Raw genomic sequence first — 57671 nt, 5'->3', positions numbered from 1 at the left:
GCGTGTTCAACTTATATGAATCCCTCGGTTTGAATGCTCCTCTAGCCGTAAAGAAAGCATTCGCAGACGCTAGTTTGTGGTACAAAAACATTATATTAGAAGACTTACCCCGATTTGCCGCCGATCATATGATCATCAGCATATATGACGAAGATGGGGGTCGGGCGCACTTCGATCGTATCACGAGCAGTCCGATCTGGAGACAATTGCAGGCGTACCGTAACGGTCAAATTCGTATGATTGAAATGAATATCTTGCACCCGGGAGATCTTTTGTCGTCTGTCCGGCAACTGGATAAGATTGCTGATGTCCTTCTGAATCCAGCAGACGGGGAGTGACTGCGAAAGCAGGCAGACAGAGTAACTGCGAAAGCAAACAATTGGACCTTCACGTGACCTCGGTTTTATCCATAATTTTGCCCAATTAAAGGCATTGCGATAATTCCGAATCGAATGATAAACTAAACCTCGTAAATGAGATTAATTATCATTGAGAAAGAGGTTGCAGCTAGATGAAAATTCAACTTAAAAGATTTGGTCTGTGTATGATGGTTGTAACGATACTAACCGTATTTACAGCATGTGGCAGCTCCGATAAAAAGAATGATCCGAAGTCCGAGCCTACGCCTTCTCCGGTATCCGAAACAATTACCTATTCCGCGGCTAATGGCGATATTATCATCCCGAAAAAACCGAAAAAAATCGCCTTGCTTGCCGAAGTGTATTATGGCTATTTCTTAGAACTGGGACTTAAGCCGATAGCCGTTACGGATTATGCATTCCAAAATCCGTACTACAAAGGATTAACAGACGGGGTTGTCAACTTGGGCGACGGTTCGTCGTTAGAACAATTACTGGAGCTTCAGCCCGACTTAATTATTGGTTATACTGGCTCTGAGATTATCGAAGAGTTGCAAAAAATTGCCCCTACCGTACTTATCGAGTACGGCAAGCTGAACTACAAGCAGCAGCTGAAGGAGCTCGGTGTCATGACCGGGACGGAAGCTAAAGCGGACGATTGGATTGCCGGCTGGGATAGCAGAATCAAACAAGCGAAGCCGTCTATTTTAGATAAAGTCGGTGATCGTACAGTATCTATTATTCAGCCGCTTAAGAGTGGCATGTACGTTTACGGCAATTCTTTTGGTCGAGGCGGAGAAATCATATACGACGAGTTCGGGCTTAAAGCGCCGGACGTGGTACAGAAAGAAGCAATCGACAGCGGAATCGGCTACAAGGAAATTTCGCTCGAGAAGTTGCCGGAGTATGCAGGAGATTATATTTTTACAGCGCCTTGGACAACAGATTTGTCGGGTAACAGCGTGTATGAGAGTGCATTGTGGAAAAAGTTACCTGCCGTTCAACAAAACCGCGTATTTGAATTTGATCCGGTCGGGTTTTACTTTAATGATCCGATTTCCATGAGCGCTCAGTTAGACTTTTTTATCGAAAAATTAACCAAATAAAAAACAGAGGGGGCTGATCCTAAAAGTCATAAATGACTTAGGAGGCCCCCTAGATTTGTACTTTAGTATTTCAAATGCTTCCTCACGATAGAATCATCACCCTCCAAGAATGGCCATGCCGGGTACTCGGTCGGTATGCGGCTAACCTCATCCAGTCTAGTCAATTCATCGCTTGTTAAAATAATCCCGCTTGCTGCAAGGTTATCCTGTAACTGATCGGGGCGTTTCGCACCCATAACGACACTCGTTACGCTCTTCTGATTCAGCACCCAAGCAAGAGCGATTCTGGCAACCGTCGACTCACGTGCTGCTGCAATATCCTGAAGCGTGTCGATAATCGGAAATACTTTATCCTTGTCGACCGGAGGGAACGGAACCTTCGCATGTCGGTCATTGGCATTGCCCGGATTATCCCGCGTGTATTTGCCAGACAGGAAGCCCCCGGAAAGCGGACTCCAGACGATTAAGCCCATATTTTGATCCTTTAGCATCGGAATGATCTCCCGTTCGATCTCGCGTGCGGCGAGGGAATAGTAAGATTGGCTGCTTTTGAAAGCATGGAGTCCGTGAAGCTGCGAGAGACCCCGAGTTTTCATTATGTTCCACCCTGTCATATTAGAATTGCCGATGTAGCGAACTTTCCCGCCCCGAACCAGATCGTCGAGAGCCCGAAGCGTTTCTTCCCAGTCCGTTAATTGATCAGGGTTATGGACTTGGTACAGATCGATGTAATCCGTTCCGAGCCTCTTCAAGCTTGCTTCGACTTGCCCAATAATATGCAATCGAGATAACCCGAGCTCGTTCGGACCAGATCCCGTGCGTCCTCTGACCTTCGTCGCGATCAGAGCTTGATGCCTTTTGTTCTTCAGGGCCTTGCCGAGAATTTCTTCCGATTGTCCGTCCGAGTATACATTGGCCGTATCGAAAAAATTCACACCGGCATCCATCGCTTGATCAACCAAAATCGCCGATTCCTTTTCGCCCAGACCGCCGAAAACACCCCACTTTTCGCCGCCGCCGAATGTCATTGTTCCCAACCCTATCTCCGATACCAGCACTCCTGTATTGCCAAGTAAGTTGTATTTCATCGTCTTTACTACCTCCATTATTTGGTTTATATCAATGGAGACGAAGCCAAATCGGAATAGACGCAAATAAGAAGTGAATTTTTTGAATAAATTTCGTGGAGTGGGGGACCGCGCCGATGAATGTAGAGCAATTATGGGATGAATACCATGAGCACGTCCGGAATTTCGTTTTGCATAAAACGAATAATCACACTGATACCGAAGACATTGTGCAGATGACCTTTATGAAAGCTTATGAAGGAATGACTCGTCTGCAAGATGAAGAAAAGAGACGCGCATGGATTTTTAAAATCGCAAGAAATAGCATCGTTGATTATTTCCGGAAGGAAAAAAAGATGGAGGCACTTCTACTCCTGGATACCATGAACATTGTCGAGGATGAACAACCAGTCGCAGATTGTAATTCGGAGACCGCTCAAGGGATGATGAACATCCTGACTCGCATGCCTGATAAATATCGAGAGGCGCTTGAGCTTTCCGAGCTGCAGGGCATGTCGCAGAAGCAGCTAAGCGAACATTTGAATATCTCCTATTCGGGAGCGAAATCCAGAGTGCAGCGCGGTCGCGAACTAGTAAAAGAGATGATGACCAGCTGCTGCGCTATCGAGGCGGATCATTATGGGAATATCGTAGAATACTCCGTCACACATAATGAACCGAAACTAAAGAAGAAATCCGATTAATAGCAAATCCGGCATGTGATAAGTCCCTCAAGGGAACTCATTACATGCCGGATTTACTTTTTTCGAGCTTTATTTCGCTCTATTTGTGGTAAGGTTCTCCGTAATCATTCATTTATTCTTATCTAAGAACGCTCGTCAATCAGCCGTTCCAGAAACTCCGCAAACGTTGAAGCATACTTGTCGATCAAATCATTCATGAGATCATAATACATGATCGGAAATTCTCCCTGTTCATCTCTAGTAGACGTATCAAAAGAATAAAGCTCGTCGCTATCTGGCACGAACAAGTCCATTCTGTGTGGAAACCGGCTTAACCACCATTCCTCGGCTTTATTCAGTCTGTATATGTAAAGAAGGTCACCATCGTAATTCTCTCTGTGTTCTGGAGCAGCGATCGCTAGAATATTCCCGCCACTCAACCGGGCATTACCATAATGAACAAGCCACCAGCGATAAGATGGCGGCAGGCGGAATCCTTATTTCCCTTCGACTTCCGCTATCCAGCTCTCTCCCGCACCATGACCATGAAACCATTTTAAAGCGGAAGTTGTTTTCAGCTTTTCTGCCAAACGCTCATACAGGAGTTCGATCCTCTCTCCCTATACATAGGTTCATTGTAAGTTTTGGATGTCTCTCACTAGTTTCATGTATACCTTCCTCTTTCACACTTAAGGAACACCCAGATCATCTGTTATTTTCTGAAATCGCTTCGCACCCTTTCGACAAGAGCCACTGCTCCATAACAGCAAACGCCTGTTGTGCATCCTGTTCATAGAAGACGGCCACCTCTTGCTGATAGGCATAATTGAATCGCACATAACCACCTAGCTGCTGATAGAACAGGAAGCAAGCAAATGATGTCTCGATGGTCAAATCAGGTGGAAAATCCACTTGGCACACTCCCGCCAGTTCGGGCAGCGAGGGCTGATCCTGCCCTGGTGGCAAGCGCAAAAAGAGATAATTCCGAGTATCTGTCCACGGTTCATAATAGACAGCTTCCTGCCTGCTGCACCCATACACCTGCTCGTATACTTTATCCAGAACCAAGGCGTACGACCCTTCGCCATCCTGTCCCGGCGCCTCTAGTGAAATCGCCTTGATTTGATCCGCATGCCGAGGCAGCCAGAGCAGCCCTGTCTTCTCGGGATGCACTGCCAGAAAATCACCGTCCACCGTTGTAGCTATAACGATACACTCGCCGATCTGTTGCTCAGTAATGGGGCTGTCTTCGTCATGCTCCCATAACCCGTACTCGGCAAAAGGTCGAAGCACCTCCGCATCAGGCAATTGGACATTTATCCATCCTCTGTAAGTCCCTTGGCCATATTGTCGCAAAAACCGAAGGTAGTCTGGAGGGAAAACTGCGGCATCTTCCTTTGCTAGCACTCGGTTTTGGTCTTCAGACAGCGGCTGTTGCCGAGATACGATGTACATGAATACACCCCCTTATTAATAGATTAGGATGAATTACCATTCGCAAAAATTTTCCTCAATTAGATCCTCGAATGAATTCGCTAATAACTTGATCTCCTCGGTATCGTGATAACAGATGAATACCTTGCCTGTCTGATTTTGACATGTGGAATCCGCAAAAGCGTATGAGCATTGAACGAGAGAGAATGGTTCCCGTAAAAACGAACTGCGAAATGTTCATCCAAGCGCGCGCAAAGCTCGTCCACCTCCTCTAATAAGAAACCATAGTAATCGGGATGAGAAAACTGAACAATGACTTGGTTGCCGGTACGCAAATCTTGCTCGATCTGCTTCCGATCCAGCGTTTCTGGATCGTTGGTCAAAATTCTACTCCTCCATTTCTTCCGTATCCATAACTCCTCCTATTCACCGAACATCCCTTAGCCTCGCTCGTCGATCAGCTGTTCCAGAAATTCCGCAAATGTCGAGGCATAAATGTCAATCATATCATTCATGAGATCATAACACATGACCGGCATCTCACCCTGTTCGTCTCTAAAAGACGTATCGAAAAAGTAAAGCTCGTCACTGTCCGGAACGTACAAATCTAGTCTGTTCGGGAATCGGGCTACCCACCAATCCTCCGCTTGATTCAACCTATGTATATAAAGAATGTCGGTATCAACATACTCTCTGTGTTCTGGATCGGTGATCGCTAGTATACTTCCGTCTCCCAATCGAGCATTGCCGTAATGCGTCAACCACCAGCGATAGGACGGCGGCAGACGGAATCCTAGCTCCTCCTCTACCTCTACTATCCAGCGCTCTTCCGCCCCGTGTCCAGGAAACCATTTTATAGCCGTAGTCGTTTTCAGCTTATCGGTCAATCGTTCATACATCGTTTCATCTCCTATTTCAAGTTTCATTCTTGGATCACCGCCGCTCGTTAGAATTCATATTTTACAAATTTATCTCTAAGAGATTCCTCCTTGCTTTGGCTTACATACATGACAATATTGGTCTCTGGATCTTCTTTCCTTCCTAATACTTTGGGATACACTTCATTTAACTTTCTTAATGCTTCGATAGTCTTCTCAACATTACTAGACTTCATTTGCAAGTTAGCAAACGATCTTCCCATAGAATAGCCTCCAATACCACTAGATTAGCCTTAAATGTTAAACATCCTAACTCTATTATAGTGTTTGTTTATCCTAAAACCACCTGCTTTTATACTAAATAATGGGATTTGTCATATTTCACTCCCACATGAGAAAGAGGGTATATCTCCGTCACTTTAGGACTTTGAGTTACCCTCTATTGCACTCGACATCATTAGATCAAAAAACTCTTCAAGCGTATTTGATACTTTTTCAACTTCTTCGAATTCAGGCTCATATCCACGTACAATAGCACCTTTATCATTTGTTACATCAATTGCATAGAAGGAATATCCACCATCTACTGACATAACGATTGGCATGTAATTATTCCACCATGTCGTTATTTCTGCCCTCCAACTATCATCATCCATCGCCGCTTCCAAACTGAGCAATTCATATTCATTCCATTTAAACGCAATATCTGAGCGATTATTGAACTCGTTCTCACAAATAAACCAAGTCATCTCATTGGGCGCAACACATTTTTCAATCCTACTTAAAAAATCTAAATAGTCATGTGGGATTTCCTTATATCTAGATATGATGCTATGATCCAAATTGAATTGAAGGCTGGATTTTTCGACTATATCCCAACCGTTTTTCTGAGCCCAAATTATAAACTCGACAATTTTATTATTCATAATCATCACCTTCTAATCGGTTTCTAGTCACTCCTGCTATGAACTGTTATACATAGAAATGCATGAATCATTTGCCTCTCTTATAAGCATTAGCTACTTGGAGAAGATACCAGACAGCCACACCCAGAAGGGCAGAGAGCACCCGATTGATACAGCCGAATTCGATCAGCCACTTCGCTTGACCGGGACCGATCCAAAAAGCAGCCACGAGCTGGAAGACGGCAGGAAGTAGAAATGCCAGCCAAGAAACCGTTATGAGTTTTTCTGTTTTGAAGCTCCACCGTACCGCCAAACATGACGCTACAAGCAATACCCACGTACTGAGTAAACTTTAATGCAAACATGATATCGGCACCTCTCTTTTTACCTTGACTGGGACCATACAATACCTACCGGACAGACGATCGGAACGGAACCCCGCTCTTTTCTATGAATGGGTTGTGGTTCCTTAGTTCTATTACACATATTATTTTACGCTCTCGAAATATACTCTACCCTAAAATTTATTTGAATCCAATCAATTTTTAGCATATTTTTCCTTCATTAAATATAGGATGTGGAAATCCTTATTCTAACAACGATCATTCTAACCACCCTGCTAGGAATTACGATCACTGTTTCGAAAAAGTGTTTATAATAAGCGATTTTGTCTCCTTAGCTAGGAGAGTGCTGCTCGTAAATCTTGTTGAAACTAGAGAAACCAGTACCCAATTGTAGAGGAAGTGTGCGAAATCGCTTTCTACTGCACTACCAATGGGATACGAAATGGAGTCAGTAACGTTCGAATTTACCTTGAGGAGTTCAGGATGATATTGAGCGAATGCACCCAATGAAAAATAGACTGTGAAATGACATTAAGGTCATCTCACAGTCTATTAGTTAGTTTTCCAGAATCGCCTTCAATTCTGGATCTAACATCAGTAATTTCCACAGCATCGTGGCGGTTTCCGCACGCGTCGCATTGCCTTTCGGCTGCAGGCGTCCGTTATAACCTTGGATTAATCCCGCTTTCGCTGCGGTAACAATGGATTGTTGTGCATAGTTGCCTCCATCGGATATATCTACAAAGTCGGCAGTGCCTGTCTGCGGCAATACTCCCTTATTGACAAGCCTCATTAACAGGACAATCATTTCCTCTCGTTTAATGCTTTCGTCCGGGCGGAAGCTACCATCGATATATCCATAAACAATTCCATACTGCGCTAACTCAGTAACTGCTTCTTCACTCCAATGTCCTTGTAAATCACTGAACGTTACAAGATCATTGTCCTTTGGCGTAAAATCAAATAATCTTGCAATGATCGTTGCGAACTCTGCACGTGTAATCGATTTGTTAGGCTTAAAGTTGTCATCTCCGTACCCTGTGACAACCTTGAGCTGCACTAATCGATCAATCGTCTTCCGTGACCACTGTGTCGCGGTATCCGTAAACGATACTTGTTCTGAATTTGAGGAAGCCAGTCGCTCTCGAATCACTCGCAACAGTCGATCCCACTGAATCAGATCCATATTGAATATGGATGAACTCGGCGCTGGTGTCGGTGTCGGCACCGGCGTTGGCACTGGTGTCGATGTCGGCTCTGGCGTTGGCACTGATGTCGGTGTCGGCACCGGCGTTGGCACTGGTGTCGGTGTCGGCTCTGGCGTTGGCACTGGTGTCGGTGTCGGCACCGGCGTTGGCACTGGTGTCGGTGTCGGCACTGGCGTTGGCACTGGTGTCGGCACCGGCGTTGGCACTGGTGTCGGTGTCGGTGTCGGCACTGGCGTTGGCACTGGTGTCGGCACTGGCGTTGGCACTGGTGTCGGTGTCGGCACCGGCGTTGGCACTGGTGTCGGTGTCGGCACCGGCGTTGGCACTGGTGTCGGTGTCGGCACTGGCGTTGGCACTGGTGTCGGTGTCGGCACCGGCGTTGGCACTGGTGTCGGTGTCGGCACCGGCGTTGGCACTGGTGTCGGTGTCGGCACCGGCGTTGGCACTGGTGTCGGTGTCGGCACCGGCGTTGGCACTGGTGTCGGTGTCGGCACCGGCGTTGGCACTGGTGTCGGTGTCGGCACTGGTGTCGGTGTCGGCACTGGCGTTGGCACTGGTGTCGGTGTCGGCACCGGCGTTGGCACTGGTGTCGGTGTCGGCACTGGCGTTGGCACTGGTGTCGGTGTCGGCACCGGCGTTGGCACTGGTGTCGATGTCGGCTCTGGCGTTGGCACTGATGTCGGTGTCGGCACCGGCGTTGGCACTGGTGTCGGTGTCGGCTCTGGCGTTGGCACTGGTGTCGGTGTCGGCACTGGCGTTGGCACTGGTGTCGGTGTCGGCACTGGCGTTGGCACTGGTGTCGGTGTCGGCACTGGCGTTGGCACTGGTGTCGGTGTCGGCACCGGCGTTGGCACTGGTGTCGGTGTCGGCACCGGCGTTGGCACTGGTGTCGGTGTCGGCACCGGCGTTGGCACTGGTGTCGGTGTCGGCACCGGCGTTGGCACTGGTGTCGGTATCGCACCTCCAATCTCAATAACAACCGAGTCCACTTCGTAGACTAGTCCGGATGCCAACACTACTTTAGCTCCAACATGATAGACCCCTTCCTTCGACAAGGTCATTAACTTCTGCTCGGCTTTGCCATCGTAACCAACCTCGATCCAGTCGTCATTGTTGATTTTGTACATGGCTTTATTAATTTTAAACCCATCCACATCATAGGACGATAGGGACAATTCCACCGGGTCCGTATACTTGCCATCCGATCCGGCATTCCCCTTCACCTTCAACTCAAGGTGCGGCTTGGCTGATTGCGTATTCGTTACAATGAACTGATACGTTTGCACCTTGCCCGCTGAACTAGCTGGCTGCACCGCAATCGTTAATTCGTTATCTGTGCCGCTCGCTGACAGCAATAACGATTGATCCATCGAGATGAAACCTTTGCTCGACTGAATCAGATTTCCATCGACATCTAACAAGGACACAGTCGCGTCACTATTGGACGCTACTGCCACAAGCCGGGTCTGTCTCAGGTCGTTCGCTGGCAGTGCATAAGTTGTTTGACTTGGATCAAAATCTAATGCAACGCCGCTGAGTTTCACGGAGCTGAGTGTCGCATCTCGTGCATCTGTGCTCTCCTGGAAGAACACCGCTTGCACCGAATCCCCCGCCTGGCTGAATTTTACCGTTGCCGTTTTCTTCTCCTCTGCTATAAAACTCAACAGACTAGTGGCATCCGTCTCCACATACTTGGTCTCTACAATTTGCCCATCCCCATCTAATAAATTGAGCAAGACATTTCCGGACGAAACGGGTGCCATATTGGTGTTCTGCATCGTGAGATTTACACTCGTATGCGACGCATCGTTCGTCTGCTCTACTGTCAGCAAGATCGGTGTTGTGTTGTATTTGACTGCTAGATTGTCTACTGTAATCTTCGTTTCATTATCCGTAACATCGAACTCCTTGAGCACATTCCCCTGGGAATCCTCTGCCCAGCTGCGCAAATAAACCGTAATTCCGCTATCCGGAATCTCCTGTAGTCCATACTTGGTCAAGTAGGCACTTACATCAAGCTCCACTGTCTTCACATAGGCTCCTTGATCGACTAGATCTAATTCATCCGCATCGGAGACTTCCAGTACTTTTCCAATCAATGCATCCGCTGAGTACGTGTTATTCTCATAAATCCCTAACTTGACGACTCGACCTTTATTACTTAGCTTCGTACCATTCTTGTTGTAGACTGGTACAGATAAGGTGCGCTTTCCATCCTCTTCCTTCATTACGATAATCTTCGAGATACCCATATCTGGTACATCCAGTTGCAAGGTGCCTGTTGTAGACAACACATCACCGCCTGCGAATGTAACCTCGATCTGATAAGGAGCATCCGTAATTGGGGATGGAACCTTGTGATACGCAACCAAGCTGCGCCCGCTGTTCGGTACAAGTGCAAGTTGATCAAAGGTCGTCTTATTCCCGCTAATCGTAATATCTACAGATTGAATAGCGGATAAGCCTTGATTAACGAGATTGAACTGAACTGGCAAGTCGAAGCCTGCGACAATTTCGCCCGGGTTGAACAGCACCTGCTGGGCATCGAATTGATTGTGGAACAACCCGCTTGCCTTATACATCGCACTAATCGTCTTCGATACAGTTACCGGGATTGCGTCTCCCCCGGCTTGACCTTCTTCCTTCGGTGTCAGGGAACCAACCACTTGTGTGTCAGTTGTATAGGTTGTGCCCAATAACAATGCGGTAATTTCTGTGCCTGCAGCATTGCCGATATAGGCAGAGATGGCATCAATGCTTGTATCGTTCGGCATCGCCCCTAGTTCCATCACACCGGACAGGAACAATTCGCTGCCGTCTACACCAAATTTCACTGCTTTAAGCACATCCCGACTTGCCGCTTGCGCAGCAGTCACATCCACCTGTGCTTCTTTCCATATTAATGACAAGCGATCGATCTGTCGGGTCGCCTCCGTCATTTCCACAAAGGTAAAGTTCGGGCTGATCGTCACATCATTGTACGCCTTCACTGCACTTAAACTATCAACAAACTCCGAATATACCTCGCCCTCGCGATTAATCGCCAGCATCCGAATGTCTCCGTTAGAGCCATCCCCCGCGCTACTGGACGTATGCCAAGCAAGGACAAACCGCTCCACCCCATCTGGGAAAATAACGCTCGTCAACTGCGGGTTCTCATTCGTGTTGCGATCATTCGTCACTTGAAGATTCTTTTTGACCCCTATTGTCTTCCATGTCGTTGCCACTGCAGCAGGATCCTTATTCGTATCAATGACTGCATAGACAATCTGATTGTCCGTTCCCGCCACATATTGTTCAGCAGGAATGTTAGCGACATTGCCCGGATTGATTACATACGTGACAGCCGTCGTGCCATCTATCATCGTCTGAGAGGACATCCCCATAACCGTACCGTTTGTACCGTTATACAATGTATCAACATCGCTCCATACGCCTGTTGCCACATCATATACCTGATAGACAATGCTGTCTGATTCTGAGAAATCAAGTGGATTCTCAGTATTAGACGAATAAACACTACGGTAGGCGACAAATACTTTACCGCCGCCAACAGACACAATTGGAGCAACGTCTGGACTTTGATTGCTCGTCAGCCGCTGGGTCGTCCACTTCACCCCATCATAGACAGAAGTCATTATTTCAGCGCTATTATTCATGAGCAAGATATCCGAAGCCGTTAGTTCCTCACCGGCATCCTTCGTAATCATATCCTTTTGTCTAACCCATACAGCACCAATCAAGTTGCCTTCGCCTGCAAGCTGAAGCCCTGTATCTCCGTATCCGTCTAACGCAGGATCAACGACAATTTTCCCTTTGTCGACATAACTTCCCGAACCATCACGGACAGCCCATGAAGCGACCGTATCCTCAACTTTCACACTATTGTTATCAGATAAGTAGACAAACAGAGATCCGTCTGCAGCTACCTGTGGATTCGAATACGGATATGCATTAGATTGTACAACCTGCGGAACGCTTGCCGTTGAGGCGAGCATTCTTCCTTGTACCCGAGGGGAATTCTTCCATTCTCGAACGTATTCATTCAAGTAATCGCGGTCCTCTACCGTCTGCGTGCTGAACACCTGCATCGGGTCTTCACCAATGGATTCCATGTAAGCTAGAATAGCCACATCCATTGTAGCCGCGCTAAACGGGGTAATCGCATTGTCCTTCCAGTAGTCTTGAATTTTGTTCCAATTCTTTGATAACCAGCTATGGCTATAACGCAAAGAAGCAAAATCATGCTTAATCGAAATAAATAAGAATTTGAATACAACCCGTACACCCACAATACTTTCGAGCGTCAACTTGTTGCCATACAGCACTCGATCGTGACTGTTCTGCAAATAGTCGCGATTCAACCATGTGCTTGTGTTCTCTAGCGTAATTTTACCGAACACCCCGATTTTGGCTGCAATAATCGAATAGTCAAAACCAATCCCGCCGAATGCTTCGATATAAGCAATTACACGCAGAGAGGTCAAATAGTCGTTGACACTATCCTGTTGCGGATCGCTCCAAGGGTTTCCTGCCACCTCATCGAATAAAACCGAGGTTTTGAATCCGACATCGACGCCACCACCGATGGTTACAGAGAAAGTGACTGGTACGATGCCAGCCTGGACATTCCAATTCCATGAGTACTCAAATCCTCCGCCCGCTTGGAATCCACCCGCATGCACAATCGCTTCCCACGCATCCTTCTTGACGTTGTATTTAACTTCCCCGACATAATAGCCCGATGCCTTGAACGGAATATCTTTGCCGGAATGTCCTGCTTTATTGATTTGGGAAAATTGACGCTTCTGCTCTTCTATAAAGTTGCCCATCGCAACATTGTAGAGATCGCTTGCGCCTGGCGTAAACTTATTGTTCGGTTTCATAAACTGAACATCGCTCGTGCCCTGCGTCGATGCCATCGAACCGAGAGAAGCGGACATCACCATCTTATAGACCATCGGGTCATCCGTTGGATATACACGCATGGACAGCGGGCCTACATCCATCTTGATGTTGCCGAGCAATCCTAACGTTTCTAGAACGACCTTATCGTTATTGCTAGGACTAGCCGCACTCCCATTCGCACTCGTTATTTCATTCTTTATCTTCTGCAAGTTAGTGCGCAGCGATGTCTTGTTTACATCAGGCACTCCAATCATATTGATGACAGTAGATGAAGTTTTAATGTTCTTGCGGAAGCTATTCGGCTTTGTATACAACTTAAAATAAGTTATTCCCGACGTTGCCTTGTCGAGCCAGATGGTGTCCTTATTCAACACCTGCACATGACGTGTTAGCCACATGTCCGAGAATGGGTACTTGATGGTCTGATAGGATTGGCCCTGTGGGACAAGGTCCGTGCTGCCTACGACCAACTCCGCATAGGCCTGACTATCCACCTCTTCCCCCCACCACAAAAACTCAGTCGTCAGAGAAATATTCGGGTAATGATCATTCGGGCCGAATTTGCCTCGGTAATCCCGAATGTCTGCCTTGGTGTTGTTAATCCCATCCAACACATACTGATTCACGCGGATCGGTGTCTTCTGATTACTTCCGTTCAGGATCATGCGCGCAATTTTATCGCCAATCATAATCCGGTCAACTGGGCTTGCATCCCCATCAAAAGTCAACAAGCTTGGCTGATAGAGATCCCCTTCAAACTGTGTTTCAATAATAAATTCAAGCTTGTCCTTAGCAGACAAGTTGGCTGCGTTCTTCTCCCCAGCTGCAACGGAATAGAAATCAGTCGTGTCGAAGATAACCTCTAACCTACCATTATCGTCCAGATCGACAACAATGCCTGTACCACCAACTTCCGTTGCCTCTGCATAATTCCCATTCTTGTACACACCACCGCGGTAAGTTACTTTGCCCGTGTATGGCTTGCCGTCAGGTGTTTTGAAGAATACTTCTACTTTAGATAACTGACGCAATTGCAAAATATTAATCGGATACAACTCCAGGTTTGCTGGATTTCCTTCTTTCGATAGCAGTCGATCCTGACTGTACACCCCTGTATAAGTGGAACCGTCAAACACCGATGTCACATAGACATCGCTAGCAATACCATTCTCCTCATAGAGGGCGAGTTCTCCGTTTGCATCACTTGATACAACCCGTTCAATACCGTCTCCATTCGTGTACGTAAAAGTTGTCTCCGTCTTCGGATACAGTTGGAACAAATAAAGCTTGTCCTGCAGCGTTTCTACCGTAAGGTCGAGCTCAGCCCGAATTCCTGTACGGGCATGCGTCGCGGTAATCTTCGTCGTGCCATCGTTTAATCCTGCTAATAGAAACTTCTGCTTGGGCTGATAGGAAGGATTGTTGAATATCTCAATATCCTCCACATAACCGCCACTACGATGATAGATTGCGCCTATTTGATTGCTATTTGATTTCCATGCAATTTGATCCGTAATTTCCCCAAGATCGTCATAATCTTTGTTGTTGACGCCTATCTCATTATTGAGCGTAATTTGACGTTTCAGGCCAATAATTTGGTCACTCGTCATTTGTCTAATCTTGTCTATATTGCTCGTCGTATGCGAGGTAGATGACTGGCCATCTACTTGTATTTGCAGTGCATCGCTCTTGTATGCTTGCAAGAACATCGAATCATAAGACCATGTTGAATCCGTGCTGTTCTTGACAGCGATTGTGATTGCGTAATCGTCCTTGATCCGCTTACTGTTTGTGACTGGATCTATCCGCAGACTATAGCTGCCGCCTGTGGCTGTAACTTGCGCATCGCTGAACTGACCTTTTGCCTTGTTGAACGTGATGACGCTCTCTGGCATAAGCACCCCATTCTTCGTCACTTGAAATTCAAATTCCCCTTGATTGATGGGATCGAAGTTATCAAGTGTCCAGGACAAGGGTACACTGCCTGCTTGGTCAAGCACAAACTGTCCTTGCGATTTATCCAGCGCAACAATCGCTGATTCCGATCTGACGACAATATAAGAAATAGCAGATAGAGTAGACTGTGCATTTTCTGGATTGGCCGTGCTAATGCGAACCGTATAGCTAGGGACATCCTTGCTCGATATATCCCGGATGTAAGACCCCGGAATTACGAAACTAGTGGCATTGATTAATTCTGTTGTCGTTGGTGCGTTCCACATCTGGGTCGGTGTCTGTGCAACAAGCTGCGCCTCGTCGTAGTACCCTTCGAAGAACTCCAGTTTAAAGTTGGCGCTCTGTGCTGCACCGCCGGGTCCAGCCAACTCCTTGTAACGATCCATAACGTTCGTAGACCATAGAATCGTTGCGTTTTTATTCTTATTCACATAGATCCGATTAGCAAAGCTCGGGATGACAATTGCGGCTGAACCGTCTGCACTGATCGTCATCGGCTGTGTGCTTACAGTTGCTTCCGGAGCCTCGCCGTTGTTCTTGGCAACCAACGTAAAGACAACCGCACCTGACTGGATAGGTAGAATCGTTCCGTCCGCAGTGATCCCCGCCACCGTTGCATCGCTGCTGCGCCACTCGAACTGATCTGGCGTCGTATACGTTGCGCTTAGCGGGTAGGTGAAACCAAGCTTTGTAGCTGTAGCATCAATTATATTAACGATATTCGCTGTACCCGAAGGCCATGTTGTCGGATACGTAACCGATAGCTCGCTTGAAGTAATATATTTCGGTTCTGTTACTTGGAAGGCAATCCACTTCTCACCGAGCATCCCGAAATCCTTTACATTTCCGGTCGTAAGTGCGCCGGGTGTCAAATTCCGATTGTAATACACTTTAGCACGAATCTGCTTGCCATCTGTCAGCAGATCTCCATCCTCGATGGCATCATAGATGGTTTGTGTTATTTTCAGTTGCCCTTCCAATACGGGTGGAGATAATGGCAATCCATCCTCGCCGAGCTTCCACTGCAAGTCAAGCGCACCTATCCTCCTATCCCCAATCGAGATCATAACCCGCTTGGCAATATCCGCCGGGGTCATAACGCCATCGATCAGCCAGTCCGCCTCATCATTCGTATTATTCAGTTGAAGTGTCGCTTTCAGCGTGTCTCCAATGGTATAGCTGGTCTTGTTCAATACGAGCGACTGGAATGCATCTGAACGTGATGATACGATCGTAATATTCGGTGTATTCGTAAAATCGTTCCCCCATGCAGTAGCCCCCATTTTACGGTATTTAAAGTCTTCACTTGCTCCAACTACGATAACCCCTGTTTCGTCCGCCACACCACTAACCTTTAGATCAGCTGGAGTCATCCCTTTGCCAACGACCGCCATATACCCGCCAATAAGGGAATGACTCGGATAATAAGGGAATAGCCCCGTTGGTGGTTTCGCAAAATCAGCGAATGTCATTACATCTGGGTATGCGACCCCTCCCCCGGCAAGTAATAATCTAGGTGTCGTATCCAGATCCCTTGGTTGTTCGCGCGAAATAATATTGCTATAAAGCACTTGCATCGGCACCACTTGACCCGTCGTATACGTACCCGCTGTCGCATGTACTTCTTTCATAGTCGGGTCATTCATCGAAGCATCCTTATCCGTTTTCTTATTTAATCCTGCTACATAGTAGCACGCAGCCATGCCGCGTCCATTGAGTGAGTCCGATTTGTATAATCCCTGGCCTGTCCCCACTGTAATGGATAGATAGCCACCACCCTCATATGCATGGGTAAATGGGACATGATCAAGATTGTTGTCAACATGTCTGAAATCCATTCGATCCAGGTTGTTGAAATCGTAAAAGTGAATATAATCCGCTCTGCCATAACCCCCCCAAACATAATTCTGGAAGGAATCAATGGAGCTGCTGTGGAATTGGTTACTGCCAGCCGTACAATAAGCCGATACAATGTTGCGTTGGGCATACAATCCTGTCATTGACACCGTTTTTGTTGTCTCACCCGGTAGAAATTGGACTGTGCCTTCAATAATCTGATTATTACGCGGCTTAATATGAAGTGTACTTTCCATTAGCTTGTAGGAAAATGATACCGTTTCTGCTTGAGCCTTATTAAGCTCAAATGTAATTTTTACGACTTCCGGGTAAACGCCAGCACGCGTCTCCTCCACACTAGTCACGGAAACAACCGTTTCATCCCCATAATCTGAGTTTGAAAACGTCGAAGAACCGTATGTTGAGGCAAGTACACTGCCATTCTGATCCAGAAAGGGCAATCCACCCTCTCCTTCAGCTTGTGACAACAATGAATCCAGACTATCCAAATGCTCTGTAGACAGACTGGTTTCCGTCCCTATGGACGTCAGCGCAGATAATCGTTCTTCAATCGCAATCATCTCTCTCAACACTGCCAACGTAATCGGATCACCATCTACTAGTGCAATTTGAGTTAGATCAGTAACTGGGTCATCCAACACCTGCTTTATCTCATCAAGCGTGTAGTTCTCTCCATTTAGGAGAATGGAGTAACTAAGCAACTGACCCTGGTCATCTACAAGACCAAGCTTCTGCACCATCTCTACCATAGCCGCTGCCTGCTCCGCTCCATATTCCTCCTCTAGCAAACGCAGCAACTCGGTGTTATATGCATCAACATCGTAGCTTCCCGCTGGCGGTGCCGCGAATGCCGAGGTTGTAATGCTTGTTGCCACCAATACGAGCACTAATACACTTGCAATCATTTTTTTGAATTGAACCATCACTTTCATCATTTCCTTCCTCTCTCTTCACACAAACGCTTTGGTGATTTGAATAGAACTGCCAGCGTCCATTGTAGTTCGAGAGAGGGAGAATTGAAGTCCTCCTAAAGTAGTACAACGCAAAAAAAAAGCAAATGGAGGTCCCATTTGCTTCCCTATATCCCGTTCCTTCGACATATTATTACACAATGCCCGCTTCACAGCTTACTCTTCGATCACACCTAGTTCTCGCGCACGAACAACTGCCTGACCTCGCCTCTTCACTCCCAGTTTGCTAATCACTCTAGACGTATGCGTCTTAACTGTCGTCTCAGCAATGCCCAATCGTTCGGCGATTTCTCGATTAGATAACCCTTCCGCAATGGCTGTTATCACTTCGGTTTCCCGTGCTGTCAGCAGTTCACCGTCCCCTGTTAGCACAGATGTCGATTTAGCCCAGGATTCACTTTCTGACTCAATCCCTTCAGTCGTAGCCGCTGTTTCTTCCGCTAGCAACTTATGATAGATCATGCGCACGGCTAGCAATTCAAGCACCTTCAAATCCCGATCGGCAAACACACCTGCCATCTGTCGATTCTCCAGGTAAAGCATATACGACTCCTGTCTGATTGGAACTGCGATTGGCATACAGAGGATCGATCGTGGTAGTTCCTCCCGCACATAGGTATCCTTCATCCAATGACCCTGAACAGCATCAATTAGAACGAGCGGCTCACCGGTCGTCATCGTCCAGCGTATGATGCTTTGTGCATAAGGTGCGGATACTGTCTCTCTGTGAGGAATATCCGCATCTAATCCTGCTTCGATCAAGCAATTCCCTTCCCAGCAGCGCAGTAAGAATCCCCTGTTCGCACCCACTTGTCTAATTGACGCCTCCAACAGGCTTACCGCCCAGTCCGTCATATCCGGTTTAACAACCCCTTCAATGATGTGCTGAACAGGTACGTATTCATCCCCGTTCACAGGTACATCCAACGGTCTATCCGTTCCACCCCGAGTAGCTTGTGGTGGTAGGTTGGATAAGGCACCGCTGTTATCGTCTAATCCCCCCTTAGCTGCCAGATTCCCAAGCCGGCTGACTGCTGGGTTTAACAGGTCAGCATATTGACTCCTAATCCGCGCAACTATGGAGGCAGCCCCCCATTCCGCATAGGCATCACAAGCATCCATCATCGCAATTACTGCCCCGGATCGGCTCATTCCCTTCTCTCCATAATAAATCGCAAGCCGCTCACACACGATCCCCTCCATAAGAGCGGATTCCTCTGCTTTTGCCTGTTCAATCGCCGCTGTATATCCTCGAAGTGCATCTGTATAGTTTCCCGCTATGCGCTCCCACTCCGCCCCCATAAGCAGATGTCCCGAAGATTGATTGCCCAGAAACCCTTGCCAACGTTTCATACCCCGTAACAGCTTCCTCATTACTTTACGGGTTCTCTTCTGTTCTGTTTCATTCGCATGGGTGTACAAGGAAGCGAGTGATAAAGCTTCATACACTCGCTGCTTCCGGACTCGAATCCAATCCAACGGAAGTTCATTTACCCTCGCCAGCTTTGCCCAATACAAGGCTTCACGGTATCTACCCGCCAGATAGGCGACCTCTAGCCTGCAACCACAGCTATAATTATCCTCTTCCTGATGACCAGGGATCGTTTGAGAAGGATCACGAAAAGTAGAGATGAATTTCTCTAACGAGGCTTCTTCTTGCAATGCTGATATATACCTTTTTGCAACCTCAACAAGCTCACCAATTTTGCTATCAGCATTGTGCTGCATATGTTCCTTGTAATAGTCGTGAAGTTCTATTAAGCCAGTCAATTTCCCGTTGTATGCAACAAGACTAATAACTAGGGCTGCGTATGCAAATCCTTTATCGCCGGCTTCCATTCCTTCACGCATTGCCTTAAATATTATAGGGGAGGTAGCAACAGGCTTCTCTAATTGTAGTAAGACCCCCTCCATGAAGGAAATTATATATCTATTGTCGGATTTGATGGTGCCAGCATACTGAGTGACCGCCAGGGTAGAAGTTCGCGATGGAAATCTAATGGTTGGGAACACCCTTTGCAAGATGAGTTCGTAGACACTCCTTACACCTACAAGCTGCTCATCCATCCCATTTTGCACCCCATAGCGGATTGCTCGGGCATATAGTGCAACTAAACTTCTCGCATCATGCAGGAGTAGAGGAAACATAAGATAATTTAGCAACCCACAAAATGCTGCATGCTCTTCATCCGTTTTTTGAAAGGACTTGTTCCTTCCCTTCTCCCAACGCAGGAGGAGCTGGGTTCGCAATACCTCCACAACTACAGCTATTAAGGAACCCTTCTTGGGAAGCTTCCAACCGTATGCTGTCAATGCCTCCTGTCCATATTGAATTGCCCGATCATTATCTTTAATTGTGTGGAAACGGATTAATAGTGTCAAAATCTGCAATCGATCCACTCGGCTTAAACTATCGTTATCCTCAATTAAGCTCGTCAATTGTCCTCTAGCCCGTTCAAGATGTCCATCCATATGCTCCGTCCATGCTAGAACCGATAGGAACGGCAACTTCAGTGATGTGGATTGTGATTTCGCTTGCATCTCCAACAGTGCTAACCCGTGCATCGCATATCGTCTACTATTATTAAAGCGCCCATCCGACAGTGCCCTTTGTCCCTCTTGGAGATTATACTCGGTCAATTTCATCCTTTCCTGCTCTGATAAGGCCGCTACTGCGAGATTGAGGTGATCAATCGCCGATACTGACGATTCCCAGTTACATTCAGACCCACATTGCTCCAGGAATTTGCCAATCATCCGGTGCCGATATGGAATGCATTCTGAATCGAAGTTATAAGCAATCTGGTGTGCGGCATCCAGTGGGAATAAGTAGACTGCTTCCTGCATGTCAGACCCGTCTGCACCATTTTCCCCAAAGCAAATGAGGCCCTCCGTCTCTGCCAACTGGAGCCAGTACGTAACCTGCTCAATATCCAACCCACTTATTTCAGATAATGCCGATAACTGAAAAATTGACCCAATTGCAGCTGCTAGCGCTAGAAGCTCCTTCCCCGTATCGGGAAGTTCAGCAAAGCTCATCTCCGCTTGGAGAATAGCCTCCTCAGAATCAACCTTATAACCGATAAGCTCTGAATCCCATACCCATTGGGCGTTCTTCTCGTTGAAACGAATCTTTTTTTCCTTCTTCCAGTGCTCCAGTGCATACCGAATTGCCCCCGGGTTGCCGCCCGTCTCCTCATAGATGGATTGGGCCAGCTTGCGGATTCGAATAGAATCCTCATGCAAAGCATCCGAAACGAATTGCTTCACTTCTTCCGAAGTCAGCAATGTAATGCCAATTTGCTCCTCAGGATTAGTGCTCCATTCTTCAACTGATTGACAAGCCCCAATGAAGAATAATCCCGTCAGCGCCTGTTCCCGCTTAAGCGAATGAATGAGCGCCCTAGTCTCAGCATCCGCCAGATCTAGATCATCCATGAATAAGATCAAGGGAGGGGTGGTTGCAGCTATGCAACGAACTAAGCTTGAGAGCAATTCCCCGAACGGCCTAGCGCCCTTGTCCGTGTATGTTTTTTGATCACCTGAATCGCCTTTGCATTCAAATAGAGGCTTGGCCTCTGGCCATGCCGAGACAATAGTCGATGAATGGTGGTAGAACTCCTCCTGCAGCCTCGTCTTTAATCGAGTGATGACATCCGGTTCTTCGCACCATAATTGGTCGAGCCACTGACGCATCGCTTGTAAAAATGCCCCGTATGGTTCATTCGATGCAGACTTTCCGCAACTCCCCTCCACAAACCAACCACCCTGCCGAACAACGGCTGCTTGGAATTTATGGACGAGTGATGTCTTGCCGATCCCTTTTGCACCCGTTATCCATCTAAATACCGTCGAGCCCCGACCCGCAAGCTCTAGTCCATCCTGGAGCTGCCCCATAGCAGATACGCGATCAACCCATAGGTCGGCCAAATGCAGCGAACGGCGCTGATCCAAGCGTCCAATTTCGAATTGTGACAGCCTGCCATTACGCTGCAGCATGTCCTGACAGTGCATCAGGTCATTGAGCAACCCAGCCGCACTTTGATAGCGATCATCCGGTGATTTGGCAAGGAGCTTCATTATGATTGCTTCTAGAATCCCTATCCCCTCTGGCCGAACGCTTGACAATGACTGCGGTTTCATATGAATATGTGCTGTATTCCAGCCTTCCCCTTCACTAGGATCGTACGGCTTACGACCTGTAAACAACTCATATAGGATAAGGCCTAGTATATAAAGATCACTACGCAAATCCGCCACTCGATTGAGTCGGCCTGATTGCTCGGGAGACTGGTACGCTGCATGCCTCTCAATACTTCTGATCAAACGTGCAACTTTCTGTTCCATTTGCACAACAATTCGAGCAAGATCAAAATATTCAATCATTCCCTCATCAGCGTGCTCGCGGCACACCATCTCCGTCAAAATAACAGAGAGTTCCAAGAAATCCGCAAGTGCGATTGGCGGGATGGTCATATACGTCTCAAGTTTATTATCTATATTGATAATCACGCACACCTGCCTATGTATGATGTAAGACCACATTGAAATACCCACATGGGCAAATATCCATTATACTTTCTCCTTAAGTCATACCCCTTTATCTTGTTGCCCTAATTATCACTCTCCTTTAGGATACCTCCTCCATTAGTAAAACTCTAGTAATAATCTCAACTTTTGTGGAGAGGAAATTGACTCTGGTTATGAATACTGAAATCCACAGCTACTACATAGGTAGTCTGAAAACTGAGTTGGCCGCGAAGAGCGGTTAGTGAGGAAAGTATAGGAAGTTGCTGTTTGAGGAGTGTCGCAATTACACTGCGCATTCTTGCAAAATGTTTGGCACCGGACTTCGTTCGGAACATGCCGGAAACCTTTTGTTTTACATTAACCATGCGTAAATCACGTTCCGCCTAATTATTGTCAAACGGAATATTTGCATCCCAAAGAAACCGGAGAATTGACTCTTTATGAGTCAGGAAGCGCATTCCCAGGTTGGCAGCTTTACTTTTTACTTTCCGACCTCTCGGGCCGATCTTTGCTCGAACAGGATCCTTCTCCCATTCGTTTTTACCATGCTCAAGAATGCCATCGTACCGGACTTTCATGGTTTCAATGACATCCTCAGGCAGTTTGGTGCCGTCTTGTCGAGCGAATTTGGCGAGCCGCCAGCTTTCTTGCAGCAGTTCTTTCATCTGCGTTGCCCACTCAAGTATCGCCAGGTTTCCCCGAAGACTTTTCATTCTGACTTTTTTGTTATGAACAATGGAAGATACCAGTCTGTATAACTGGTATCCCAAAATACCACCAAGCGTATTGTTAATGATATCATCAAGCTCAAACAGCCCTGAGCCTGAAAGCGTCTGGTAGGTTTCAATAAATAGCGTAGAACTTACAACAATAAGAAGAAGCCACTTGAATGCATTACATTTTCGGCTGATTAAAGGCAGCAATATTCCCATCGGGATAAACATTATTATATTAAAAATACAGTTCTGAAGATCACGTAAGGAATACTTATTCCATGCTTCAATATAACTGCTGAATGGATGGAGACTCATCTCCAAGAAATGTGAGTTGCCACGGCCGAACATGGTTAGCTGAAGCACAAAAACAACATATCCGATGAACAGCGCGCCAAGAAAAAGCTTTTTCATCCCAGTCCGTGGCTTTCCCTCTGATTGTCGATTTCTATAATATAGGAAGAAATATAGCCCAATAAGAACGAATTCTATCCCGATAATTACTATGACCGGCAGCATTAAAGAATGTAGGTTATTATAGATTTCATCGATCCCCAAGACGAGGAGCTCCCTATGATTTTATTCTAATGATGGTTAACACTGCCGTTCCTTACATCTTTAAGTCGGGACCGGTTATCTTCATGCACTCTCTTGCTTTAACGCATCAATAATATTTTCCTTTTTTACTTTCGTGCCGGAATATATCATGGCGGCAATGACAGAACAGATGCTCACCCAAGGCAAGGATAATCCATAACTAAATTTGTTCGCAAATGCTTTATAGATCGGATACATCACGACGAAGCTGACAGGAAGCCCGAACAACAGCGCCTTCGCCCCATAAAACATACTTTCGTAGTTCATCATTTTCGAAAAGCCTTTTGGCGTCATTCCAACGGATTTCAGCATCGCAAACTCTCGTTTTCGAAGAGATACGCCTGTCGAAATCGTATTAAAAATGTTCGCAATGGAAATCGCTGAAATCAATACGATAAAACTATACGAAAAGAATATGATAAGGTTCAGCTTAACGGGTCTATCGGCGAAAAATGCGAAAAGGAGCTGTCGCGGCCAGCTCCTTAGTACTATAATCAATTCAATTAGAGGGTTTTAATTTAAAGCAACTTAATAAGCTCTTCTAGCTCATCAACCAATACCTTTGCAGTTTCAAAATCAGTCTCTTTTAAAGCCAATTCTATTTTCATTTCAACTGATCTCTTATTTTGTTCAGCTTCTAAATAGTTCTTATCAAAATGACTAGCGTAAATCATCTGTTTAAATTTCTTCATATTCATTTTTTTAATCTTCTTATCGTCAATGATTAACACATAATCCATACCATTTACAACAGAATAGAAATCATGAGAAATCATGATAATTGCACCTTTATAGTCTTCAATGGCTTTCTCGAGTGCTATTTGTGTATACGTGTCTAAATGGCTTGTCGGTTCGTCAAGAAGCAATACGTTTGCTTTACTGGCAGAAACTTTAGCCAATTGAAGCGTGTTTTTTTCTCCACCAGATAAAGATTCAATCTTTTGATTAACGATTTCTCCTTCAAAGCCATAGTTTGAAATATACGATCTAACCTCATCATACGTTTTAAACCCAGCATCGATAAATTCTTCTAGTATTGTATTAGAATCCTTTAGCACTTCGTCTTGAATCTGAGATAAATAAGCCACTTTAACATCTGCATTTATTTCAATTGAATCATGATTATTTTTAAAGATATCTCGGAGTAATGTCGTTTTCCCGGTACCATTTGCACCAATAATAGCTACTTTATCCGTAGATTTTATCTCAAAGTTAACATTGTCTAAAAGCAATTCATCAAAGGCAACGCTATAATTATTGACATTTATAACAACCGTGTCTTCCATTTCATTATCAATTCCAAAACTAATATTCGGTTGCTTAATATCAACAAACGGCGCTTTAAGTCTACGCGCTTCCAATCTTTCTTGGAACCTAACTCTAGCCTTTAATGCTCTCCCTCTAGATGCTTCTGAATTATAGGTTGCGATAGCTCTAAGATTATTGATAATGTTCTCGTTTCTCTCAATTTCTTCTTTCTCAGCAACTGTGAGTTCTTGTAACTCAATTTTAGTCTGAAGTAATGAGAAGTTATATTCAATATATCGCCCATCAAACTCTTGGATCTCCGTGTTTTCAAGATGTATAATTTTGTTGAAACAATGATTCAATAGATATCGGTTGTGCGTAACAACTAGCAGCATTCCTTTGTGAGAATTAATAAGATTTTTAAGCGCATTTAGGTTTTCAAAATCTAAAAATACATCTGGTTCGTCCATAATCATTAAGTCTGGACTACTAAGCATTTCCTTCATCACTTGAATAAGTTTGAATTCCCCGCCACTCAGGTCGGATACCCTAACATCTTTTAGCTTAATGAGGTTTGCTAGATTTAGTTTCTTATTAATGTTGCTTTCAAAATCTTCCCCACCGATTGAATCAAATGTGTCTAAAGCTAATTGATACTTTTCTAATAATGAATCAATATCCGATGATGTTTCCATTTCCGTACAAATAGCTGTTATTTCATTTTGTATCTTAATAAATTGTTCCCCTATATATTCAAAAACGGTTGTTTCTTTCGTTTTGTCGAGTTGTGAAAATTGACTTACTAGCCCTATTTTGCAAGTAGAGTCTATCTCTAACTTGCCCTCGAATAAATATTTTTCTGGATCCATCAGTATATCTATCAATGTACTTTTCCCATTTCCACTTGTTCCTATAAAAGCGCAATGTTGTGCCTCATCAAGTGTAAATGAAATGTTTTTATATAGTTCTTTTTGCGGAAATGAGAAGGATAAGTTATCAACTTTTATCATAGTATTACCTTTCTTTATAGCTAAAATAGTGACAATTATTAGAATTATTTCAAAATATAGATTTGAGTTTGCCGTTGTAAGAGTAACACTGTTTACAATCAACTTCAATTGATTTGTATTCCCATCTCTGGGGGGTCAAAGTTCCATGCTACCTCCTGACGAATAGCGAGCGGAATAGGCTCTGGAGCTTTCTCTGCGACAAAGAAAGTTATTATGCATGGAGAATAGCCCCCTCGAATCCGCTTTAGCGAGCGCTGAGAGGTATCGAAGGGCCATTCTGCATTACAAGCTCTGTTCGGTCACTCCCGTTACCGGATCGAAGGTCAACATCTTGGTTCCGATCTTATCGATGAAGAAGCGATCGTGGCTTACCGTAATGACCGCGCCGGGAAAATGGATCAGAGCTTGCTCCATAACCTGTATGCTCGTGAGGTCCAGATGGTTGGTCGGCTCGTCCAAGATGATAACGGCTGCACCCGAGAGAAGACACTTAGCCAGTGCCACACGAGCTTTCTGCCCGCCGGACAGATTGCCGATCGCCTTGCTCAGATCCGCCTCCGAAAATTGCAGCATAGCTAGAAATTTGTTCACCTTTTTGCGCGGAGCGTCCAGTCCGAGTCCATAAGTATTCACCGCATGGCTAACGGTATCCTTAGCATCAAGCTCCTCCCACATCCGATTGAAGTAAGCGTAGTTAACACCCTTCTCCCAGACAATCTCCCCAGAATCCGGTTTCTCCTGTCCGGTAAGCGCCTTAATGAGCGTGGACTTCCCACTTCCGTTCGGCCCCGCGATGACCAAGCGATCTTCCTTCTGAATATCAAAGCTAACGTTCTCGAAAATCTGCCTGCCCTCGTATGTCTGCCCGATCTTCTTCACTTCGCATAGCTTGTCCGGGAAGCGCAGCCTATCGTAGATGTCGGTAATTAACACGTTAACGGGATGCGGCTCTATCCGCTTTTTGTTATCCGCCAGCTTACGTGAGAGACGGTCTTTGGAACCGGAATTCCGGTTCGCGCGATCATCGATCGCTTCGGATTCCATGAGCAGCAACTCTTCCTCCCACTCGAACTGGCGGTCCAGTTCCTTCTTGCGCATCTTCTTCTTTCGGACGTAATCTGTATAGTTGCCTTCGTATTCCTGAAAATGATAGTTCTCGATCTCGATCGTGCGCGTGACAACCTTGTCGATAAATTGACGGTCATGCGACACCAGAATCATGGCTCCCTTGAATCGGTACAGCCACTGCTCCAGCCATGCGATCCCTTCCATGTCCAAGTAATTCGTCGGCTCGTCGAGCAGAACGACATCGGGCAGCTCGATTAGCATCTTTGCAAGTGCCGCGCGGTTACGCCATCCACCAGACAACTCATCGATCGGCTGATTTCGGGATCTGTCGTTAAACCCTAGCTTCGTAAGCACCGTATTAATCTCAACAGGCACGTTCCAGCCACCCTGATGATCCATCTGCTCGAATAACTCCGCTTGCCTTGCTAGCAGCACATCCATCTCGCTGTCGTCCGTAACTACCCCCAACTTATTTCCGACCTCTTGCAGCTCTCGTTCAATAAGGGCAACCTGCTTGAAGCATGCTTCTAGTTCTTGTTGAACGGACAAGCCTCCGCTGAGTTCCGAGAATTGCGAGAAATACCCGATTCGCACTTGAGGATCTATCTCCACCTTGCCGGACGTCGGCTCTTCTTGGCCCATGATGAGCTTAAATACCGTCGACTTGCCTGCACCATTTCGTCCGATTAGGCCGATGCGTTCCCCTTGAATAACGCGAAAATAAATGTCGCGAAAAATCATGGACTCTTCATACTTCTTCGTGACGTTCTCCAATCGTATTACGCTCATTGCCATCACCCTTCTAGTTTCAACACTCTAGCGTGATTATATCATCCTCACCTTACGAATTCCCCTCAAGAGAGATTTCCATTAATGAGCTTGCGCTTTAGCTTGAACTGCTGTAGTATAAGTGGTCTGGCAAACAAAATACCAATATGCTTTGTTTTTCTATCGCGGGGTGGAGCAGCCCGGTAGCTCGTCGGGCTCATAACCCGAAGGCCGCAGGTTCAAATCCTGCCCCCGCAACCAACTTACAATTCTGTCTCGGCACATATATGAAAATGCCTTTAAACCACTTGATGTGGCTTAAAGGCATTTTTTCTTTGTCTTATAAAATTTTGGATACTCTACATAAAGCAGCGATAAAGCGAGTCAGCTACTCCTTCCGTGAGCAGTCACGCTGATGGTCTAGTCCGATTACTCCAGAGGAACGGAGCACTTTAACTCTTGAGTTCGTTCCGCACTTTTAAACAGCTACGGCAAAATATTTGCATCATTTGTGATACGGTTCAACATATCATCTCTAGGGCGAAATTTTAAGTATCAGATATCATGAAACTGTTTAATATCGAAAGCATCCCTATTCAAAGGATGCCTCACGGACTTAACTTATGCCCTGATTCGTCATTAAGCTAAAGTCGTTTAATCTTTGCGGACTTCCAAAGCTCTAATAAATTTATTGTTTTTTGCTTTGGTCGTATATCAATAAAGGCAAATCAGCCTAGCAATTGGATTGATTTGAAGACTGAATATATACCAATGATGGGAACAAGCCTGGCTGCTGCTCATATTGCCGGAGCAATGGGGGTAATGAAATCATACCTTAGACAAAATTTTAAAAAAGAGTCCCCGGTTCATCTATTAACAGATGCTCTCTTAAAAGGTACCACCCCTTTTCATAAAGCAACAGCAAATCAGTACGGCCCCGAAATTGTGCATGTTCCTAATAGCCATTAACAACTTGACCTATTGCAATATTTATAAACGATTTGACACAAATGGTTCAAGAACAAGAAAAAAGTCTCCAGAAAAATCCAAATAAACCATGTTACAATCAATAGTGCATGTTTTATTTAAAATAATTTAATTACCTATCCTACCTGAAGAAGGTGAATCGACGGTGAATTCACAAGCACTTATAACATTGAGTCAAAATGCATTTATGATCGCTTTTTTCTTATACTGCCTGAGCTTTATTTTTTATATGATATCCTATGGCGGCAAACGCTGGAGGAACAACGACACCCAAACTCATACGAAACGCTGGAGTCTGGTTGCATTTATATTGGCGATGGCGGGCTTTGTAACGCATATTACCTATTTTTTCACCCGGTGGATCGGGTCCAATCAGGTACCTACTAGCAATATGTATGAATTTATGGCCTTTATGGGACTTGTGATCATGCTGGTATTCATTATTATGACCGCCATTTATCGTTCGTGGGTACTGGGTTTGTTTACTTTACCGCTTACGATCATTATCCTGGCTTACGCATCTGTATTTCCTAAAGAAGTACAACCTCTCATCCCTGCTCTGAAATCGATATGGCTGGGTATACACGTCACTATGGCTGCGCTCGGAAACGCTTTTTTTGCAATCGGTTTTATAGCTGGACTCATGTATCTGCTCCGGGTAATTGATTTTAAAGGTACAACCCCTAAAGCGCGTCGCATGGAGCGTTGGCTGGAACTTATGGTATATTTCATTATTATTATCATTGGCTTTATTATAGCGATATTTGCTTTTAGAGGAGTGGGCTATGAAGCTGAATTTTTACTGGAAAAGGTGAGCGTGGACGCAAAAGGGAAGATTTCAACCACAGAAGAAAATATTGTCTACCATCTACCTCCAATCTTTAAGCCCTACAATAGCAATGATATTGAAATCGGAACCTATTTTGGACTTCGGACTGCATTATTTGAAACGCCTTCTTGGATGGAAGGGGTGAATGCGGCACGCAAATGGAATACAATCGTCTGGTCCCTGCTGACCGGCTCATTACTATATGGATTATTGAGATTGATGCTGCGCAGACCTGTGGGATCGGTTCTGCATCGTGTCCTTAGAAAGCTAGATCCGGAGCAACTGGATGAAATCAGCTACAGAGCAATCGTAATCGGCTTTCCGGTGTATACGCTTGGCGCGTTAATATTTGCCATGATATGGGCCAATATAGCCTGGGGCCGCTTCTGGGGCTGGGACCCTAAAGAGGTATGGGCGCTTATCACGTGGTTATTCTACAGTGCATATCTACATTTGAGGCTCTCGCGGAGCTGGCAAGGAATGAACGCCGCCTGGCTCTCCGTCATCGGTTTTATTGTCGTCATGTTCACTTTAATCGGCGTTAATTTGATCATAGCCGGATTACATTCCTATTCTGGGGTATCGTAGGGCGAAGACTCCACAACGGTCCGTGCGGGATTAGCCAGCAGGATGCTGTAAGGCTGAGAAATGGTCTATCGGCAAAAAAATTGCGACCCTTTACCGCCAGCCATCCTGACTTATTACCGGAACCGCCGTCGGCAGATGGTCTACCAAACTGCCTAACCAATACTGTTATCAAAATGAACGCCTTCTATATAGCTCATTAATATTAAAAAGGTATCTCTCCATCATTTTATGACTTTTGAGATACCTTCTGTACTTTTAGTGCGCTTATTTTATTTCTTGCATAAATTGTCTAAAGTTTTTAGCGATTTCTTTTGATTGAGTATGGTGTAAATAATGTGTTCCTTCAAATGTCATCACTTTTCCATGTACAGAATCTTTTACTTGCTCTTCATGTAGTGTTGACCATCCTTCAATGGCTGCACTATTCGGTTGTAAAAAGAAAATTACAGGCAGGTTTTTTGGGAATGTTAAATTTTCAGCTGCTTTAAAATTAGGAGACCTATTGTCTATTTCATTCACAATGGTGGGATTTCTAAAGTTTTTGTAAGAAAGAATTTTCATTTGTTCTTTTGTTTCATCATCAACTGGTAGTGCAGCATATGGGTCAGCGCTTAGTTTCATTATCAATCTGCCTAAACCTGATTCTTTAAGTAGTGTAATTACTGAATTTGGTATCGGAGATTCAACAACCTTATCACCATATTGTCTTGGAACACTGCTATCGATCCCGACAAACCCACTCACTTCGTTTTCATATTTGTTCACATAATCTAGTCCGTAAATGCCCGAAATGGAGTGAGCCATTAGAATATATCGGTCAATGTTAAGACTCTGTAAAGCTTCATGAATTTCACTCACAATATTTTCTGTGCTTCGTTCCTTATCCGTTCCATCACTTAAGCCATAACCAAAAGGCTCAACCACGACGACTTTGTAAAATGGTGATAACTCTTCTACTAGCGGCTTAAAATCAAGTGCTGGTGTTCCTGTTCCCAAACCTGGTAGTAGCACGACTGTTTCTTCACCTTGTCCTTGAATCAAAACATTCATATTTTTCCCATCTACAGTTACAGACTGACCATAGGGTTTTATTTTTCCTTCCTCTGATTTGCTGCTGATCTTATCAACGACAAAAACAATGGCTAGAAAAACGACGATTGCTATAACTAATGCTGCTACTATTTTAAGTAAAATGATAAGCATTTTCTTCATCTTATTAGCTGGTTTTTTGCTTGTCGTTGTATCCAAGTCCATTTTCTTCACCTCTCGTATGCTCACTCACATCTTCTCCTATCGTCATCTCTATATTGGGCTGCCTTAGCGGGCCGTCAAGGAAAGCATATACGACGAAGATGAACTCACTATGACGTCAATATGAACGGAGTATGAACAAGCAAAAAATGCTACGGCATCACGTGCAAGAAAGCTTGCACATGATGCCGTAGCATGGTTGGAATTCTCTGAATCTAACTAATCTGTTGGCGTTCTGATGGGCAGTGTGATAATAAAGGTCGTTCCTCCGCCGGGCTCGCTTTCCACTCGGATGTCACCTTGATGAAGCGATACGATCTGTTTAACGATGGCCAGTCCCATACCGCTGCCACCATACTTAGCGCTATGGGAACGGTCTGCCTTGAAAAACCGCTCAAATATTCGCTTCTGGTCCTCTGGGGAAATACCAATACCATTATCGGATATTCGGATTGTCACGTTTTTGATATCTTGTTTGATGCTGACGTTAATCATGCCGCTATCCTTGGAAAATTTGATGCTATTGCCGAGTATGTTGGTCCATACCTCGTTTAATTTATCATGATCTGCCATTAGCATAACTGCCTTCAAATTGAGATCGAAGCGGATGTTGCGAGCCGACCACTGCGGCTGAATCGCGACGATGACTCGTCTGATCTGTTCATCAAGTCTCAGTGTGACCAGTTGCAACTGCTGTGACCGTGATTCAAGCAAACTCAGCTTTAGCAGGCTATTGCTCCTCGGTCCAGTTTCTCTTTTAACGCTTCACACATCGACCTCTTTAACCCGCAAGGTGATCAATGACCTCCGGAATCCAACACAACAATTTTTCGCCCTACTTGTGATACGGTTCAGCTTATCATCTATAGAGCGAACTTTTTCTATTTTAACAACGATAGAAGCAAAACTGTGTTTTTTCCTCCCGCTAATGAAATATTTAGATATAAGAATTACTCTTGCTTTTCCACGGAATATTCCTTTACTTCTTCAGTATACGTAATTAAATTATTTTGATATTTAGATGCCAGAGATGCACTTTCACTTACCCAAATGGGTGCTTATTTTCCTCCCGGGTATATCTAGCGAACAAATGGCTGATATCGATTATTTTAGAATAATTTCGAAAATATAAGCTCAAGATCCTCATCACTGGTTGGCATGCTTTCTAATATATTATTGTCGATAGCATCCAGCATTATTTGTTCTTTCTCTTCTAGCCTCAAGCGAATCTGCTCATCCAAAGAATATCTACCATTATCTGTATTATAATCAGTTTGGAGGAAATAGTACTGTGTATATTGATTCATCTCCAACCCTAATCTGTGGATACGATCTTTTGATTGGAGCAAATGCACAAGATTATAGCTATACTCAAAATATACAGCATCATGACAAATGCTGTGAAGCGATATTGATTCGGCTAAAGTATGTGGGTTGGTCAATAATATTTGTATCAAGCCACTTTTGAAATCAGAGAGTACTTCTTGTCGTTCATCCATCGGAATCATTCCATATATGCATTTCGTCCTGATTCTGCGCGATTCCAATTCAGCAAGTATACGGTTTATAGAGTCAATAAATATACACCAAACAACAACTGGTTTTCCTTGTAGAGCGAGGCTTTCTATCAAATCAATACAGTCCATCATCTTACTTGAAGTTTTGCATGATTCAATCAGGAATTTAACTTCATTGCTGTAGTCTGCATAATCGATCTCATCAATCTCTCTACTGTCATCTAAAATATATTGAAAATCGCTTAGATTAAGTGTTTGCAGTAGCAACTTCGGATTACTCTCAAGCTGTAAAATACGAATCATAAGAGCCAGCTTGTTTTTACGGTACTTCATCTTCAAGATGTTCAATAATCTGTTTTCATTGTCTGAAGCATCTGAATAATGAATTATATCGGAATTTGCATTCGGTACATTAAGTTGCTGCTTTGTAGTACGACAAAAAAACGGTGACAATTTATCATTTATTTCAGTTAAGACCTCTGTTGAAGGATTACGAAGCATATTAACATCAAATCCAAAAAATTCATTATACTCATCTGGAAAAAGAATATGCAGTAAATTATAAATGTCTAAGTAAGAATTCGGTATAGGTGTGCCGGTCATTGCAACAACGTGGATTGCATGTTTTGCAATTGTAACAGCATTATTTGCATGCTCTCCCTCTATTCTCTTAACCCTATGTACTTCATCAAATACCAAAAAAATTTTATCATCAAGAAGAGAAATGATCTCCTCTCGATAAGTGCTAACCGATTCATAGTTAAACAAAAATAAGTTACATTTTCCAGACTCATATTGCAGAGCTCTACGTCGATCTAATGAGCTATAGTAAGCCGAAGCATGGATATTGAATACTTCAAGTCGCTCTTTACCCTTAAAGCAAAAACCAAACTCGTCAATCCACGAACCAAATGCATTTTTAGGACAAATTACTACAATACGATTGACAAGTCCTTTAAATTTCAGGTATGCGTAAGCACCCAGAACAGATGACGTCTTGCCTGATCCAGGCACTGAGAAGTTTCCAGACTTTTGCATAGCACACATAAAAAACGAATCCCACATCTGCTTGTCCCGGAGTCTACGTGTCATCTGACTATCCACTACAGACCTATACTCTTCAAATCTTTCCTTCAGTTTTTCATGTTGTTGTTTCAATTCAATGCCCAACATGGATCTTTCTTTAATGTACAACTCTTTCATATTGATATAATTAGAAAGTTCACCCGATACTTCAACCTCGATACCATTCTTTGCTGCTTCCTTTTGACATAGCTTAATAACCTTTTTATATTCAATGTAGGTCATTGAGTCTTTAAACCTTATAAATCCGACAAATACTTCTCTAACATATCGCTTGAGTGAAAGTTTGTAACATGCTCTCTCAATAAAAGCATCAGTAGTTTCAAGCGGGATCTTCATATACAATCCACCGTCGTAATCCAGTAACCATTTACTACTCATCTAAATTTGCTCTTATTTCATCAATAACTTTTTCCAACTTAGAAAGTTGACGCTTCACCCTTTGCAACTCACTGTCATTAAATTTATGCAATATAATCATATCGATATCTTCTAGTAGTGTCGTTGCTTTTTCAATTAGCTGTATTGGTCTGTTACGAGTTTCTGTCTTTTTTGCTTTTGTGAGTGACTTCTCCATAGATTGTTCCAGAGCTTGTCCAACTTCATCATTCGCTCTGATTACTTCTCTGATTAATTTTTCGTTTACGCTTCCCTTAGGTGGAAGATTTTCAACGACCCTATATGCTATTTCTTTCTGCTCTTCAATGAATTCGCCCATATAGTCTGAAGTAACAATGTCTTTAATCTTTCTTACGAAACGCCCCAAATCATTAGAGGTTTTCATTAATATATTTGTAAAAACACAAATCTTCAAATCCTCAATCTCATCTTCGGATTTACATTTTTTCAAGAGTTTTGCCAACTCTTCAAGAGGGAAACCAATTTGCAAATCTCTTGCAATATGAAATTGTTTAGGAGCATTAATAAAATCCAGAAACTCTATCATTAGCCCCGTTATTTCCATACGTTTTCTAACATCACTTTCTTGCTCACTTGTGCTTTTAGCATATTCAGAAACCGAAAGCAATTTTGTATCAATAATATCATTAAAGATACCTACTAGTCGGTCTATGGGGTTATAATCTATCTTACTTTCCTCTCCATGCTGAATGGAGAGTTCAAGCATCTTTATCTGCTTAGCACTGCTCTCGATATTGCGTTCAAGAATCACAGCTTCAAAATATTTAAAACGATCGTTTTTATTCGATAATCGGCGAAGGCAAGTATAGCGGCGATTACCGTCAATAATACGCCCGTCAACCAGCACTACACCTGGTTCACGTTGATCTACTAGTTCGATGTTGTTTTGTGTTGCGACTATGGCTGCCGGATTACTCTTAACGATGAAGTCCTCAATGATGTCATTGTACATATCACCTTTTGATGTATTAGGAGATTGTCCATCGTGTTGGCTTTTGTATTGACTGATCCATGTTGCGATCCTGTCATTTTGATCATTATAATACAAATGATCCAATCGAATCTTATAAACGGGATAAGCTTGCGTGATGCCATCAACGGTAAGCTTCCTTGAAAGTTCAGTTCGAACTACCAGTCCCAAAGCAACACCATCTTTTAGCAAATTCATTAATTATACCTCCTCGAAATATGTATCATAATCTATATATATCTTTTCCATGATAGGGTCGTAATACATTGAACTATTATTTATGATTGATATCATTCTATATCTTTCAGCATTTAGACCATAAGTATCTAATAAAAGCTCATTCAAATCATAAATGTCGATAGATTTTTCATATTCCACCAAAAACTCTATAAACAAACCTAGAGTAACCTCTTGATTTCCTTTAATAAACACTTTAGATCCTCCCATACGTCTGTATGAAAAGCGCTTATTATCCTCCGTCAGTATTGAACTGTAAAACCAATCTTCAAATCCGAGGTGATCAAGTGGGTGTTCAAATCCTTTTTTTCTAAGGGATTTTACAGTAAAGTATTCACCCCTCTCTATATATTTATAGATACAATCACAATAATCTTGTAACTTCTCTGCTGAAATTCCAGCTGAATTCAATCTTCGAATATTGATGTATTCCGAGGGTAAATATTCTACTAATTCATACAAACTCTTAAGTCTATAAAGTTCTGAGGTATAAGCAACTGTACTAACCAATTCTCGTGGAAATGTCCTTGAATCAATAATATCTTTCTCCAGCAGAAGGTATCGAAAATAATCAGATGCAGATTGAAATTTATTCCGAATTGCATAAGTTGAGTACACCCTGAATCCCAAAAGTTTTAATGTGTACGGATTAATCATATGTGAATCGGCATTTGTAAACTCCCGAAGATATATTCTCTTCACTTCAGATATGGGGTAAAAATCCTTACCTAAACATTCGCTCATTCGGCTTGATTGTTCCGAAAGTAGTGGTTTTGCGTCTATCTTGTACATTCCGTCAAAGTAATACTCATCGAAATTTTTCAAATGATTTGCCAATACAGTTTCGGCATGTACACCATATGCTTCCTCATAGGCGGCTGCTAAATCTACGTTCGATACTGGGGCAAATTGCAGTAAAATATCTAGCATTTGTTCATCTCTATTCGCTGTTCCAATTTCAATATTCGGCATCCGCTTAAATTTGATATTTATATTATTGGTACGTTTATATAATTTTTTGAGAAGATTGTGTAGTTCGTATTCATCTCGGATATCATAGTTCCGCATAAATTCTTGATAGCCTACAAAAAATTTAAGAGTAGAGAATTCTATGTCTTGGTATTGCTCTAAATCTAATATTTGAAGAAGATCATTGAAATCATATGCCTCTATATTATAGTAACGGAATCGACGACCATACTTCCATAACACATAGTCACTGTCAGCCAGTTTATTTTCATAGGTTCGATCGGAAAGAAATAGTCTCTCATCACGTTCAAGACCATAATCCTTTAGAAACATTAAATACAATTCGCTGAACTCATCGAAAGAAACTTCATCATTGCAATAATTTCTAATTATATAGTCGACTAAATCAGAACGATTACGCCGAACGCGATCGCTCCCAATTGATAAGTAGTTTTTATATACAACTTTTTCAGCACCTCTTCTGTATTCAATCGGAAAAAATTCGTCCTCTACTAACATATCCAAAGCTATAGTTCCTGGTTCATAAGCCAAGGAGAGGTAGTTAAATGTACTCAATGGTTCGTTAAACAAAAGTGAAAAGTCAGCCTTTGAAAAACTATATTTTCTAAAAACATCAGCATAACGGTCTTCTCGAAGATGGGGACGATTATTCATATGTTTTAAAACAATTTGACGAACTCGTTCCCGTGTAACACCATATTGTTGGCCGATCTCCTCCAGGGTGACACCATTCATTCTTTCCTCAAATAACGTTCTGTCTTTCTCTTTATATAATGTCCTAGCATATTCCTGTACAGTAAGGTACTTTCTCTCTAACGCTCCATTAGACGTAACTGCTATCAAATCATCAGAAATCAGAGAACTAACCATTTTTTCTACTATAGCTGTTCCATCTAGGTGCTTCGGAAGATAGTTTAATAACGTAGAGGTAGTTGTACCATATCGGAATTTTTCGACTAATTCAATTAAAAAATGTTTAACTGTAACCTGAAAAAAATTAGCGTTGTAGATGCTTGTAATCAACTCAATTTTCAACTCTTTTATGTCTGGATGAGTGCTTATATATTCTTCTATAATTGATTCTGCTTCCTGATAGAGTAGCCCCGCATGAGCATTTATTATGTACTTTTTTATCTCCAGTATAACTGATGAACAAATCTCATTAACAAGTGGTATTTTTTCGCTTTTAGTCTGCAAATCATCCGAAGTTTGAAAAACTATATTTTGCATAACGGATAATATCTCTTTTGCACTCAAACTTCCCATATTTTTAATTCCAAGCAAATCTTCGATTTTAATGTCAGTTAATTCAGAGGCGTATTTGATTCCAGAACTATGTAAGCAATTATATGCCCGGACTGAAAATTCTAGTTGATCTATAGGAATGTCCTTGCAAAGCAAACCCTCACGATTGCGAAAAAAAACTGCTTCCTGCAAAACCCGTTCGTTCTCCAATGCCTGCACATCAGATTCGGCGACTACACAAATGTCCTTATGCCCTGATTTAATATCAGTAATAGCAACTAATATCTCTTCAATACTCTTTGAACCTAGATTTTTGATATGTCCTAGCTCTTCCTCAGTAACATCTAATATCTTTGCAATCGTGTTAATTCCCGCTCTATATAGTGCATTCCTTGATCGAACCGACAAATCGATCTTTTCTATTGTATCAGTCAGTGTTACATAACGCACAACTCTCACCTCATCAATTCATCCAGATCTAATGCAGTTAGCTCTTTCCTAATGCCCCTACATTAACTACTTACGCCATAATAATATGCTCAAAACCGAAGTGCTTGTACAAATAATCTAACAAACTCTAAAATCAATCGATAAAGATTCGATTTAATTCCATGCTACATAGAATCAATATACTTTAAAACTAGGTCTTTCTTAGTAATTAATCTCTCTATTCTATGTTAAATAGGAACATATTACTAGTTAATTCCCTATATTATGAATTTTTGAAAGCAAAAAAGATCCCTTTCTATTTATAGAAAAGAGATCTAAATAAGACTATCTATAGACTGACCAAAATAAAGTTTTTTAGTTTCGCCCTATTTGTGATAAGGTTCCCCCCGATTTATCTTCACAGCCCGATAAATCTGCTCCACCAGTACCAGCCGCATTAGCTGGTGCGGGAAGGTCATGCGCCCAAAGCTAAGCTTCTGTTGGGCGCGCTTAATCACTGCGGGAGCGAGACCGTTGCTCCCGCCAATAACAAAAGCCACGTGGCTACGCCCATACGTGGCTAATTTATCGAGCTGGCCAGCGAGATCTTCGCTGGACCACAGCTCGCCATCAAGTGCGAGCGCCACTACGTGGGCGTCCGGCTTCAGCTGCGCTAGAATCCGTTCCCCTTCGCGCTCTCGCACTTGCATCTCTTCCGCCGGACTCATCGTCTCCGGCGCCTTCTCATCGGGCACTTCCGTGAGCGTTAGCTTCACGTAAGGCCCGAGCCGCTTGGCATATTCTGCGATGCCAAGCACCAAGTACTTCTCTTTCAGCTTGCCGACGGCAACGATCTGAATGTGCATGTCTAACTCATCCCTCTGTCTCTATCGCTCTGCTTAATACTAAGCTCGCTCATGCCTCTATTTTTGTCTTCCCTGTTTGCAATTACCCTAGCTTATTTTCTATACCACCAAAAAAGCAGCAGGCTCGTCACAGAAATCACATTTGCGCGGTGGATCCCAGTCTGCGAATTGTGTTTCCTTCAAATCGACTACATCCGGCGCATCTTCATATTCATCTACAAAACGTTCCAATGCTTTCTCTATACAAGGTTTGCATACACAATACATATCGAATTCGCATCCTATCTCTTGGTGTTTTTGGTCCACTTTTTCTACTTCCAGCATACCAGAAAATCCATGCTGCTGAAAGGCTCGTCCCGCATTTAATGAAAGTGAAATGAGCAATAAAGCAACGCCTCTACACAATTACCTCCCACTATTATTACCCATATGCAAAATAAAGCGACAACAGACTAACGATTACTCGTTAACCTGCTGTCGCTTTATTAGTGCCTGCCCTAACTTACGATCACATATTGCGATTTTTCTTACCTATATTAATTGCCTGCTGCTACTCTTCTTCCTTCTCCGCAAGCTTTACGGTAACCGTTTTAAGCTCTCCGTCCCGGTAGTAGCTCACCACAATGTCATCACCGATTTTCTTCTTCGAATACAAATACTTCCGAAGCTCCATCTGGCTGCCAATGTTCTGATCATCCAGCTTCACAATAACATCATTAAATTGCAATCCAGCATCCCCAGACGGTCCTACAGCCTCCAGCACAATAATACCAGCAAGTACCTGATCCGGTAGCTTAATGTCCTCTGTGATGCTTGGTACTTCCTCTGGTGCTGTATTTTCCTTCTGACCTTCTTCATAAATGCGCTCCAAGCTCTGTTGCTCCCAATACTGCTCCAGATCGATTGAATACACGCCAAGATAAGGACGAGAAACATAACCTTTGCTAATCAAATCTTCTATGATGGGCATTGCATTATTTATTGGAATTGCATAACCGATGCTCTCTACACCAAAGTCCGTAATCTTCATGCTGTTAATACCGACAACTTTACCGTCTAGATCGATGAGCGGTCCGCCGCTGTTTCCTTCGTTAATCGCCGCATCAACACGAATGACTTCTTGTTCCCAATCGTTAATACCGTTCTGATTAAGCGACACCGGAATCACTTCACGGATAACACTGACGATACCCATTGTGATGGACTCACCCATGCCAAGCGGGTTTCCCATCGCCATAACGAACTCAGCAGCGCGCAATGAAGATGAATCACCGATTTCTGCTACTGTTTCGATCCCTTTGCCATCAATCTCAAGCACAGCTAGATCGGTAATCTGGTCAAGACCTACAATACGAGCTTCACGTACCTCACCCGTCGTTAGAACTGCCTTAACCTTCGCTGCATTTGCGACTACATGGTAATTCGTTACGATGAAAGCTCTGCCTGCTTTCTTCTGTATGATAACACCCGAACCTACGCCCGCTTTCCGCAGCACGCCAGAACGCTCGTCACCTTCTTCTATTACGCTTCCACCAATGCCAAGTGAGAACATCTGCTCTTTAATAATACTTACAACCGCCGGCTTTACTTTAGCAGTTGCGTTAATAGTCCGTTCTGATGGATCACCAGTCATAGCTGTTTTCACTCGGGACGCGTCACTACTGCCTCCGCCAACTTCATCGAAGCCGCCAAAAAATAATCCGAACAGCAATGCCACCGCAAGTGCACTGGTTAGAGAGGATATAAAAGCGATTCGTAGGTTGGACCATTTACGGTCTCCACCAACAAAAGGTAACCGTGTGTCCTCTTGCCGGCTCTTGCGAGCAGTCCGCCTTGACACCTTGGTCGAATAAAAATCATCATCGAATATGCTCATTAGAATCGCTCCTCTCCTTGGTCCGGGCCATTAACAAATTTTATATACTAGGAATGTTTTCGGAAGAATTGACTAAAATAATAATAGATTCACAGAGTGTATTATACAATTTTTTTGTTATTTCCCGTTCATATGACCAAATATAAGCCTAAGGAGAGATTCATAATGAAATCAATTTCTAACCCTGCATGGGAACAAGTTCAACTTATCGCTAAATTAGCCGATTTAAAGGAAGAACATTATCGTACCGTCCTCACTTTAAGTGCAATGCTTGAGCTCTTCATTGACAAAGGTATTCTGTCCCGTGAAGAATTAGACGCAAAAGCCGAATCACTGGAATTACAACTGGATTCTCTTATTTCCGCTTCACTTCATCCCATGGCGTAGGCTTGTCGTGATAGGTCATTCGGAGCGGAATCTCTTCTTTCTTATAAAATATTCCGTGGTCCTCCAATATAGAATTGACCGTTAACATAGCTAGATCCATTTGATTATGGTCCAAGCTTAAATGCGCTAGATAGACTCGCTTTGTACGGTCCGTCATAAGCTCAATTAATGCTTCCCCTGCTGCCACATTAGACAAATGACCGACATCGCTTAAGATACGGCGCTTAATATTCCACGGATAACGGCCCATTCGAAGCATTTCTGTATCGTGATTAGATTCAAGCACAAGCACGTCGGAATCGATAATTTGTTTTTTCACCTTTTCACTTACATACCCGAGATCGGTTGCCAGACTTAGCTTCTCACCATGCTCTTCAAAGCAATAACCAACCGGCTCTGCCGCATCATGCGAGATTGGATAGGATTGTACATACATTGGACCAAAGCTTAATTGCTCCCCCGTATCCATACGAACTTGTTTCTCTGGTGCAATAGTTCCAACATGCCGTTCCATCGCACCCCAGGTTGCTTCGTTCGCATAGATTGGAAGCTCGTACTTACGAGCGAAAGCACCTAGCCCTTTAATATGATCAGAATGCTCATGCGTGACAAATAAGGCGTCCAGATCATGACCGGATATGCCTCGCTCCCGCATTAACTCGTCCAGCTTCTTCATACTTAGACCTGCGTCCACAAGTACCGTCTTTTCACTTCCTTGCACAATCGTTGCGTTACCCGTAGAGCCGCTTGCTAGTACTGTAAATCGAAGTCCCAAAACATCCAATCCTCTCTCTTACATGAATCTCACTTCTATGAAACTCTTATTTTGAAGGTGTTTCTGTTACACCACGACGAACAGACTCTGCGTCCCTTTTGTCCCGCTCCTGCTCTTCATCACTATCTGTCGTAACCTCACCGCTAATCGCATGAACATAATAGACTGTGTCGCTCTCTAGCATCACACGCCAGGATGGGTTAGATACTTGCTTCTCTGAATCAAAAATTTGTCCATGATAGCCTAATTGAATATCCGTAATGACAGAACCTTCTTCCAAGTACGTTTCAATCAGACTCGCCACTGCTTTGGCAGCTGGTATAACTTGCTTCGCTTCACCTCTGCCGATCAATTCAACACGATCCTGCCGAAATTCCGTTATTTTTAAATTGCTCTTCAAAAGCTCCAGCTTCACATTAAACATCGGCCGTCCATCTACAATAGGATGGAACACAAACACATCGTTCAGGTGTTGGCTGCTATGATGATTATAATGATAGCTGTCCAAATCTTGCACCTGCTTGCCTATCGCTTTGACAAGCTCCGGCTGCGAGAAGATCAATCCGCTGTCTACTGGGGTTTTGAGAGGTGTTGGAGATGCTTGTTGCTGACTTGATGAATGAAGCATATATGTCAAGTCACTAAGCTTAGGCGTCTCCGGCGGCAGAATGGCTGAGAGCGTAATACGCTTCTGCTGCATAAGCAACAGCTTGTCCTGTGGCAATTCAGCTGAGTTAACGTTAGCATTCAATCGGTCGCTAATATCATTCCACAACTGGTAACCAAGGAGAATATTCAACATTAGAAACGAAATAATAAGCACACTTTTTGCTTTTCCCCATTCCACACACCTTCACCTACCATTCTATACGTGTCTCAATATCCCCAAAGTCTTCGTTGCTGTAGGAGGGCTTTATTAAACTACCCTCCGTTTGCTCTTCAAATGATGCCTTATCTGATTCTTTAGGTGTTTCTTCCACAATCACATTCTCTGTAAGCTTGCTGTTGGCCAAATCCACTTCTGGTGTCTTAACCTCTTCATCGCTCACTAATTGTTTCCCATTAGAAGAAGATGTTCCAGCACCTAATTGACCGATCTTCTTTTCCTTCTGAGCCGCAGTACCTGTATTCTTAAGTGGTTTATCCTTATCTGCCTCTGATGGAACATATCCTCTAGGATACGCCTCTGACAATATTTCCTCTGTTCCGTCGCTCAATTTGACTGCCCACACTGGTACGAAACGAATTCGGTTATCTTTTTCCGGTACCGGTTTTAGTGCAGGGAATAAAGCCTCCACCTCACCACGGCGAGTATAATCATTTAACGTGTTCTCCAGCTCTTCGCCACCTCGAAGTAGACGCGGAGTACGTTCCTCCGACTTTTCACTTAATGTAATAAGTGAACGTGAATACTCCGTCACGAATCCTTGCTGCAACGTCAACTTCATATAACCATAACGGAATGATAAGTAATCGATAACCGGAAACTGCTCAATATATTTACGGAACGTTACATACTTTTTCTCTTCAGCAAGCGTAGAGCCCATCAGACGATGCACACCATCCCAGCCTCCATGCTGATTAATAAAATCAACCGAGGCATACACATTTTCACCGGGCTCCGTCTCGCTGCTTTGTGTTGCCGCTGGATTCGTGTAGCTGATCCACATCCCATTTTGCTCAACCTTTAGACCACGCTTACCATCTGTGAAGATTTGTGAACCGCTTCGATCCTCGAACGCCCTTGTTGTGCTGGAATCAAAAAACAAACTGCGCTGCATCTGCTCAGGTGTGTACATCTCATATGGATATACCATTTCTGTCGCCATAAAAGGTTCCGTAGGAATATACAATCCATCTGCTGTTACACGGTAGTTAGGAAGATGCTGACCGAAGCCAACATAATCTTGAACGTCACGGACCGTTAAGTCTGCACGAACCGATTCGTATATGGTCTCTCCATCGTTACTAAAGAAGAAAGTACGAATCTCCTCTGTATCTCTCGTTTTAAATATCCATATTCGCTCGATCTTCTCACTAAGGAATAAAATATCCCCTTCTACCTTAAGCAGCTTCTGCAACAACTCTATCGAGATACCGCCAGAGAAATGAAGCTCGATACCGATATCGTTTCTCCGAACATCATCCCAATCCAACAGTGAAGCCGGACTCTTTTCAAAACCTTTAAATTCCCGACCAACGATACGCTGGTTCAGAATCATTTCGTAAAATTGAGTACCCGGATAGATGACCGTATGTTTGTCATCGCCCATATGAATAATTAATTGCTCTGGGAATATGACACTCTCTACACCAGCTGGTGTACCCAATGGCTCAGCGTTGACATAATCCTGATCGCTCCTTACTGTTGCACCAAGACCTGGCATACTATACGCAAGAAAATAGCTCTGAAGCAGACTTAATACGACCAGCGCTATAAGGGCTGCCGTCTTCACTCTCTCCATCATTCAGAATCGCCTCCTTCTTGCAGCAGCGGAAGCGTAAACGTAACCGTCGTGCCTTCATTCAATTCGGAGTAAAGTGCGATCGTCCCGCCATGTGCCTTGACGATTTCCCGGGCAATCGACAGCCCGAGACCTGTACCTCCCATATTGCGCGAACGAGCCTTATCTACACGATAAAATCGGTCGAATATTTTCGTAAGATCCTTTTTCGGTATGCCGATACCTGTATCCTTCACACTAATCTCAAGGAAGCTTGAATCGGCAGATTTCCTAGCTGCAAGTTCAATAGATCCACCATCAAGTGTGTACTTGATTGCATTAGAGAATAGATTGTCCAGAACTTGATCAATTTGATCCCGATCCAGCAATACTTTATGAAGTCCCCGATCTACATGAACGTTTGCTTTAATCGCTTTCTGGCGAAGTTGGAAGGAAAATCGATCTGCCATCTCGTCCAGCATCTCATGAATATTCGTTAGATGTCGCCTTAGCGGAGCTTGCTTGGAGTCAAGTCGCGAGAGATGAAGTAGATCAGTAACCAGTCGAATCATCCGTTCTGTCTCATTACTAATAACACCTACGAATCTCTCCGACAGTTCTTTTTCTTCCAATGCACCATCATTTAGTGCTTCTGCATAACTCTTAATTGTCGTTAATGGAGTACGCAGCTCGTGAGATACGTTCGCTACGAACTGACGACGCGATTGCTCCAGCTTCTCTTGTTCCGTTACATCTTGCAAAACAGCAATTGTGCCCGTAATGCCTTTCCCTCTTCTATGAATCGGAGTAAATGTTACTTTCAGAAGACTGTCTGCGTTCTCGCCTTCTTGCCCATCTCTTGTCAGCAATATCATCCTGCCTCGACCTTGCTGAAGCTCCGTGAGCTTCTCTGGCGTCAGGTCAAACAGCTTTGACAGCTCCACCCCTTGTAACTCTTCATCAAGTAACTCCACTGCACGACGATTCCATACGATAATGACACCATGTTCATCTGCAGCAACAACACCATCGCTCATGTTGGAGAGAACCGAAACCAACTTCTCGTTTTCTTCCTCGTTAGCCGATAGTGCTTCCTTCAGACGAGTGGTCATTTCGTTGAAAGCCATACTTAGCCGTCCAATCTCATCTTCACCAAGTACAGGTGCTTTTAGATCAAAACGACCGTTCGCCACTGCTTCCGCTTGCCGAGTAAGTCCCTTAATTGGGTTAGTTATCGTATGGGCAAGCAATATACCAAGAACACCTGTTAAACCAAGCGCTATTAACGTACCTGAGAAGAAGATTTGGTTAACCCGGTTGACCGTCTCATAAAGCTCCGTCATAGAAGCTACGACATACACCGCACCAACAACCTTATCGTTATGTGTTACGGGAAGTGCTATTGATTTTTTGCGTGTATTATCATCATCAATAATTTCTTCTTCATTATCAGGGATGTTCTGCAGCGCTCTACTAACTGCAAGTGAGTTGTTCTTCTGGCCGATCCGAGATTGATGAACTTGCAAAGACGTTGCTACAATTTTGCCGTTAGCATCCAACACTTGCACCTCAGCACCACTTATACTGAACAAATTACGAACGACGAGGTTTAGATCCTCTGTCGTTCCTTCAGTTGAATCATTATCTACCTCAATATTCGGTAGTAAAGACGGAGCAGCGAATTTTGATAAAATATCCGCCTGCTCCTTCAAGTTGTTCGTAAAGCTCGTGATAAGCGAGTTTTTTACAGTACTGATAAAGTAGACGCCAATTAATTGCATCGCAACAAGAATCAGCAGCAAATAGATGATAACAAGCTTAACCTGTATGGTGCGGAAAAAACTCCGCGCCTTCATCCGTTACCAAAGCCTCCGGATTTCGCATTTCGCATCATATAACCAAGACCACGCCGAGTCATAATATACTCTGGACGACTAGGGTCATCTTCAATTTTCTCTCTAAGTCTGCGGATCGTTACATCGACCGTCCTAACGTCGCCAAAATATTCAAAACCCCATACAGCTTGAAGTAAATGTTCCCGTGTCATTACTTTCCCGCTATTGCGTGCCATATAATGAACAAGCTCAAACTCCCGATGAGTAAGATCCAACGGTTCACCATCTTTATAAACAACATACATATCCGTATCAATAAAAAGATTAAACAATCGAAGTCCCTGCTGCTCTGCATGTGGATCTTGAGAAGCGTTCGCTGCTCCACCGTCAGCCGTCAGTTCAGGCTTGTTCTGTCTGCGGAGATGCGCCTTTACCCGTGCCAATAGCTCTCTTGTACTAAATGGCTTCGTCACGTAATCATCAGCGCCTAATTCAAGCCCGAGCACCTTATCTATTTCTGTATCTTTAGCTGTTAACATAATAATCGGCATATGCAGCTTCGTTCGAACTTCCCTGCATACATCCATACCATCCTTAACCGGCAACATTAAGTCGAGCAAGATCAAATCAGGCTGCTCTTCGAACGCTAGTCTTACCGCTTCTCCGCCGTCGAAAGCACAGATGACCTGATGGCCTTCCTTTTCCAAGTTGAATTTAATGATTTCTGCTATCGGCTGCTCATCATCGACCACTAATATTTTTCCGTGCATCGTCACACCGCCCGTCGCTTGTCCTTTGTATTGTCTCTATTCTAACACACAGCGCCTCATCCTTCACAATGAAACTTCCTTCATTCAATGGAAAAGTAACCATCACTTGTATATGATCGGAAGCCACTTCTAGCTATAAAGCCCAATTAAAAAAAGCACGGCTCGGACCTAATGTCCAAGCCATGCTTCATATCGAGTATTAAATGAAATTATAAGTACTTAAGAGGATTTTGAGCAGAACCATTTTTATGAATTTCGAAGTGCAAATGTGTACCTGTTGAATTACCTGTATTACCCATCACGCCGATTTTGTCACCTTTTTCGACCTTATCACCTTTACTTACGCTAAGGGAACTCATGTGACCGTATACGGTTTTGTATCCATTCTGATGGTTAATAGTAATCGTTTTTCCAAGGCCTTGCTTCGTACCAGAAAATTCTATAATACCAGAATCGGATGCCATTATCGTCTTACTGCCGATAAAGTCTATGCCTTTATGAGTACGGCCCCAACGCTGACCGTATTTACTCGTAATCCGGTAGCTCTTAACAGGAATCATAAAACGGCCTGTCCCTTCGCCAAGTACGACCATAGTGCCTTTTTCGATAATTTCTGTAATTGGATCTACCATAACTTCTTTCTTAACTAGTTCTTCCGTTACAACATAACCGTTTTGCTTCACAATTTTATATGTTAGACGTTGTGTACCTTCTACGCCTTCTTTAATCTTCTTAGATTCGCCAACTCGCATTTTGTTGTTCTTAACGATTTGTACTGGAGCTGCAATTTTCTCAAGCTCAACTAGGTTTTCAGTCGTACGAACCGTCAGTTCCGGCATTAGAACAGTCAAATCTAATTCGTCACCGATTGTAATCTTGTCATCTTCAATCCAAGGGTTATTCTCATAAATAACTTGTGGGGAAATATCAAACTTCTGTGCGATACACCCGACACAGTCCCCTTCTTGTACAACATACTTCGTAGGCTTTGTGCTGCCTTCTACTATTCTTTTGTAAAGTGCATCTGCTTCCGCTATTTTCTCTGGTTCAGTTTTTGTGTCATTCACTTGAACCTTCTCAACAAAGGAAACTTCGGTCACTAATCTACCAGGCTCTTTCAATGCTTCTGAATCAGAGTCAATCCATGCTGAACGATCCGCACCTTCTTTGAAGGAAAGTGTCTTTACATTAGATGGACTTTTGCTTGCTGCTGCCAGCTCAGGAGCGAATTTGCTTTGAACTCGCTTTAGAATACTATCAGCTGTTTCTTGGTCCTTCACAATACCTACTACTTTACCGTCAATCTTCACTTCGACACCAGTCGCGTGGGAAGTAAACATACTTTCCAGCTTCGTCAAAGTTGCTTTCGTTTCAGGAACTGCTTTAAAACCGCTATCGCTTTTGTATGTAATGTCGCCAGTTGCGAGTACCATGTTCACTTTTGGGTTAGCTTTATTAATTTCTGTCGTTTCTGAGGCAATCAATTTCTCTACTGAATCTTGTGATTCTACTGTTCCTACTTCTTGGCCATTCATATATACGTGATAAAACTCAAAAGTATTTCTGTCCACATATTGCGTATACTGCTGATACCCAATAATGCCAGCTACCGTGAGCAAGATTGCTGCACCGCTTATGATCCCCGTTGATTTCTTCCGCCAAAGTGGGGTAGAAACGCTCACGTCTGCCGCTTGTTGCTCGGTGTTCCCTATCAAGTCTTGCGAGTTCGTACGTCGAAAGAACCCTGTAGTTCGTTCCCAGACCTTCTTAATACGACTCATGTCCCTGAAACCGGTCATGATTGTCTCCTTTTCGCACTTGTGCAATGAAATTTTTGTGGCTTCCAACAAAAAAAAAGACGAATTTTCCTGTCGGATCACTCGACTAATACTTTAACATACGGTTTACAAACGGATCAACCTTTGGTACGTAATCGTAATATTAATATTTTTTCAGAATCTCCAGCATTCTCTCATATTCTGCCGTGTCCAGATGCTGTGCCATTATCTGCTCAACGCTTGTAAGCTCCGTTTCTGTTAGTCCATTTTCTACAAATTCAGATATTTGTTGCCAAGATTCTTGCGGTAATTTTGTCATTAATAATTGAAATAATTGTGTCTTATCTTCTTCACTCATCATCTGTTTTGTTGACTCTATCTCGTCAGTAGTAACCGCCGTTTCTGTCCCATCGACTCCCGAAGTACCCTCTTGCACTTCACGTCCCGGCTCCGCTTCACTCTCACCTGCCGCATGGCTTCCTTCACCAATGCCAATGTCCGTAATTGGAGCTTGTTCGATCTCCCCAAAGGCTTCAACCGAGTCCGGTTCTTTCGTCCCGGTAGTACTTTCACTCTCACTATTATCGATTGTCGAATCTACCTGCGGTGATGAAAGTTTCGTTTCTACCGGAGGATTAGCGCCCCATAGCTTACCCCAAACACCAGACATCGCCATCGGCGGCACTTCTATAGGAAGTTCATACTGTTTAAGCAAAGTATCTACGTAACTAGTAACGATATAACCTGTCGTCCATATGGACAAGAAACTCAATATCAATCCCGCTGCTATTAGCTTGCCCAGCCACGCCAACCTTCTAATCATAATCACTCCACTCCTATCTGTTATCTATCATTATGGTCAAGGAAAGAGATCAACATTCGGTTTTTAGCGTGCCGGCAAAAAATTATTTCATATTTTTCTATGAATTATCGCAATCTAACGTGGTGATTGAAAGTTCCGATTGAGCAGACTCACCTTGCCAGTAACAGCAAACCAATCAACTATAACTGCACGCAAAAAGAGGCTAGATCCACTGTCTAATTGACACTGGAACCGCCTCTTTGCTTTATTTGCTAATGCTTATTAGTAGATCGGACGAACTGGATTTGTTTGCTCACGATTACGACCAACTGAGAAAATGGCGATTGGAATGCCAGTTAGCTCAGATATACGGTTCAAGTAGTTCAGTGTATTCGCTGGCAAGTCCTCAAGCTTCTTCGCTCCGGAAATATCCTCGCTCCAGCCTTGGTACTCTTCATAGATCGCAGTACACTCAGACAGCATTTTCAAGCTAGCTGGGTAATGCTCAATTACTTCTCCACGGTATTCGTAGCCTGTGCAAATTTTTACGGTTTCAAGACCACTTAGCACGTCTAGTGAGTTTAGGGACAAACCTGTAATTCCACTTACGCGGCGAGCATGGCGGACAACAACTGTGTCGAACCAACCAACGCGGCGTGGACGACCCGTTACTGTACCGTACTCATGCCCTTTATCACGAATGATTTGTCCAATTTCATTGTCTTGCTCAGTCGGGAATGGACCATCTCCAACGCGAGTCGTGTACGCTTTTGCAACGCCAATAACTTGCTCAATCTTGGAAGGACCTACGCCGGAACCGATACACACACCGCCTGCGGATGGATTGGAAGACGTAACGAATGGATACGTACCTTGATCGATATCAAGCATAACGCCTTGAGCGCCTTCGAAAAGAACCTTCTTGCCGCCGTCGATTGCGTCATTCAGAACAACCGAAGTATCAGTCACATATTTACGAAGTAATTCTGCATATCCAAGGTAGTCATTCACGATTTTGTCAGCGTCAAGCACTTCTCCACCGTAAACTTGTTGAATCAAGTAGTTTTTCTCTACAAGTACGCTGCGAACTCTAGTCTCGAATTCCTCAGCATCCATAAGATCAGAAATACGGATACCGTTACGCGCTGCTTTGTCCATATAACATGGGCCAATACCTTTGCGAGTTGTACCAATTTTGTTAACGCCTTTACGATCTTCCTCAAGAGCGTCAAGCACAAGGTGATACGGCATAATAACATGCGCGCGATCACTAATTTTCAAGTTGTCCGTCGAAAAGCCATTTTCATGAATATAGTTAATTTCGTCAATCAGCGCTTCTGGGTTAATTACCATTCCGTTGCCGATTACGCAAGTTTTATCATGATTAAAAATACCTGATGGAATCATCGTTAATTTGTATTTCTTATTATCGATGAGAATAGTGTGCCCGGCGTTGTTTCCTCCCTGGTAACGAGCAACAACGTCAGCTCCCTCTGCTAGGAAGTCAGTGATTTTGCCTTTTCCTTCGTCTCCCCATTGTGTACCAACAACAACAACCGTAGACATAATCATACCCCCGTCCGATGTTTACGAACATCGAAAATTACCGTAATAGGTGCCTATGCGACTTCAAAATTCGCACACAACAAACCATAAGACAGCATATTTAGTGTAGCAGTCTCACTTTCATAAGTCAAACGAAAAACGAACAATTGTATGAATGACCATACAATTGTTCGGATATTTACGAAGCTTGCGACGGATCATGATGTGTTCTGTCCAAACTTACGAATTTATTGTAGTTTTTGAGAAATACGAGTTCGACTGTGCCTACAGGCCCATTACGTTGTTTTGCGATAATGATCTCGATAATATTCTTTTTTTCGGACTCTTTGTCATAATAATCATCCCGGTACAGGAATGATACAATATCGGCATCCTGCTCAATCGATCCTGATTCCCGGAGATCGGACATCATTGGACGTTTATCTTGACGCTGCTCAACACCACGGCTAAGCTGCGAAAGTGCGATAACCGGCACTTCAAGCTCACGAGCGATTTGCTTCAATGTACGCGAAATTTCTGATACTTCCTGTTGACGGTTCTCTCCTGCTTTACCCCTGCCCTGAATCAGCTGCAAATAGTCGATCAAGATCATGCCAAGTCCACGTTCTTTCTTAAGTCTGCGGCACTTTGCACGAATATCAGCAACGGTGATACCAGGTGTATCATCGATAAAAATTTGTGCCTCTGACAATGCACCAATCGCCATCGTCAGCTTTTCCCAATCATCTGGTTCTAGATTACCGGTACGCATTCTAGTAGCATCCACATTCGCTTCTGCACAGATCATACGTTGAACAAGTTGAGCAGCCGACATCTCTAGACTGAAGATAGCGACTGTTTCCTTAGCCCTAACGCCTACATTTTGGGCCACATTTAGAGCAAATGCCGTTTTACCAACAGAAGGACGCGCGGCAACAATAATAAGATCGCTTCGCTGGAATCCAGCAGTCATCTTGTCCAAATCAACAAATCCTGAAGGAATACCCGATGTCCCGCCCTTATTCGTATAGAGAAATTCGACCTTCTCGAATACTTCCATCAATACGTCGCGAATGGAAATAAATCCACTGCTTGATCGACGATTAGAAATTTCGAGAATTTTTTTCTCCGCATCGCTCAGTAGAACACCAACATCCTCTGAGTTAGCATACCCCTCTGTGACAATATTAGTCGCAGTCCGTATAAGACGACGAAGCATCGACTTTTCTTCGACGATCTGAGCATAATAATCGACATTGGCAGCTGTTGGTACGGCATTGGCTAGTTTAGACAAGTGGCTAACGCCGCCAATTTCCTCAAGCAACCCTTGATCTTGAAGATGCGCCGTAAGGGTTACGAGATCGACCGGCTGGTTGTTCTCACCCAGCTCAACCATCGCTTCATAGATCCTTTGATGGCTGCTCCTATAGAAATCTTCACTTCTCACCCGCTCCATTGCGGTAATAAGTGCTTCTGGCTGAAGCAAAATTGCTCCAATAACAGCTTGCTCAGCTTCTAGATTTTGAGGCGGAACCCGATCAAACGATAACTCCATACTCATCGTGCGCATCTCCTTCCATTAATCCTATTTATTACGAAGCACATTTACTCTTCCGCTGTTTGAACATTAAGCTTTGCTTTTACTTCAGGGTGAAGCTTCACCGGCACTTGAGTTACACCTAGTGTACGGATCGGATCTTCCAGTTCAATCTTACGTTTATCGATCTTAATGCCTTTTGCAGCAAGTGCTTCAGCAATTTGTTTGCTCGTAATAGCGCCGAATAGTCGACCGCCTTCGCCAGCTTTTGCTTTTACTACAATCGTCATTTCTTCCAAACGTTTGCCTAGTACTTGTGCATCTTCTTTTTCCTTCGCTTTACGTTTCTCTTCGGAAGCCGATTGAAGCTCAAGCGTTTTTAGATTGCCGTCAGAAGCTAACTTAGCCAAACCTTGCGGCAACAAGAAATTACGAACATACCCTTCGGATAGATCTTTAACTTGCCCCTTTTTCCCTTGACCCTTCACATCTTGCAAGAAAATTACTTTCATTCAAATAACCCCTCTTCCGATTCCATTTGTTTTAGAATAGCTTTCAGTTTATCTGCCACTTCATCAACAGTACCTTCGAGCTGGGAAGCTGCATTCGTTAAGTGACCGCCGCCGCCCATACGCTCCATTACGACCTGTACGTTCATTGCGCCAAGTGACCTTGCACTAATGCCAATTAGACCATCTGGCCGTTCACTGACGACAAAGGATGCCTTTATATCCGTCATGTTGAGCAATGTATCGGCAGATTGAGCGATGAGAAGCTGCGAATTTTTTTTGCCGCTTTCTGCAACTGCTAACGCTACATGATCATGCAAAACATGCGCATGTTTAATAATTTCAGATTTGCTCACGTATTCTTTCAAGCCCTCTTGCAACATTCGCTGAATGAGCGTCGAGTCTGCGCCGTTGCGGCGAAGGAACGAAGCTGCTTCAAAGGTTCGTGCACCAGTACGGAGCGTGAAGCTCTTCGTGTCTACCGTTATACCCGCAAGCAGTGAAGTAGCTTCTCTCACATCCAGCGCTACACGATCATGGATGTATTGCAGCAGCTCAGTCACAAGCTCACAAGTTGATGATGCATAAGGCTCCATATAGACAAGAATTGCATTCGAAATAAATTCTTCGCCTCTACGATGGTGGTCGATAACGACAATACGTTCGCGTCCTTGAAGAAGCTTTGGCTCTTTGAGCATTGATGCCTTATGAGTATCTACAACTACAATTAACGATTGTGGTGTCAATAAAGCAGATGCTTGATCAGGCGAAATAAACCGTTTTGACAGCTTCTCTTCCTCGCGCAGCAACTCCATCATTTTCTCAATCGATGGATTAACACCTTCCAGTACGATATAAGCTTCTTTTCCGAATAGCTGTGCTGCTTTCAGAACACCGATAGCTGCACCGATGGCATCCATATCCGGCATCTTATGTCCCATAATAACAACATTATGGCTTTCCTTAATAAGATCGCGCAGCGCATGAGCTACGACGCGTGCCCTTACTCGGGTCCGCTTCTCTACTGCATTCGTCTTTCCACCGTAGAAAGATTGCCTGCTTCCAACCTTTACCGAAGCTTGGTCGCCTCCACGTCCCAGAGCAATATCAAGACTCATATGAGCCCATTGCCCAAGCTCGACGACATGCTCGGCACCTGCGGCGAAACCGATACTAAGCGTAACGGGTATCTTTTGGTCACCTGTAATTTCGCGAACCTCATCTAAAATAACAAACCGAGAATGCTCAAGTTGACGGAGCGTCTTCTGATCAGTTATAAGAAGAAAGCGATCGGATGTGAGACGTTTCAAATAAACTTTATACTTCTGCGCCCACTCCGTAATTTCTGTTGTTACTTTGGAAAGCAGTGAGCTACGCTGGTGATCATCGAGACCTTGCGTTACTTCCTCCAAGTTGTCAATCATTACAACTCCGAGTGAAAGCTTCTCGTCATCATATTTTCTACCCAATTGCCATAATTCCGTTATGTTCTTCACATACAGAATTCGTTCCTTAGGCCGGAAAATAAGCTGATACATATTAGAGCCAATCGTTGCTTCTACCGTTCCTTCACGGTCCTTCGCATGTTGAAGTGTAGGAAACAACTCCGTTAATGGAACACCAATAACGGACTCCCGCTCCATCAGGGCGGTAATATAAGGATTGTGCCACTCTACTATGCGTTCCTCGTTATATAAAATAATTCCGAACGGCAACTCGCTTATAACATCGTTGCCGCCTTTTTTCACTCGAAAGCTAAGCGTGCCTAGATACGACTTCAGGTCCTTGCGGAACGCCCGCTCACCTAAGAAGCTGTATATCGCTACACCAATTGTCAGTGCGAGAGCAATAAGTCCAATTAGCCATTGAAACCAAGCTAACGTTGCAGACAAAATCAGCATAACAGCTACGGCTGCTATATGGTGCATACCATGCCACCTTGTAACTAGAAACTTAGGCATTTCCCATTCGCTCCTGTGCTATTGTTTAGTAAGCGACTTCCGGATTGGAAAAGCAGTATCCAGAACGCCGATCAAGCTTAAAGGCGGTATTAACAGCACAGGTATAGCAATGAGTATTGGCACTGCTTTATGCCACTTCTTCTGATCAGCAAGGAAAAAGAAGAAGCCGATCGCTTGCATTGCGAATACATAACTAAGCAGCGGCACTAGGTTCATTAGAGCGACCGACATGAACGATTCGCTATTGCGTACCATAAACAAATCGATTACATAAACAATTAAATAATAAATAACAAGCACTCTCGGCAGACGCCAATCCTTTGCTTGCATGAAGGCAGGCACTTCAAGACCGCTGCGAACAACGGCTCTACGGGCGATATAATGAGAAAGCACCGTATAGAAGAACGACATCATAATGAACGTAACTGGAATCATATGAATGACCGTGTCGATCAATGTTTCCGTTTGCGTGGAATCCCATCCCTTGGCGAGCGTGTTCTGGGCCATCACCTCATTAAATGATGAACGAATCGCCTCAGCCATAGAATCAAGCAGCGACAAATCGAGTACTAATTCAAATAAAAGCAGCTCTAACATTAACTGCGCCAAAATAACGATACACACCGTTTTTATTACTTTCGCGGCAGATGCACCCTTGCGGTACAAATGTCCCATTATGATTGACGGAACGACGAAGAACAATCCAATAATGAGGACAGCAGGTCCGGCTAATAAGCCCGCAATTACCCACACAGGAAGCAAATGCAGCATAAATGCTCGTCTAGATAACGTCGAGTACAGAACAACATACGGCACCATCATTAGCAGAAGTGCAAACAAATTCAGTCCAGGTACAGCTAGCAGCACTAACAATAATAACGCAGCTACGCTCCATAACACTGGTTTCAACCCAGTTTTCAATCCTTTCACCTCTTACACATTAATTCTTTACGTTTCTGACATTCACCACTCATTATAGCACAAAAGCGATAATCCGCACGCATATTGGGGAGCCACTTAAATGCTTCATTTCAAGGGAAAAGGACCACCCTGCGGATACTTAAATCCGCTGGGATAGTCCCTTCTGACAATAATCAATAATTTCACTTCTACGTACTATTCCTATAAAATGATTGCGGTCATCTACTACTGGAACGAAGTTTTGAATCTTCGTCAGTGATATCAAATCGTCCATAGTTGCGTCTATATTCACAGTCTTGTTGTTTATCCGCAGCGGTACTTCGCTTAGTTTCACTTTGTTTGCACTCTCGAAAGTAAGATCATGACGACTCTTCATATACCATAAGAGGTCGCCTTCTGTAACGGTTCCAGTATATACGCCCTCTTCATTAATAATCGGAACAGCGGTATAACGGTGATATTCCATTCGCTCCAATGTCTGCCTTAATGTAGCATCATGCGGCAAGCAGACGACATCTTGCTTGGGTAGCAAGAAAAAAGCAATGTTCATACTTTCATTCACTCCGTTCTATTCGTGAGCGGCGAGGATGTAGTAGAAAGCGACTTACCGTCCTTCTCCTTTTCCTCCGTGTACTTAGCGGGCATAATGAGACTTGCCTCCGGTGTTTTTGCATCCAGCCAATTATTGATCATCGTCTGAACACTTTGTAGATCTTCTTCGTCGGCTAAGTAGTAGTAAGTGCCGTTCATACGTTGCCCTTTACCATCCAAAGTATGGCTGTACATGTTACGCTCTTTGCTTTGAAGCATTCCTTGAGCTAGATCAATCAACTTGTTTGGACGCATGTCTGTGCTGAAATTTTCACCCATAATGTTGATCATCTCTGGAATCTTCGTCCATTGTTTCATTCCTGTGGCTTTATCTAGTATAGCATGAAGAAACTGTTGGTGTCGCTCCGTCCGATTCATATCGCCACCCGCATCCTCACGATAACGAACGAAATTAAGCGCGTCTTTTCCATTATATGAGCTTTGTCCACCTTTAATGACAAACTTCTCATGATTATAGTTATCGTTGACCATATCCTCTTCAATCGGAAGTGCAATACCGCCCATCGCATCAATTACATCCCGGAAGCCCTCAAAGTTAATTGCAGCATAGTGATGTACGGGTGTGCCGAATAACTCCTCTACCGTATCCATTGTCATTCCCGCCCCACCAAAAGCGTATGAGTGGTTGATTTTATCTTTATACTTACGGCCAGCAATATCTACATATAAGTCACGCGGGATAGAAACTAGCAGCATATTGCCATCACTTGGTCTTACAACAGCATAGATGAGAGTATCCGATCTACCGACCTCATTTTTACGTTGATCGATACCCATTAATAGCATGGAAAATGGCTGCTCTTTCGTCAAATCAACACCTACGGGCTTCGGATTTCGTCCGTCAGCCGGCTTGTAAGTCGTCTCTAGCTGCTTCTCAATGCCTCCCTGCAGAAACCA

The 57671-nt window shown here is 43.9% G+C and carries 39 protein-coding genes, 1 tRNA gene and 2 pseudogenes (2 of these 42 cut by a window edge); 7 read left to right on the top strand and 35 right to left on the bottom strand.

The window, feature by feature from the left end; all coding sequences use genetic code 11:
• Window positions 1–338, top strand: the end of a protein-coding gene (locus MFF31_RS08295; RefSeq protein WP_248565426.1) for an AraC family transcriptional regulator. 1258 nt of this gene lie to the left of the window's left edge; 338 of the gene's 1596 nt are visible here — the last part of the coding sequence; the start codon falls outside the window, past its left edge; the stop codon is at window positions 336–338.
• 173 nt (window positions 339–511) lie between these two features.
• Window positions 512–1465 carry an ABC transporter substrate-binding protein gene (locus MFF31_RS08290; RefSeq protein ID WP_238187562.1) on the top strand — a complete coding sequence of 318 codons (954 nt, stop codon included), beginning with the start codon at window positions 512–514 and terminating at the stop codon, window positions 1463–1465.
• Window positions 1466–1527: 62 nt separating this feature from the next.
• Here the strand turns inward: MFF31_RS08290 and MFF31_RS08285 are convergent, their stop codons facing one another.
• Window positions 1528–2619 carry an aldo/keto reductase gene (locus tag MFF31_RS08285; protein ID WP_238187561.1) on the bottom strand — a complete coding sequence of 364 codons (1092 nt, stop codon included), beginning with the start codon at window positions 2617–2619 and terminating at the stop codon, window positions 1528–1530.
• Window positions 2620–2669: 50 nt separating this feature from the next.
• Here MFF31_RS08285 and sigZ point away from each other — a divergent pair, with 50 nt between their 5' ends.
• Window positions 2670–3236, top strand: coding sequence for an RNA polymerase sigma factor SigZ (gene sigZ / locus MFF31_RS08280; RefSeq protein ID WP_238187560.1), 567 nt, complete (start codon window positions 2670–2672; stop codon window positions 3234–3236).
• A gap of 122 nt (window positions 3237–3358) precedes the next feature.
• Here the strand turns inward: sigZ and MFF31_RS08275 are convergent, their stop codons facing one another.
• The 12 genes and pseudogenes from MFF31_RS08275 to MFF31_RS08220 all read right to left on the bottom strand — a co-directional run bounded on the left by MFF31_RS08275 (window position 3359) and on the right by MFF31_RS08220 (window position 27631).
• Window positions 3359–3703 carry an SMI1/KNR4 family protein gene (locus MFF31_RS08275; protein ID WP_282570468.1) on the bottom strand — a complete coding sequence of 115 codons (345 nt, stop codon included), beginning with the start codon at window positions 3701–3703 and terminating at the stop codon, window positions 3359–3361.
• 217 nt (window positions 3704–3920) lie between these two features.
• Window positions 3921–4670 carry a hypothetical protein gene (locus tag MFF31_RS08270; RefSeq protein ID WP_238187558.1) on the bottom strand — a complete coding sequence of 250 codons (750 nt, stop codon included), beginning with the start codon at window positions 4668–4670 and terminating at the stop codon, window positions 3921–3923.
• Window positions 4671–5089: 419 nt separating this feature from the next.
• On the bottom strand, window positions 5090–5575 hold the full coding sequence (locus MFF31_RS08265) for an SMI1/KNR4 family protein (protein WP_238187556.1): 486 nt from the start codon (window positions 5573–5575) through the stop codon (window positions 5090–5092).
• A gap of 20 nt (window positions 5576–5595) precedes the next feature.
• Window positions 5596–5790, bottom strand: a complete 195-nt coding sequence (locus MFF31_RS08260) for a hypothetical protein (RefSeq protein WP_238187555.1) — start codon at window positions 5788–5790, stop codon at window positions 5596–5598.
• Between the two features lie 156 nt (window positions 5791–5946).
• Window positions 5947–6453: an SMI1/KNR4 family protein gene (locus MFF31_RS08255; protein WP_238187554.1), complete on the bottom strand. Its 507-nt coding sequence runs from the start codon at window positions 6451–6453 to the stop codon at window positions 5947–5949.
• A gap of 67 nt (window positions 6454–6520) precedes the next feature.
• Window positions 6521–6745: a hypothetical protein gene (locus MFF31_RS08250; protein ID WP_238187553.1), complete on the bottom strand. Its 225-nt coding sequence runs from the start codon at window positions 6743–6745 to the stop codon at window positions 6521–6523.
• A gap of 587 nt (window positions 6746–7332) precedes the next feature.
• A complete protein-coding gene (locus MFF31_RS08245; RefSeq protein WP_248565425.1) occupies window positions 7333–17640 on the bottom strand; it encodes an S-layer homology domain-containing protein in 10308 nt (3435 codons plus the stop codon).
• Between the two features lie 192 nt (window positions 17641–17832).
• Complete coding sequence (locus MFF31_RS08240; protein WP_238187551.1) at window positions 17833–22188, bottom strand: AAA family ATPase; 4356 nt, start codon at window positions 22186–22188, stop codon at window positions 17833–17835.
• A gap of 401 nt (window positions 22189–22589) precedes the next feature.
• Window positions 22590–23477, bottom strand: a complete 888-nt coding sequence (locus MFF31_RS08235; protein ID WP_238187550.1) for a VanZ family protein — start codon at window positions 23475–23477, stop codon at window positions 22590–22592.
• Window positions 23478–23558: 81 nt separating this feature from the next.
• A pseudogene (locus MFF31_RS08230) lies at window positions 23559–23933 on the bottom strand (ABC transporter permease); the annotation flags it as partial.
• Window positions 23934–24034: 101 nt separating this feature from the next.
• The gene (locus MFF31_RS08225) at window positions 24035–25774 is read right to left on the bottom strand and encodes an ABC-F family ATP-binding cassette domain-containing protein (RefSeq protein WP_238188528.1); all 1740 of its coding nucleotides are present in this window, start codon (window positions 25772–25774) and stop codon (window positions 24035–24037) included.
• Between the two features lie 282 nt (window positions 25775–26056).
• A complete protein-coding gene (locus MFF31_RS08220; protein ID WP_309296663.1) occupies window positions 26057–27631 on the bottom strand; it encodes an ABC-F family ATP-binding cassette domain-containing protein in 1575 nt (524 codons plus the stop codon).
• A 163-nt stretch (window positions 27632–27794) separates the two neighbouring features.
• Here MFF31_RS08220 and MFF31_RS08215 point away from each other — a divergent pair.
• The 3 genes from MFF31_RS08215 (at window position 27795) to ccsA (ending at window position 30014) form a co-directional block, all read left to right on the top strand.
• Window positions 27795–27871: transfer RNA gene (locus MFF31_RS08215), tRNA-Met, on the top strand.
• Between the two features lie 510 nt (window positions 27872–28381).
• On the top strand, window positions 28382–28579 hold the full coding sequence (locus MFF31_RS08210) for a S8/S53 family peptidase (protein WP_238187548.1): 198 nt from the start codon (window positions 28382–28384) through the stop codon (window positions 28577–28579).
• 205 nt (window positions 28580–28784) lie between these two features.
• Complete coding sequence (gene ccsA / locus MFF31_RS08205) at window positions 28785–30014, top strand: cytochrome c biogenesis protein CcsA (protein WP_238188527.1); 1230 nt, start codon at window positions 28785–28787, stop codon at window positions 30012–30014.
• A gap of 264 nt (window positions 30015–30278) precedes the next feature.
• On the opposite strand, the gene MFF31_RS08200 is transcribed toward ccsA, so the two are convergent.
• The 8 genes and pseudogenes from MFF31_RS08200 to MFF31_RS08165 form a co-directional block, all read right to left on the bottom strand.
• Entirely contained in the window at window positions 30279–31268 is a 990-nt protein-coding gene (locus MFF31_RS08200) for an alpha/beta fold hydrolase (protein ID WP_375541305.1), read from the bottom strand.
• Between the two features lie 216 nt (window positions 31269–31484).
• A pseudogene (locus MFF31_RS08195) lies at window positions 31485–32003 on the bottom strand (sensor histidine kinase); the annotation flags it as partial.
• Between the two features lie 371 nt (window positions 32004–32374).
• The gene (locus MFF31_RS08190; RefSeq protein WP_238187546.1) at window positions 32375–34246 is read right to left on the bottom strand and encodes a DEAD/DEAH box helicase; all 1872 of its coding nucleotides are present in this window, start codon (window positions 34244–34246) and stop codon (window positions 32375–32377) included.
• A complete protein-coding gene (locus tag MFF31_RS08185; RefSeq protein ID WP_238187545.1) occupies window positions 34239–35453 on the bottom strand; it encodes a hypothetical protein in 1215 nt (404 codons plus the stop codon). Before MFF31_RS08185 ends, MFF31_RS08190 begins: the two co-directional genes overlap by 8 nt.
• Window positions 35454–35456: 3 nt before the next feature.
• The gene (locus MFF31_RS08180) at window positions 35457–38177 is read right to left on the bottom strand and encodes a DNA-directed RNA polymerase subunit alpha C-terminal domain-containing protein (RefSeq protein WP_238187544.1); all 2721 of its coding nucleotides are present in this window, start codon (window positions 38175–38177) and stop codon (window positions 35457–35459) included.
• 365 nt (window positions 38178–38542) lie between these two features.
• Window positions 38543–39022 (bottom strand): 23S rRNA (pseudouridine(1915)-N(3))-methyltransferase RlmH, encoded by a 480-nt coding sequence (rlmH, locus tag MFF31_RS08175; protein WP_238187543.1) that lies wholly within the window; start codon window positions 39020–39022, stop codon window positions 38543–38545.
• 99 nt (window positions 39023–39121) lie between these two features.
• Window positions 39122–39289 (bottom strand): CxxH/CxxC protein, encoded by a 168-nt coding sequence (locus MFF31_RS08170; protein ID WP_238188526.1) that lies wholly within the window; start codon window positions 39287–39289, stop codon window positions 39122–39124.
• 283 nt (window positions 39290–39572) lie between these two features.
• Window positions 39573–40898 (bottom strand): S1C family serine protease, encoded by a 1326-nt coding sequence (locus tag MFF31_RS08165; protein WP_238187542.1) that lies wholly within the window; start codon window positions 40896–40898, stop codon window positions 39573–39575.
• A gap of 165 nt (window positions 40899–41063) precedes the next feature.
• Between MFF31_RS08165 and MFF31_RS08160 the strand changes: the two genes are divergently transcribed.
• Window positions 41064–41285 (top strand): hypothetical protein, encoded by a 222-nt coding sequence (locus MFF31_RS08160; protein ID WP_238187541.1) that lies wholly within the window; start codon window positions 41064–41066, stop codon window positions 41283–41285.
• Here MFF31_RS08160 and MFF31_RS08155 read toward each other — a convergent pair.
• The 14 genes from MFF31_RS08155 to MFF31_RS08090 form a co-directional block, all read right to left on the bottom strand.
• Entirely contained in the window at window positions 41254–42060 is an 807-nt protein-coding gene (locus tag MFF31_RS08155; RefSeq protein WP_238187540.1) for an MBL fold metallo-hydrolase, read from the bottom strand. The two genes, MFF31_RS08160 and MFF31_RS08155, sit on opposite strands and share 32 nt — an antisense overlap.
• A gap of 46 nt (window positions 42061–42106) precedes the next feature.
• On the bottom strand, window positions 42107–42907 hold the full coding sequence (yycI, locus tag MFF31_RS08150; protein WP_238187539.1) for a two-component system regulatory protein YycI: 801 nt from the start codon (window positions 42905–42907) through the stop codon (window positions 42107–42109).
• Between the two features lie 10 nt (window positions 42908–42917).
• The gene (locus MFF31_RS08145; RefSeq protein WP_238187538.1) at window positions 42918–44528 is read right to left on the bottom strand and encodes a YycH family regulatory protein; all 1611 of its coding nucleotides are present in this window, start codon (window positions 44526–44528) and stop codon (window positions 42918–42920) included.
• The gene (gene walK, locus MFF31_RS08140; RefSeq protein WP_238187537.1) at window positions 44525–46360 is read right to left on the bottom strand and encodes a cell wall metabolism sensor histidine kinase WalK; all 1836 of its coding nucleotides are present in this window, start codon (window positions 46358–46360) and stop codon (window positions 44525–44527) included. Before walK ends, MFF31_RS08145 begins: the two co-directional genes overlap by 4 nt.
• Window positions 46357–47109 (bottom strand): response regulator YycF, encoded by a 753-nt coding sequence (yycF, locus tag MFF31_RS08135; protein ID WP_238187536.1) that lies wholly within the window; start codon window positions 47107–47109, stop codon window positions 46357–46359. The genes walK and yycF overlap by 4 nt, the downstream gene beginning before the upstream one ends.
• Before the next feature lie 209 nt (window positions 47110–47318).
• Window positions 47319–48908 carry a M23 family metallopeptidase gene (locus MFF31_RS08130; RefSeq protein WP_238187535.1) on the bottom strand — a complete coding sequence of 530 codons (1590 nt, stop codon included), beginning with the start codon at window positions 48906–48908 and terminating at the stop codon, window positions 47319–47321.
• Between the two features lie 142 nt (window positions 48909–49050).
• Window positions 49051–49710 (bottom strand): hypothetical protein, encoded by a 660-nt coding sequence (locus tag MFF31_RS08125; protein ID WP_238187534.1) that lies wholly within the window; start codon window positions 49708–49710, stop codon window positions 49051–49053.
• A 261-nt stretch (window positions 49711–49971) separates the two neighbouring features.
• Complete coding sequence (locus tag MFF31_RS08120; RefSeq protein ID WP_238187533.1) at window positions 49972–51255, bottom strand: adenylosuccinate synthase; 1284 nt, start codon at window positions 51253–51255, stop codon at window positions 49972–49974.
• A gap of 178 nt (window positions 51256–51433) precedes the next feature.
• Window positions 51434–52795 carry a replicative DNA helicase gene (gene dnaB / locus MFF31_RS08115; RefSeq protein ID WP_238187532.1) on the bottom strand — a complete coding sequence of 454 codons (1362 nt, stop codon included), beginning with the start codon at window positions 52793–52795 and terminating at the stop codon, window positions 51434–51436.
• Between the two features lie 44 nt (window positions 52796–52839).
• A complete protein-coding gene (rplI, locus tag MFF31_RS08110; RefSeq protein ID WP_238187531.1) occupies window positions 52840–53283 on the bottom strand; it encodes a 50S ribosomal protein L9 in 444 nt (147 codons plus the stop codon).
• Entirely contained in the window at window positions 53280–55241 is a 1962-nt protein-coding gene (locus tag MFF31_RS08105; protein WP_238187530.1) for a DHH family phosphoesterase, read from the bottom strand. The genes rplI and MFF31_RS08105 overlap by 4 nt, the downstream gene beginning before the upstream one ends.
• An 18-nt stretch (window positions 55242–55259) precedes the next feature.
• A complete protein-coding gene (locus MFF31_RS08100; RefSeq protein ID WP_238187529.1) occupies window positions 55260–56171 on the bottom strand; it encodes a DUF2232 domain-containing protein in 912 nt (303 codons plus the stop codon).
• A 130-nt stretch (window positions 56172–56301) separates the two neighbouring features.
• Window positions 56302–56712 (bottom strand): CBS domain-containing protein, encoded by a 411-nt coding sequence (locus MFF31_RS08095; protein WP_238187528.1) that lies wholly within the window; start codon window positions 56710–56712, stop codon window positions 56302–56304.
• An 8-nt stretch (window positions 56713–56720) separates the two neighbouring features.
• Window positions 56721–57671, bottom strand: the 3' portion of a protein-coding gene (locus tag MFF31_RS08090; RefSeq protein ID WP_238187527.1) for an LCP family protein. 105 nt of this gene lie beyond the right edge of the window; 951 of the gene's 1056 nt are visible here — the last part of the coding sequence; its start codon lies off the right edge, out of view; it ends in the stop codon at window positions 56721–56723.

Origin of the sequence: Paenibacillus sp. L3-i20, from assembly GCF_022180385.2 — a bacterium.
GTDB lineage: Bacteria > Bacillota > Bacilli > Paenibacillales > Paenibacillaceae > Pristimantibacillus.
This window is presented reverse-complemented; position numbering and strand designations above follow the sequence as displayed.

Excerpts from the sequence above, each read along its gene's own strand:
- MFF31_RS08290 (WP_238187562.1), top strand. The coding sequence starts at position 512 with ATGAAAATTCAACTTAAAAGATTTGGTCTGTGTATGATGGTTGTAACG.
- sigZ (WP_238187560.1), top strand. The coding sequence starts at position 2,670 with ATGAATGTAGAGCAATTATGGGATGAATACCATGAGCACGTCCGGAAT.
- MFF31_RS08270 (WP_238187558.1), bottom strand. The coding sequence starts at position 4,670 with ATGTACATCGTATCTCGGCAACAGCCGCTGTCTGAAGACCAAAACCGA.
- MFF31_RS08265 (WP_238187556.1), bottom strand. The coding sequence starts at position 5,575 with ATGAAACTTGAAATAGGAGATGAAACGATGTATGAACGATTGACCGAT.
- MFF31_RS08260 (WP_238187555.1), bottom strand. The coding sequence starts at position 5,790 with ATGGGAAGATCGTTTGCTAACTTGCAAATGAAGTCTAGTAATGTTGAG.
- MFF31_RS08255 (WP_238187554.1), bottom strand. The coding sequence starts at position 6,453 with ATGAATAATAAAATTGTCGAGTTTATAATTTGGGCTCAGAAAAACGGT.
- MFF31_RS08245 (WP_248565425.1), bottom strand. The coding sequence starts at position 17,640 with ATGATGAAAGTGATGGTTCAATTCAAAAAAATGATTGCAAGTGTATTA.
- MFF31_RS08225 (WP_238188528.1), bottom strand. The coding sequence starts at position 25,774 with ATGATAAAAGTTGATAACTTATCCTTCTCATTTCCGCAAAAAGAACTA.
- MFF31_RS08220 (WP_309296663.1), bottom strand. The coding sequence starts at position 27,631 with ATGAGCGTAATACGATTGGAGAACGTCACGAAGAAGTATGAAGAGTCC.
- MFF31_RS08210 (WP_238187548.1), top strand. The coding sequence starts at position 28,382 with ATGATGGGAACAAGCCTGGCTGCTGCTCATATTGCCGGAGCAATGGGG.
- ccsA (WP_238188527.1), top strand. The coding sequence starts at position 28,785 with ATGATCGCTTTTTTCTTATACTGCCTGAGCTTTATTTTTTATATGATA.
- MFF31_RS08200 (WP_375541305.1), bottom strand. The coding sequence starts at position 31,268 with ATGGACTTGGATACAACGACAAGCAAAAAACCAGCTAATAAGATGAAG.
- MFF31_RS08190 (WP_238187546.1), bottom strand. The coding sequence starts at position 34,246 with ATGAGTAGTAAATGGTTACTGGATTACGACGGTGGATTGTATATGAAG.
- MFF31_RS08185 (WP_238187545.1), bottom strand. The coding sequence starts at position 35,453 with ATGAATTTGCTAAAAGATGGTGTTGCTTTGGGACTGGTAGTTCGAACT.
- rlmH (WP_238187543.1), bottom strand. The coding sequence starts at position 39,022 with ATGCACATTCAGATCGTTGCCGTCGGCAAGCTGAAAGAGAAGTACTTG.
- MFF31_RS08170 (WP_238188526.1), bottom strand. The coding sequence starts at position 39,289 with ATGTATTGTGTATGCAAACCTTGTATAGAGAAAGCATTGGAACGTTTT.
- MFF31_RS08165 (WP_238187542.1), bottom strand. The coding sequence starts at position 40,898 with ATGAGCATATTCGATGATGATTTTTATTCGACCAAGGTGTCAAGGCGG.
- MFF31_RS08160 (WP_238187541.1), top strand. The coding sequence starts at position 41,064 with ATGAAATCAATTTCTAACCCTGCATGGGAACAAGTTCAACTTATCGCT.
- MFF31_RS08145 (WP_238187538.1), bottom strand. The coding sequence starts at position 44,528 with ATGATGGAGAGAGTGAAGACGGCAGCCCTTATAGCGCTGGTCGTATTA.
- walK (WP_238187537.1), bottom strand. The coding sequence starts at position 46,360 with ATGAAGGCGCGGAGTTTTTTCCGCACCATACAGGTTAAGCTTGTTATC.
- yycF (WP_238187536.1), bottom strand. The coding sequence starts at position 47,109 with ATGCACGGAAAAATATTAGTGGTCGATGATGAGCAGCCGATAGCAGAA.
- MFF31_RS08130 (WP_238187535.1), bottom strand. The coding sequence starts at position 48,908 with ATGACCGGTTTCAGGGACATGAGTCGTATTAAGAAGGTCTGGGAACGA.
- MFF31_RS08125 (WP_238187534.1), bottom strand. The coding sequence starts at position 49,710 with ATGATTAGAAGGTTGGCGTGGCTGGGCAAGCTAATAGCAGCGGGATTG.
- MFF31_RS08120 (WP_238187533.1), bottom strand. The coding sequence starts at position 51,255 with ATGTCTACGGTTGTTGTTGTTGGTACACAATGGGGAGACGAAGGAAAA.
- dnaB (WP_238187532.1), bottom strand. The coding sequence starts at position 52,795 with ATGAGTATGGAGTTATCGTTTGATCGGGTTCCGCCTCAAAATCTAGAA.
- rplI (WP_238187531.1), bottom strand. The coding sequence starts at position 53,283 with ATGAAAGTAATTTTCTTGCAAGATGTGAAGGGTCAAGGGAAAAAGGGG.
- MFF31_RS08105 (WP_238187530.1), bottom strand. The coding sequence starts at position 55,241 with ATGCCTAAGTTTCTAGTTACAAGGTGGCATGGTATGCACCATATAGCA.
- MFF31_RS08095 (WP_238187528.1), bottom strand. The coding sequence starts at position 56,712 with ATGAACATTGCTTTTTTCTTGCTACCCAAGCAAGATGTCGTCTGCTTG.